The sequence below is a fragment of the Phenylobacterium sp. genome, assembly GCF_004297125.1.
Taxonomy (GTDB): Bacteria; Pseudomonadota; Alphaproteobacteria; order Caulobacterales; family Caulobacteraceae; genus Phenylobacterium.
The window spans coordinates 169747-224080 of record NZ_SCVD01000006.1 but is presented as its reverse complement, the minus strand read 5'-3'; the positions used below and the strand labels follow the sequence as shown (position 1 = coordinate 224080).

The 54334-nt window shown below is 69.1% G+C and carries 39 protein-coding genes and 1 tRNA gene (1 of these 40 cut by a window edge); 21 read left to right on the top strand and 19 right to left on the bottom strand.

Annotation, left to right across the window (positions count from 1 at the left end):
- The 7 genes from EPO51_RS04005 to ssb form a co-directional block, all read left to right on the top strand.
- The coding region (locus EPO51_RS04005; protein WP_293346207.1) for a flagellin at positions 1-168 on the top strand (168 nt) is incomplete at its 5' end.
- A gap of 124 nt (positions 169-292) precedes the next feature.
- Positions 293-577: a hypothetical protein gene (locus EPO51_RS04000; RefSeq protein WP_293346199.1), complete on the top strand. Its 285-nt coding sequence runs from the start codon at positions 293-295 to the stop codon at positions 575-577.
- Positions 578-760: 183 nt separating this feature from the next.
- Positions 761-1597 carry a flagellin gene (locus EPO51_RS03995; protein ID WP_293346197.1) on the top strand — a complete coding sequence of 279 codons (837 nt, stop codon included), beginning with the start codon at positions 761-763 and terminating at the stop codon, positions 1595-1597.
- A 143-nt stretch (positions 1598-1740) separates the two neighbouring features.
- A complete protein-coding gene (locus tag EPO51_RS03990; RefSeq protein WP_293346195.1) occupies positions 1741-4548 on the top strand; it encodes a hypothetical protein in 2808 nt (935 codons plus the stop codon).
- Between the two features lie 41 nt (positions 4549-4589).
- Positions 4590-5294, top strand: a complete 705-nt coding sequence (locus EPO51_RS03985) for a hypothetical protein (protein ID WP_293346193.1) — start codon at positions 4590-4592, stop codon at positions 5292-5294.
- Positions 5295-5303: 9 nt separating this feature from the next.
- Complete coding sequence (locus EPO51_RS03980) at positions 5304-5678, top strand: hypothetical protein (protein WP_293346191.1); 375 nt, start codon at positions 5304-5306, stop codon at positions 5676-5678.
- A gap of 172 nt (positions 5679-5850) precedes the next feature.
- Positions 5851-6327, top strand: coding sequence for a single-stranded DNA-binding protein (gene ssb, locus EPO51_RS03975; protein WP_293346189.1), 477 nt, complete (start codon positions 5851-5853; stop codon positions 6325-6327).
- A 66-nt stretch (positions 6328-6393) separates the two neighbouring features.
- Here the strand turns inward: ssb and EPO51_RS03970 are convergent, their stop codons facing one another.
- The 4 genes from EPO51_RS03970 to EPO51_RS03955 form a co-directional block, all read right to left on the bottom strand.
- A complete protein-coding gene (locus EPO51_RS03970) occupies positions 6394-7185 on the bottom strand; it encodes a tryptophan 2,3-dioxygenase (RefSeq protein ID WP_293346187.1) in 792 nt (263 codons plus the stop codon).
- 55 nt (positions 7186-7240) lie between these two features.
- Positions 7241-7690, bottom strand: a complete 450-nt coding sequence (locus EPO51_RS03965; protein ID WP_293346185.1) for a DUF3617 domain-containing protein — start codon at positions 7688-7690, stop codon at positions 7241-7243.
- Between the two features lie 61 nt (positions 7691-7751).
- Complete coding sequence (locus EPO51_RS03960; protein WP_293346183.1) at positions 7752-8840, bottom strand: 2OG-Fe(II) oxygenase; 1089 nt, start codon at positions 8838-8840, stop codon at positions 7752-7754.
- Positions 8837-9883, bottom strand: coding sequence for a 2OG-Fe(II) oxygenase (locus tag EPO51_RS03955; RefSeq protein WP_293346181.1), 1047 nt, complete (start codon positions 9881-9883; stop codon positions 8837-8839). The genes EPO51_RS03960 and EPO51_RS03955 overlap by 4 nt, the downstream gene beginning before the upstream one ends.
- A 175-nt stretch (positions 9884-10058) precedes the next feature.
- Here EPO51_RS03955 and gyrA point away from each other — a divergent pair, with 175 nt between their 5' ends.
- The 7 genes from gyrA (at position 10059) to tgt (ending at position 17566) form a co-directional block, all read left to right on the top strand.
- Complete coding sequence (gene gyrA, locus EPO51_RS03950) at positions 10059-12848, top strand: DNA gyrase subunit A (RefSeq protein WP_293346179.1); 2790 nt, start codon at positions 10059-10061, stop codon at positions 12846-12848.
- Positions 12849-12983: 135 nt separating this feature from the next.
- Positions 12984-13478, top strand: coding sequence for a pantetheine-phosphate adenylyltransferase (gene coaD, locus EPO51_RS03945; RefSeq protein WP_293346177.1), 495 nt, complete (start codon positions 12984-12986; stop codon positions 13476-13478).
- Positions 13479-13518: 40 nt separating this feature from the next.
- Positions 13519-14388, top strand: coding sequence for a peptidylprolyl isomerase (locus tag EPO51_RS03940; RefSeq protein WP_293346175.1), 870 nt, complete (start codon positions 13519-13521; stop codon positions 14386-14388).
- On the top strand, positions 14385-14849 hold the full coding sequence (locus EPO51_RS03935; RefSeq protein ID WP_293346173.1) for a peptidylprolyl isomerase: 465 nt from the start codon (positions 14385-14387) through the stop codon (positions 14847-14849). Before EPO51_RS03940 ends, EPO51_RS03935 begins: the two co-directional genes overlap by 4 nt.
- 12 nt (positions 14850-14861) lie before the next feature.
- Positions 14862-15320, top strand: coding sequence for a hypothetical protein (locus EPO51_RS03930; RefSeq protein ID WP_293346171.1), 459 nt, complete (start codon positions 14862-14864; stop codon positions 15318-15320).
- Between the two features lie 36 nt (positions 15321-15356).
- Complete coding sequence (gene queA, locus EPO51_RS03925; protein ID WP_293346205.1) at positions 15357-16433, top strand: tRNA preQ1(34) S-adenosylmethionine ribosyltransferase-isomerase QueA; 1077 nt, start codon at positions 15357-15359, stop codon at positions 16431-16433.
- Positions 16433-17566, top strand: a complete 1134-nt coding sequence (gene tgt, locus EPO51_RS03920) for a tRNA guanosine(34) transglycosylase Tgt (protein WP_293346169.1) — start codon at positions 16433-16435, stop codon at positions 17564-17566. The genes queA and tgt overlap by 1 nt, the downstream gene beginning before the upstream one ends.
- Here tgt and EPO51_RS03915 read toward each other — a convergent pair.
- Positions 17541-18227: a hypothetical protein gene (locus EPO51_RS03915; RefSeq protein WP_293346167.1), complete on the bottom strand. Its 687-nt coding sequence runs from the start codon at positions 18225-18227 to the stop codon at positions 17541-17543. The genes tgt and EPO51_RS03915 overlap by 26 nt on opposite strands.
- A gap of 129 nt (positions 18228-18356) precedes the next feature.
- On the opposite strand from EPO51_RS03915, the gene EPO51_RS03910 reads away from it, so the two are divergent.
- A tRNA-Lys gene (locus tag EPO51_RS03910) sits at positions 18357-18431 on the top strand.
- A 363-nt stretch (positions 18432-18794) separates the two neighbouring features.
- Here EPO51_RS03910 and EPO51_RS03905 read toward each other — a convergent pair.
- The 7 genes from EPO51_RS03905 to EPO51_RS03875 all read right to left on the bottom strand — a co-directional run bounded on the left by EPO51_RS03905 (position 18795) and on the right by EPO51_RS03875 (position 31578).
- Positions 18795-19124 carry a hypothetical protein gene (locus tag EPO51_RS03905; RefSeq protein ID WP_293346165.1) on the bottom strand — a complete coding sequence of 110 codons (330 nt, stop codon included), beginning with the start codon at positions 19122-19124 and terminating at the stop codon, positions 18795-18797.
- 52 nt (positions 19125-19176) lie between these two features.
- Positions 19177-20469 carry a type II and III secretion system protein family protein gene (locus EPO51_RS03900; protein WP_293346163.1) on the bottom strand — a complete coding sequence of 431 codons (1293 nt, stop codon included), beginning with the start codon at positions 20467-20469 and terminating at the stop codon, positions 19177-19179.
- Between the two features lie 308 nt (positions 20470-20777).
- On the bottom strand, positions 20778-21236 hold the full coding sequence (locus tag EPO51_RS03895; protein ID WP_293346161.1) for a hypothetical protein: 459 nt from the start codon (positions 21234-21236) through the stop codon (positions 20778-20780).
- 98 nt (positions 21237-21334) lie between these two features.
- Positions 21335-22990: a glycosyltransferase family 4 protein gene (locus EPO51_RS03890; protein WP_293346159.1), complete on the bottom strand. Its 1656-nt coding sequence runs from the start codon at positions 22988-22990 to the stop codon at positions 21335-21337.
- Positions 22991-23021: 31 nt separating this feature from the next.
- A complete protein-coding gene (locus EPO51_RS03885) occupies positions 23022-26168 on the bottom strand; it encodes a CHAT domain-containing protein (RefSeq protein WP_293346157.1) in 3147 nt (1048 codons plus the stop codon).
- Complete coding sequence (locus tag EPO51_RS03880) at positions 26165-29851, bottom strand: two-partner secretion domain-containing protein (protein WP_293346155.1); 3687 nt, start codon at positions 29849-29851, stop codon at positions 26165-26167. The genes EPO51_RS03885 and EPO51_RS03880 overlap by 4 nt, the downstream gene beginning before the upstream one ends.
- A gap of 17 nt (positions 29852-29868) precedes the next feature.
- Entirely contained in the window at positions 29869-31578 is a 1710-nt protein-coding gene (locus EPO51_RS03875) for a ShlB/FhaC/HecB family hemolysin secretion/activation protein (RefSeq protein ID WP_293346153.1), read from the bottom strand.
- Positions 31579-31998: 420 nt separating this feature from the next.
- Here EPO51_RS03875 and EPO51_RS03870 point away from each other — a divergent pair, with 420 nt between their 5' ends.
- From EPO51_RS03870 to EPO51_RS03855, 4 genes are read left to right on the top strand one after another with little or no spacing between them, the layout of a single operon-like run.
- Positions 31999-33186, top strand: coding sequence for a multiheme c-type cytochrome (locus EPO51_RS03870; protein WP_293346151.1), 1188 nt, complete (start codon positions 31999-32001; stop codon positions 33184-33186).
- A complete protein-coding gene (locus EPO51_RS03865) occupies positions 33183-35132 on the top strand; it encodes a heme-binding protein (protein WP_293346149.1) in 1950 nt (649 codons plus the stop codon). Before EPO51_RS03870 ends, EPO51_RS03865 begins: the two co-directional genes overlap by 4 nt.
- A gap of 2 nt (positions 35133-35134) precedes the next feature.
- Positions 35135-37081 (top strand): hypothetical protein, encoded by a 1947-nt coding sequence (locus EPO51_RS03860; RefSeq protein ID WP_293346147.1) that lies wholly within the window; start codon positions 35135-35137, stop codon positions 37079-37081.
- Between the two features lie 55 nt (positions 37082-37136).
- Entirely contained in the window at positions 37137-41063 is a 3927-nt protein-coding gene (locus EPO51_RS03855) for a hypothetical protein (RefSeq protein ID WP_293346145.1), read from the top strand.
- A 96-nt stretch (positions 41064-41159) separates the two neighbouring features.
- Here EPO51_RS03855 and EPO51_RS03850 read toward each other — a convergent pair whose 3' ends face one another.
- Genes EPO51_RS03850 through EPO51_RS03835 form a run of 4 tightly spaced genes read right to left on the bottom strand, consistent with a single transcriptional unit; the run spans position 41160 to position 47012 of the window.
- On the bottom strand, positions 41160-43022 hold the full coding sequence (locus tag EPO51_RS03850) for an adenylate/guanylate cyclase domain-containing protein (protein ID WP_293346144.1): 1863 nt from the start codon (positions 43020-43022) through the stop codon (positions 41160-41162).
- A 3-nt stretch (positions 43023-43025) separates the two neighbouring features.
- Positions 43026-43856 (bottom strand): phosphodiesterase, encoded by an 831-nt coding sequence (locus EPO51_RS03845; RefSeq protein WP_293346142.1) that lies wholly within the window; start codon positions 43854-43856, stop codon positions 43026-43028.
- A 52-nt stretch (positions 43857-43908) separates the two neighbouring features.
- Positions 43909-45342 carry an aldehyde dehydrogenase family protein gene (locus EPO51_RS03840; RefSeq protein ID WP_293346140.1) on the bottom strand — a complete coding sequence of 478 codons (1434 nt, stop codon included), beginning with the start codon at positions 45340-45342 and terminating at the stop codon, positions 43909-43911.
- Positions 45343-45365: 23 nt separating this feature from the next.
- Positions 45366-47012 carry an acetolactate synthase large subunit gene (locus EPO51_RS03835; protein ID WP_293346138.1) on the bottom strand — a complete coding sequence of 549 codons (1647 nt, stop codon included), beginning with the start codon at positions 47010-47012 and terminating at the stop codon, positions 45366-45368.
- 179 nt (positions 47013-47191) lie between these two features.
- Here EPO51_RS03835 and gdhA point away from each other — a divergent pair, with 179 nt between their 5' ends.
- Positions 47192-48550 (top strand): NADP-specific glutamate dehydrogenase, encoded by a 1359-nt coding sequence (gene gdhA / locus EPO51_RS03830; RefSeq protein WP_293346136.1) that lies wholly within the window; start codon positions 47192-47194, stop codon positions 48548-48550.
- Between the two features lie 175 nt (positions 48551-48725).
- Here the strand turns inward: gdhA and EPO51_RS03825 are convergent, their stop codons facing one another.
- The 3 genes from EPO51_RS03825 to EPO51_RS03815 are packed head-to-tail and all read right to left on the bottom strand — an operon-like array spanning position 48726 to position 53928.
- On the bottom strand, positions 48726-50585 hold the full coding sequence (locus EPO51_RS03825; protein ID WP_293346134.1) for a cytochrome c3 family protein: 1860 nt from the start codon (positions 50583-50585) through the stop codon (positions 48726-48728).
- A 1-nt stretch (position 50586) separates the two neighbouring features.
- On the bottom strand, positions 50587-51435 hold the full coding sequence (locus EPO51_RS03820; RefSeq protein WP_293346132.1) for a hypothetical protein: 849 nt from the start codon (positions 51433-51435) through the stop codon (positions 50587-50589).
- A 33-nt stretch (positions 51436-51468) separates the two neighbouring features.
- The gene (locus EPO51_RS03815; protein WP_293346130.1) at positions 51469-53928 is read right to left on the bottom strand and encodes a cyclic nucleotide-binding domain-containing protein; all 2460 of its coding nucleotides are present in this window, start codon (positions 53926-53928) and stop codon (positions 51469-51471) included.
- A 153-nt stretch (positions 53929-54081) separates the two neighbouring features.
- Between EPO51_RS03815 and EPO51_RS03810 the strand changes: the two genes are divergently transcribed.
- Positions 54082-54334 carry the beginning of a heme lyase CcmF/NrfE family subunit gene (locus tag EPO51_RS03810; protein ID WP_293346128.1) on the top strand. 1715 nt of this gene lie beyond the right edge of the window, so the window shows 253 of its 1968 coding nt (coding positions 1-253); the start codon lies at positions 54082-54084; its stop codon lies off the right edge, out of view.

Genomic DNA, 54334 nt, shown 5'->3' with positions numbered 1-54334 from the left:
GGCAAGCTCCAGGACTCGATCGACGCCGGCGTGGGCAACCTCGTCGACGCCGATCTGGCGAAGGAAAGCGCCAAGCTCCAGGCTCTGCAGACCAAGCAGCAGCTCGGGGTCCAGGCGCTGTCGATCGCCAACCAGTCCTCGTCGATCCTGCTCGGCCTCTTCCGTTAAGGCCAAGCGCCGCGGAGCCGGTCACACGGCTCCGCGGTCCCTCGGTGTGTCGGCGGGCAGGGGCGACCCTGTCCGCCGCTCGCCTTAGTCTGGAGCGCTGCACGCAAGTTCAGCGAAGGGAGACATGGACAGAAAGGTCGCGGCCATTACGCCCGCGCCGGAGTCCGCAAGCCCCCAGTTCCAATCCGCCGCGGCGCCCGCCAAGAGCGAGCCCGCAGCGGCCAAGGGGCCGGACCCGGTCGAGATGCGACTGGTCATCGAGCAAGATCAAGCCAGCGGTTCGTTCATCTACAAGACGATCAACCGGCTCACCGGCGAGGTCATCCTGCAGCTTCCCAGGGCCGAGGTCCTGAAGATGCGGGACGACGGCCAGTACCAAGCCGGCGCGGTCATCCGGACCAAGGCCTGATCTAAAGCGCGCGTCACCCTCGATGCGCGCCTAGGGCAAATTGTCCCAACCGCCCCAGGAGCGCCTGGCGGCGGCGATCGTCGTTAATCTTGTTAACCATATGCTCACCAGGCGTTCCTAGCTTGGCGTCACGTCCTGGTCGCGAGTCGCGGTTGAGGGGCGTCCCGCCGCTAGGAGAGCGTCATGACGATCAGCGTCAACACCAACAAGTCCGCGCTGACCGCGCTGCAGAATCTTAACAAGACCAACGACGAGCTGGCCAACACCCAGAACCGCGTCAACACCGGTCTCAAGATCGCAAACGCGAAGGATAACGCCGCCGTCTGGGCCATCGCCCAAGGGCAGCGGGCCGACATCGGCGCCCTGGGCGCGGTGCGGATGAGCCTGGATCGCGCGCAGTCGATCGCCGAGGTGACGATGACCGCGGGCGAGACGATCTCGGACCTGCTCGTCGAGCTGAAGGGCAAGGTCGTCGCGGCGATGGACACCTCGCTGGACACGGCCTCACGCACGGCGCTGAATTCCGACTTCCGTTCGCTCCTTCGCCAGATCCAGCAGGTGACGGGGAACGCCGCCTTCGACGGCGCCAACCTGCTGGACGGCACGGTGGGGGCCAACATTCAGTTCCTCGCGAACGCCGAGGCCACCTCCAGAATCACGTTGTCGACCCAGGACATGTCGCTGGGCGGCTCGATCGTCACGATCGGGTCGGCGTCGTCCATCAGCACGGTCACCCTGGCCACCAACGTCCTGACTTCGCTCAACACCTCGATCAGCCAGGTCAACCAGGCGCTGGGCAACCTCGGCTCCCAGGCCAAGCAGATCGAGGCCCACCTGGGCTTCGTGTCCAAGCTGACCGACGTGCTGGAGGCCGGTGTCGGCAACCTGGTGGACGCCGACCTCGCCAAGGAGAGTGCGCGCTTGCAGGGCCTGCAGGTCCAGCAGCAGCTGGGCGCCCAGGCGCTGTCGATCGCCAACCAGGCGCCGCAGATCGTGCTGCAGCTGTTCCGGGGCGGTTAAGCCTTAAGACGTTTCCGTTGGGGCGTAAGAGAGGGCCTGGGCGACCGTCGTCCGGGCTCTTTTATTTTGAGGCCTTAGCGAGCCGTAAACGATCGCGGCCTTACCGTGCCAGACGGCGGACTAGCTAGCCGCCGAAGAGCGTCATGGTCACATCGATAGATACCAGTCTGTTGCTCGGCATCTACAACACCCGCGCGGGGATGACCGGCGGCGTGGGGCTCGGCGCGGGTTCGTCCTCGACGCGAGCCAAGGTGGCGCCCACGGCGCCCTGGACGAATCCGCCCACCGCGGCCGAAGCGTCCGCCGCGGTCAAGGCGGCGCTGGCGGGCCGCAAGCTGGTCAACGAGAACGCGGCGCAACTGGATCTGCCTGGCGCCAGCACCGACTATCGCAAGCTCTTCGCGCTCTACCAAGGCCTCTCGACCCTCAACGGCATCGTGGAGCAGATCCAGAAGAAGGGCCTGACCAGCATCGAGAAGACGAGGCTCCAGTCCACCTTCGCCAAAGGCCTCGAAGAGGTCATGGCCTATTCGAAGGCCGCCGACCTGGACAAGGTGCGCCTGACCTCCGGCGAGGTCGGAACGACGACCAAGACCACCGTGCCGGTGCAGGCCAACAAGCAGGAATACACCACCGCGCCGATCTTCGCCGGGACCAGCTCCGAGGCGGTCCCGCAGTTTGCGGGCGACGTGAAATTCTCGATTGCGGTCAAGCGTTCGGGCGTAACTTATAATGTCGACGTCGACCTGAACGAGCTTGGAACGCAGACGCGCTCCATGGCCAATGTGGTCAACTTCATCAACGGCAAGCTGCAGGCCGCCGGTGTCGACACGCGCTTCGCCACCCAGCGCCTGCCGGGCGCGGAGCGGACCATCACCGCGGGCGGCCAGACCATCAAGCTGGGCCCCGGCCCGGATCAGTGGGCGCTCAAGATCAAGCCTGGCGGCGAGACGGTGTCCTTCAGCGCGGTCGACACCGCCCCGGCGGTCTACATGACCCAGGGCGTCGGCGATCCGAACCCCGACGGGAAGGTCGACACCAACGACGGCGTCATCACCCAGCAACTGCTGAAGTTCCAGACCGATACGACTAACGTCGATGCGCCGGTCGCCGGCCAGAACGACGCGAACTGGGTGGATGGCCGGGCCTTCGCCAAGACGCTGGGGTCCGAGGTCAAGGCGGTCCGCGCCACCAAGATCGGGCCTGACGGATCGGTCTACATGTTGGCTGACATCACCAACAAGACGGCCGGTCAGGAGATCAAGGGCGCCCAGGACGTGGCGCTGCTGAAGTATGATCCGGCCGGAAACCTGGTCTACACGCGCACGCTTGGAGCGTCGGACACGGCCTCGGGCCTGGGCCTGACGGTCGCGGCCGACGGCCGGGTGGCGATCGCAGGATCGATCGTCGGCGGCCTGAACGGCGCCCAGGAAGGTCCGATGAATTCGGGTCCCACCGGCGCCTTCGCCAAGGAGACCGACAGCTTCGTCACGGTGTTCAATGCCGAGGGCGAGGAAATGTGGACCCAGCGCCGGGGCGCGCGCCTCGCCGACGAGGCCAGCCAGATCGTCTTCGGCGACAACAACATGGTCTATGTGGCGGGCCGCTCGAAGTCGGCCCTGCCGGGCGCGGCCGGCCTCGGCGACTGGGACAGCTACATCGAGGGTTTCGGCCCGCCGTCGACCAACCCTCTGACCAAGGGCAAGGTGCCGGCCACCTTCACGCAGAGCTTCGGCACCTCGGGCGCGGACCGGCCCGCCGGCATGGTGCTGGATGGGACCAACCTAATCACCGCCAGCGTCGAGAACGGGCGCGGCGTGCTGCGCCGCTTCGACATCTCGTCGGGCTCGCCGGTGCTGACCTCGACCCGCGACCTCGGCGACCTCCAGGGCGGGGAGATCGTGGGCCTCGCGCTGGACGGTGGCGACGTCGTAGTCGCCGGCTCCACGTCGAATGGGGCGCTGGCGGCGGGCGCGACCACCCGCGCCCATTCGGGAGGCTCCGACGCCTTCGCGGCGCGGATCTCCAAGGACCTCTCGCCGGGCGGCTCCATCGCCTACTACGGCGGCGCGGGCGACGATCGCGCCACGTCCCTATCGGTGTCGAACGGACAGGTGTTCGTCGCCGGATCGGTCGGTTCCACCCTGCCGGGCGAGGACGGCCAGCCGGACCTGGCCGCGGTGGGCAAGAAGGACGGCTTCCTGGCCCAGCTCGATGTCGCGGCCGGATCGGTCGAATGGGCGCGCCGCTTCACCGGCAAGGACGGCTACACCGCCCCGGGCGCGATTGCGGTGGACGCGACCGGCGCCAGCTCGCTCGACCGGCTGGGCCTGCCCAAGGGCACGCTCGACATGACCGATTCGCAGCGGATCACCGCCGCCAGCAGCATCCGTGCGGGCGACCAGTTCACGGTGCGCGCGGGCACAGGCCGCGCCCAGACCATCACCATCGACGCCGAGGACACGCTCGCGACCCTGGCCACCAAGATCAAGCGCGCCACCGGCTTCCAGGCCAAGGTGGCCGTCACGAACTCCGGCGGGGTTCGCAAGCTGACCGTTACGCCGCTCAACGGCCGTACGATCCTGGAGTTCGGCGCTGGCAAGGTCGGCAAGGACGCCCTGGAATTCCTGGGCATTCCCGAGGGCATCGTCCGCAACACCATCGTCAACGACAAGGGCGTCAGCGAACCGGCCGACGGCAAGGGCCAGATCTTCGGCCTGGGCCTCGAGGCCGACCTGAGGCTGGACAGCGCCGTCGAGATCGCCCACGCCGCCGCGGACATCTCCACGGCGATGGGCGTGATCCGCAAAGCCTACAAGGACCTGGTGGCCCAGGCCACGCCGCAGTCCAACCTGCCGGCGGCGTCCACGGTGGCCAGCGGCCCGGTTCCCCAGTATCTGACGGACCAGATCGCCAACTATCAGGCCGCGCTCACCCGCCTCGGCGGCTGACGCGCCTTGAACGCGGCCCGTTAGGGGGCTAGCCAGACGCGATGGCGACGACCCCACCGGCCGAAGATCCGAAACCCCCGCGCAAAGGCCCACCGCTCGTGCTGCTGGGCGCGCTGGGCGCGCTCGTCGCGGGCGGGGCCATCGCGTGGGTGCTGGTGGCGGGCGACCGCGCCTCGCCCCCACCGCCGGCCGCCGAGGGCGGGCTCGTCATCGATTCCAGCGCCGAGGACGGCAAGATCGATCCTGGCAAGCCGCTGCGCTGCTTCGTCCAGGGCCAGTTCGTCGGCGAACTCAGCCTCACGGACTGCGCCCGCCGCAACGGCGTGGCCACCGACGCCCTCGACGTGGGCCTGGATGAGACCGGCGCCCTGGCGGCCGCGCAGCAGGCCGGCGCCCAGTTGATCCCGCTGCCGCCCGCGGAGGAGGGCCAGCCGCCCGCCACCGAGGATTCGGCCCTCCCGCCCGCCGACGCCGAGGCCGCGGAGCCCGACGCCGCCTCGCCGGGGACCTGCCTGCGCCACGGCGGCGGACGCTGGCGGCGCGTGGCCGACGGCGTGGACCTCAACGCCTGCGTCCAGACCCTGTTCGCCGGCCGCTGCGAACGGCCGGGCGGCGCCACCTACGGCCGCTTCGGCCAGCAGACCCTGCGGTTGGTGGCAGGAAAGGTCGAGATCTCGGACGACAACCGCTCGTTCCGCACTCTTGCCCCACAAGCGCCGGATTGCAGTCTGCCGCCCGTGGGATAGGCTCGGTCCATGCCGTTGAAGCCGCTCCTCGTCCTCGCCGCCGCCGCCCTGGCGCTCTGCGCCTGCGCCAAGAAGACCACGCCCCCCGGCGATGCGGGGGTCTGCTATCACGTGGCGCCCCAGAAGGACGGGTCGCTGAAGTACAACAAGCTGGTCAAGGCTCCCAGCCTGGAAGTCTGCGCGGCCAATCTCGAGGCGATGCGCATCAAGTTCCTGCGGCTCGGGGGCAACCAGCAGGAGATCTACGGCGCCTACCAGGCCAACTTCCTGTTCCTGCAGAAGGAGGGGGTGCTGACCTCCACCTCGCTGGAGGGGCCGCGCTACGTGGCCCTGGTGCGAACCGGCGACGGCCGCCTGGCGATCCCGGGCGCGATGCCGCAATAGCGCGGATTCACCTGTGGACGGGTTCCGACGAGGCGGAACATAATCGGAACATTCGGGTTGCTGGCGTTTCCGTGACGCGCTAGCGTCCCCCGCTGCGCGCCGTGGTGGCGCGCATATCTATGGCTGAAGGGCCTCGGGCCCGCTTCCTACGGAAACCAAAGGACACATCGACATGGCGGGCAGCGTCAACAAAGTCATTCTGATCGGCAACCTCGGGGCCGATCCCGAGATCCGTTCGCTGGGCTCCGGCGACCGGGTGGCCAACCTTCGCATCGCCACCTCCGAGACCTGGCGCGACCGAAACTCCGGCGAGCGCAAGGAAAAGACCGAATGGCACCGGGTCGTGGTCTTCAACGAGAATATCGTGAAGGTCTGCGAGAACTACCTGAAGAAGGGCGCCAAGGTTTACGTCGAGGGCTCGATCCAGACCCGCAAGTGGACCGACCAGTCCGGGGTCGAGAAGTTCTCCACCGAGATCGTGCTGCAGAAGTTCCGCGGCGAACTGACCATGCTGGACGGCCGCGGCGGCGACGCCGAGCAGGGCGAGGGCGGCTATTCCGGCGGGGGTTTCTCGTCCGGCCCGCGCCAGTCCAGCTCCGCGCCACGCGAAGACTTCTCGGCCAACCTGGACGACGAGATTCCGTTCTAGAGCGGAACGCCTCCCGAGGCGTCGGCGGCGTCGGCCCAGCGGCCGACGCCGTTTTGATTCAAGGGTTTAAAGTCGGGTCCTGAGCGTCCAGAGCTCGGGGAAGCAGCGGCGTTGCAGGGTGCGTTGCAGGTAGCCCGCGCCGTCGCTGCCGCCGGTGCCGCGCTTGCCGCCGATGATCCGCTCGACGGTCAGCACATGCTTGTGCCGCCAGGTCAGCAGGGCGTCGTCCAGGTCCACCAGCTTTTCGGCCAGCTGGTAGAGCTCCCAGTAGCGCTTGGTGTCCCGATAGACCGCCAGCCAGGCGTCCTCGACCGCGGGCGAAGGCTCGTAGGGCAGGGTGACGTCGCGCTGCAGCACCTCGGCCGGCACATGGAGGTCGTGGGCGGCCAGCCGCTGGATGGCGTCGTCGTAGAGGCTGGGCGCTTCCAGCGCGGCCTTCAGCGTCTCCAGGGCCTCGCTGCCCTCGTCCTGGAAGGACAGGAAGGACGCGTCCTTCAGCCCGAGCATGTATTCGAGGGTGCGGAATTGCCACGACTGGAAGCCCGAGCTGGTTCCCAGCCCGCCTCGGAAGCTGAGGTAGTCGGCCGGCGTCATGGTCGCCAGGACGTCCCACGACAGGGTCATGATCGTCTGGATGCGCGAGACCCGGGCCAGCGCCTTGTAGGCCGGCTCGACCTCCTGGGAGCGGATCAGGCGCTTGGCCAGCCGCACCTCGTGGATGATCTCCTTGAGCCACAGCTCCTTCGTCTGGTGGATGATGATGAAGAGCAGCTCGTCGTGGCGGTCGCTGGTGGGGTGCTGGGCGGTGAGCAGGCGCTCCAGGCCCAGGTAGCTGGCATAGGTGGTGGTGTTGGTCATCTTGCGGCGAGGGAAGCCGGCTGGCCGGCCAAGTCAAGCGGCGGCCTGGCCTCGGCTACTTCTTGTCGTCCGGCTTGGGCTCCGGCGGCGGGCAGGTGTCTCCGATCCGCCGGGCTTCGGTCGAGGCCTTCCCGGCGATGTCCAGGCCCAGGAATTCGGTGGCGATCTCGGCGGTCAGGTCGAAGCTGGTGGGCGTGTAGCTCCCCGAGCCCTGGACGGCGACCTTATGGCCCTTCTTGCTGACGCAAGAGCCCTTCAGGGTGATCTTGCCGCCGGAGAACACCTTGGTCGGATAGCTGCAGGCGTAGTGCCGGTTCGACGGGCCGCCCATGAACTTCTCGACGTCCGCGGGGGTGATGCACCGCTTCTCGGTCGAACTCTGCCTGATCGGCGAGAGGAGCTTGTTGGTCGATTCCCAATAGCCGGGCTGGATCAGCGGCGCGGCCACAGCCGCCGGCGCCGCGGCGCCCAGTGCGATCAGGAGAAGGGGGAGGGCTCTCATCATGGACGATCGATTTTAAGGCTGATTCCGGCGCGAGCGTGACGTGCGCGGGATGAACCTCGGCTTAGCGATCCCCGGCAGCCCTCGCAGGGGCCGAATCCAGGAACCCGATGTTTCGGTCGCGGATGCGCTGACCCTCCTCGTCGTAGAAGAAGGGCAGGAAGGCGTAGCGGCGGCCGCGCGTGACCGGCGTGGCTTCGTGCAGGAGGTTGCAGGCGAACACCACGGCGCCGCCGGTCGGCGGCCGGTAGGTGCGCGGGCCGAATTCAGGGAAGCGCAGGTCGCCGCCGTCGAATTCCTCGCTGTTGAGGTTGATCGAGCAGGCGAAGCGACGGTGTGCCGTGGCCAGGGCCTCGTTGTCGCGATGGGGCCTGAAGAACCCGCCCTCCGTCGCGTCGTAGCAGGAGACCAGGTAGCGCTCGATGCGCGTGGGCCGGAATTGATAGGCGCGCCCGATCATCGGGAGGACGGTGCGAGCGATGCGCTCCTTGATCTCCGCGCGCAGCGCCTGGTCGTTCTCCAGGTTCACGTCGCGCCGGCTCTTCATGCCGTCCAGCACGCCCACCGTGCGGCCGTCGATGTCGCGCATGACGCCGGAGCGCAGGCCGCCTCGCGCCTCGTAGATGTCGATCAATCGGCGGCAGAACTCGGGTTCGAACACGCGCGGGACGATCAGCACGGGCGCCACCAGGACCATTCCCGGGTAGGCGTCCAGCGGCGGCAGGCCCGCAGCGATGCGCGCGAGCAACGCCTCGGGCCGGTCGATCGGCGCGCGGTCCAGCAGGCGAAGCGCCGGATCCAGCAGGAGCCATACCGCCTCGTCCTGGCCGAGCTGGAGCTGGCGCGCGACGGCCCCCTCGGGGTCGAAAAGCCAGCGCTGGCCGGGCGTCTGGTCCGCGGGGATCTCCGGCCCGTCCGGATGGCTGGCCACGAAGAACGCCGTCAGGAAGCGGTCGTCGAACAGAGGGCGGACGGATGCGAACGCCGCCAGCGCCGCGTCGCGTCGGGCCGCCTCGCGCGGCATGAACGCCAGCAGCACGTAGCGGCCGGCGACGGTGCTGAAGTGGTAGTTCGGGTTGGTGCGCGAGGCGGCCTTGAACTCCGGCACGAGCTCGCCGGTGGTCAGCGGTGGCAGGGTCCAGCGGCCGCTCATGCCGGCGCGCCTTCGGCGGGGGTCGGGGTGGCGGTACGGTCGCGATACGCCTGCAGCACGGCCTGGCCCGCCTCGTCGTAGAGGAACGGCAGGAAGGCGTAGCGTCGACCGTGCGTGACCGGCGTGGCTTCGTGCATGAGAGCGCACGAGAACACCACCGCGCCGCCCGTCGGCGGGCGATAGGTGGCCCGGCCGTATTCGGCGAAGCGCAGGTCGCCCCCCTCGAATCCCGAGTTCAGGTTGATCGAGCAGGCGAACTTGCGGTGGGCGGTGCCCTGGGTGGTGTTGTCCCGATGTGGATGGAAGACCGCGCCGTCGGCGGCGTCGTAGCAGCTCACCAGGTAGCGTTCGATCCGGGTCGGCTGGAAGCCCAGGCCACGGAACATCATCGGATAGAGCCGGCGCTCCAGCCGCTCGCGGATCGCCGCCTGCAGCTCCGGATCGTCGATCCAGATGTCGCGGCGCTTCTTGAGCTCGTCCATCACCGCCACCGTGCGGTCGCCGGCGTCGCGCATCACGCCTGTGAACTGGCCGCCATCGGCCTCGTGCAGGGCGATCAGCGCCTCGCAGAACTCGGGTTCGAACACGCCGCCCACGGTGAGCACCGGCGCGTGCAGCGGCACGCCGGCATGGTCGCCGGGCGCGGGAAGGGCGGCGACGCGGGCGAACATCTCGTCGGCGGCGTCGATGGACGCGCTGGCCAGCACGCGCTGCGCCGGGTCCAGCAGCAGCCAGTGGGGCTCCGGGCCGTAGCGTTCGGTGATCGCGCCGGTGGCGTCGTGCATCCACCTCAGACCGCGCACGTCACGCACGCCGTCGCGCATCGCGGGGTCGCGGAACACCACGAAGGCGCAGGCCTTTGCGTCGTCGAACAGCCCCTGGTGCGCGGCTAGCGCCCTGACGGCCGCAAGGCGCGGCTCCGGCTCCGACGGCAGGAAGGCGAGCAGCACGTAGCGGCCCGCGGCGGTGTCGAAGGCGAACTCGGGATTGGAGGGCGTCCAGGCGATGAACCAGGGCGCGTTTTGGCCAAGCTTAAGCGGCATGAGCGCCAAACTAGAGCGTCTGCCCGCGCAGGTCACGGGGCGCCCTGCCGCAGGCCGCTGCTCCCCGCGCGTACGCGTGTGCGCACGTGCGTACGCGTGAAGTGGCGCTAGGGGCTTCAGGATGGTAACTGGAGTCCCCATCTAACAGTTCGATTCGAACGGCGATTTTCTTCCCTTGACCGACAGCACCGACCACCTCCCTCCCGAACACGGGCCCGGGGGCATCGCCCCTATCGCCATCGAGGACGAGCTGAAGCGCTCGTACCTCGACTACGCCATGAGCGTGATCGTCAGCCGTGCGCTGCCGGACGTGCGCGACGGGCTGAAACCCGTGCATCGGCGGATCCTGTTCTCGATGGGCGAGCAGGGCCACACGCCCGATCGCTCCTACGTGAAATCGGCCCGCGTGGTCGGTGACGTGATGGGCAAGTATCACCCGCACGGCGACGTCGCGATCTACGACACCTTGGTGCGCCTGGCGCAGCCGTTCTCGATGAGCCTGCTGCTGATCGATGGCCAGGGAAACTTCGGCTCGGTGGACAACGATCCGCCGGCGGCCATGCGCTACACCGAAAGCCGCATGACCCGGGCCGCCATGGCGATCCTGGCGGACCTCGACAAGGACACGGTCGACTTCAAGGACAACTACGACGGCTCCGAGCAGGAGCCGGTGGTGCTGCCCTCGCGCATCCCGAACCTGCTGGTCAACGGCGCCGGCGGCATCGCCGTCGGCATGGCCACCAACATCCCGCCGCATAACCTGGGCGAAGTGGTCGACGCCTGCTTGGCCTATATCGACGATCCCGAGATCGGCCTGGACGCGCTGCTGGACATCGTGCCCGGCCCGGATTTCCCGACCGGCGGGCAGATCGTCGGCCGCACCGGCCCGCGCACCGCCCTGATGACCGGCCGTGGCTCGGTGATCATGCGCGGCATCGCCAATGTCGAGGAGATCCGCAAGGATCGCGAAGCGATCATCATCACTGCGATCCCGTACCAGCTCAACAAGTCCGCGCTGGTCGAGCGGATCGCCGAACTGGTCCGCGAGAAGCGCATCGAAGGCATCTCCGACCTTCGCGACGAGTCCGATCGTCAGGGCATGCGCATCGTGATCGAGATGAAGCGCGACGCCTCGGCCGACGTGCTGCTGAACCAACTCTACCGCTTCACGCCGCTGCAGACCTCGTTCGGCGTCAACATGCTGGCGCTGAATCGCGGGCGGCCCGAGCAGATGGGCCTGCGCGACATGATCACCGCCTTCGTGGATTTCCGCGAAGAGGTGGTGGTCCGCCGCACGAAGTTCGAACTGGGCAAGGCGCGCGACCGCGGCCACGTCTTGGTGGGCCTGGCCATCGCCGTGGCCAACATCGACGAGTTCATCCACATCATCCGCTCGTCGAAGGACCCGACCGAGGCGCGCGAGCGGTTGGTGGCTAAGGACTGGCCCGCGGGCGACATGCTGCCCCTGGTCGAGCTGATCGCCGATCCGCGTACGCTCGTCATCGGCGGCAACGAGATCCGGCTGACCGACGAACAGGCGCGCGCCATCCTGGCGCTGACCCTGTCGCGCCTGACCGGCCTGGGCCGTGACGAGATCTTCGGCGAGGCGCGCGAGCTGGCTCAGACCATCCAGGGCCACCTGGAGATCCTGGCGTCGCGCGAGAAGATCATGGGCATCGTGCGCGAGGAGCTGGTGGCCGTGCGCGACGCCTTCGCCGTGCCGCGGCGCACCGAGATCATCGACGGCGACGCCGATGTCGAGGACGAGGACCTCATCGCGCGCGAGGACATGGTCATCACCGTCACCCACGGCGGCTACGTCAAGCGCACCCCGCTCAGCCTCTACCGGACCCAGCACCGGGGCGGAAAAGGCCGGTCGGGCATGGCGACCAAGGAAGAAGACGCCGTCACCCGGGTCTTCTCCGCCAACACCCACACGCCGATGCTGTTCTTCTCGAGCGGGGGCAAGGCCTACCAGCTCAAGGTCTGGCGCCTGCCGGTGGGCACGCCCACATCGCGCGGCAAGGCCTTCGTGAACCTGCTGCCGATCGAGCCCGGCGAAAGCATCACCTCGATCCTGCCGCTGCCCGAGGACGAGGCGACCTGGGACCAGTACGACGTGATGTTCTCCACCCGCTCCGGCGGCGTGCGGCGCAACAAGCTCAGCGACTTCATCGGGATCAAGCGCAACGGCAAGATCGCCATGAAGCTGGACGAGGGCGACTCGATCATCGGCGTCGGCGTCTGCAACGCCGAGCAGAACGACATTCTGCTGACCACGGCGCTGGGCCGCTGCATCCGTTTCGCGACGGAAGAGGTCCGCGTCTTCGCCGGCCGCGACTCCACCGGCGTCCGCGGGATCCGGCTGGCCGAGGGCGACAGCGTCATCTCCATGGCCATCCTGCGCGCCGTGCCGGCCAGCCCGGCCGAGCGCACCGCCTACCTCAAGCACGCCAAACTCATGCGCGCGGCCACTGACGGCGAGGACGGCGACGAGGCGACGGCGGTCGAGGAGGACGATGGCGAGGGCGGCGACGATCAGGTCAGCCTGACGCCCGAGCGCATCGCCCAGCTGGGCGCGGCCGAGGAGATCATCCTCACGGTCTCGACCGAAGGCTTCGGCAAGCGGACCTCGGCCTACGAGTTCCGCCGCACCGGACGCGGCGGCCAGGGCTTGCTGGCCCAGGACCTCACCAAGAAGGGCGGCCGCCTGGCGGCGTCGTTCCCGGTGGACGAGGCGGACGAGATCCTGCTGGTCACCGACCAGGGCCAGCTCATCCGCACGCGGGTCGGCCAGGTGCGCCTGGCGGGCCGCAACACCCAGGGCGTCACCATCTTCCGCACCAGCGCCAACGAGCACGTGGTGTCGGTGGAACGGCTGGCGGACCAGGGCGGGGACGACATAGAGATCGAGGCTCCCGAGACGGACGCGTCGGAGGGCGAGGGCGAGGCGGGCGCGGAATAGTCCGCAGCGCCCAACGCGGCTCGCTATCGTGGGTTTCGCGTCCGACCCTCACGGAGCGGAACGTCGATTTTCCCTTGCCAGAACCGCGCCTGGCGGCGAAAGGGCGAAACGGTTGAGTTGGGGGACCCTTAGCGCATGACCCGCGTCGGCCTTTACCCGGGTACGTTCGACCCCATCCACAACGGCCACACCGATATCATGGGCCGCGCCGCAAAGCTGGTGGACCGCCTGGTCATCGGCGTTGCGATCAACGCCGGAAAGGGGCCGCTGTTCTCGCTGGAGGAACGCGTCGACATCGTCGAGGAGGCGGTGGCGCCGCTGCGCAACCAGTGCGAAATCATCGTCCAGCCGTTCGAGGGGCTCACCATGCACTTCGCGCGCGAGGTGGGAGCTAGCGTCATCGTTCGGGGCCTGCGCGCGGTGGCCGACTTCGAGTTCGAATTCCAGATGACCGCGATGAACCAGCAGTTGGACCGCGACATAGAAACCGTCTTCTTCATGGCCGATCCCCGCCACCAGGCCATCGCCTCGAAGCTGGTGAAGGAGATCGCCGTGCTGGGCGGCGAGGTCGGCAAGTTCGTCAGCCCCTCGGTGAAGGCCCGCCTGATGGAAAAGGTGGGCCGCGCCTAATCGCTGGCGGAGCGGCGGCGTCCTCGCTACGAGAGGCGCCATGACGTTGAAGACCGTTCTGCTCGCCGCGGCGTTCGCGGCCCTCGCCACCACGGCCTCCGCCCAGAAGAAGGCCCCGGCGCCAGCGGTCCCCGCCGCGCCCGCGGCGCCCGCCGCCGCCGACTGGCGCGTCCCCAAGGCTGAGGATGTGCTGGTGATCGACACCAACAAGGGCCGGATCATCGTGGAGATGGTCCCCGAGGTCGCGCCGCTCTGGACCGCGCGGATGCGCGAGCTGGCGCTGGAGCACTTCTACGACGGCCAGACCTTTTTCCGGGTCATTGAAGACTTTATGGACCAGACCGGCGACCCGGAGAACCGCGGCACCGGCGGCTCGACCAAGCCGAACGTCAAGGCCGAGTTCCTGTTCCGGCGCGGCCCCGAGACGCCCTTCGTCCTGGCCGTGGACCAGGCCGTGGCCGAGGTGGGCTTCATCAAGTCGCTGCCGGTGACCACCCAGTCGATGATGCTGGCGCCCATGACCCGCGACGGGAAGATCTCGGGCTACGGGTTGTTCTGCCCCGGCGTCGGTGGCGCGGCGCGAGGCCAGGAGGACGACTCGGCCAACAGCCAATTCTTCCTGATGCGGGCCAACTATCCGCAGCTGGAGCGCCGCTACACCGCCTGGGGCCGCGTGATCGCCGGCCAGGACGTGGTCAAGGCCATCAAGGTGGGCGAGCCCGTGGCCGACCCGCAGGACAAGATGGAACGGGTGCGCCTGCTGAGCGATATCCCGGAAAAGGACCGGCCGAAGATCCGCGTGATCGATCCGGCCGGTAAGTGGTTCAAGGCCGAGATCGCCCGCGCCCAGGCTGCGGCCGGCGCGAATTTCACGGCCTGTGACGTGAACATCCCTGTCGAGGTGAAATGATGGACGCCGAAAACACCCTTCTGCTGGAGCTGGAAACCGGCCCCGTGACGATCAAGCTGCGGCCCGACCTGGCGCCCCAGCACGTGGCGCGGATCAAGCAGCTGGCCCGCGAGGGCTTCTATGACGGCGTGGTCTTCCACCGCGTGATTCCGGGCTTCATGGCCCAGGGCGGCGACCCCACGGGTACGGGCACCAGCGGCTCGGACAAGCCCAACCTGCCGGCCGAGTTCTCCAAGGAGCCGCATGTGCGCGGGGTTTGCTCCATGGCCCGCACCGCCAATCCGAACTCGGCCAACAGCCAGTTCTTCATCTGCTTCGACGACGCCCGCTTCCTGGACGGCCAGTACACCGTCTGGGGCGAGGTGACCGAGGGCATGGAGCACATCGACTCGCTGCCCAAGGGCGAGCCGCCGCGCAACCCCGGCAAGATCGTCTCGGCCAAGGTCGCCGCGGACGCTTAGAGCGCGGCGGCGATGGCGCCCCGGCTCAAGGTGTTCGTGACGTCGGACGGCCTCACCGACTACGTCGTGGCGGCCAGTTCGAAGCCCAAGGCGCTGGCCGCCTGGGGCAGTCACCAGGACCTGTTCAAGACCGGCCTCGCCCACCAGACCGACGACCCCGCCCTGGTGAAGGCGGCGACCGCGCAACCCGGCGAAGTGCTTCGCCGGGCCGCGGGTTCGCGCGCCACGCTCGAGAAGCTGAAACCGGCGAAGGCCGCGAAGGCGAGGCCGGCCGGGCCCTCGAAGGCGGCCCTGAAGAAGGTGGCCGACGCCGAGGCCAAGCTGGCGGCGGCCGACGCCGAGCAGGCGCGCGAGCTGGCCGAGTTGGACGCCCGCCGCGCGGCGCTGCAGGCGAAGCACGCCAAGGCCCGCGCGCGGCTCGAGGCGGCGTTGGCCAAGGCCCGCCGCGCTATGGGCCAGCCCCAAGCTTGACGCGCGCCGCATCGCGTGCGCTTCACCTCGCCCTTCATGCAACTCGCCGACTTCGATTTCCATCTGCCCGAGGAGCGGATCGCCCTGCGTCCCGCAAGCCCGCGGGACTCCGCGCGCCTGCTGCTGGTCGAACCGGGGGCGCCGCTGCGCGACCTGCAGGTGCGCGACCTGCCGGGCCTGCTGCGGGCCGGCGACGTGTTGGTGGTCAACGACACCCGGGTGATCCCCGCGCGGCTGAAGGGCTTCCGCCTCCGCGGCGAGAGCCGGATCGCCGTCGAGGCGACCCTGCACCAGCCGCGGTCCGGCCACGTTTGGACCGCCTTCATGCGGCCGGGCAAGAAGCTTGCGGTCGGCGACCGGCTGGTGTTCGGCGAGAGTGACGACCGAGCCTGCTTCCTCGGGAGCCTTGACGCCACCGTCGAGGCCAAGGGCGAGGGGGGCGAGGTCACCATCGCCTTCGACCTCTCCGGCCCGGACCTGATGGCGGCCATCGCCGAGCGCGGGATGATGCCGCTGCCGCCTTACATCGCCGCCAAGCGGGGCGAGGACGAGCAGGACCGCACCGACTACCAGACCGTCTATGCCGCCGAGGACGGCTCGGTGGCCGCGCCGACCGCCGGGCTGCATTTCACCCCCGAGCTGCTGGCGAGGCTGGCGGACATGGGCGTCGGACTGGAGCGGGTGACGCTCCATGTCGGCGCGGGCACCTTCCTGCCGGTGAAAACCGAGGACCTCTCCGACCACAAGATGCACGCCGAGTGGGGCGAGATCGACGCCGAGACCGCCCAGCGGCTGAACGCCGCCCGCGCCGCCGGCGGCCGCATCGTCTGCGTCGGCACCACCTCGCTGCGCCTGTTGGAGAGCGCCGCCGATCCGCATGGGACGATCCGGCCATTCTGCGCCGAGACGGCGATCTTCATCACCCCGGGCTACCGGTTCCGGGCCGCGGATGGGCTGATGACCAACTTCCACCTGCCGAAATCGACGCTGTTCATGCTGGTCTCGGCCTTCGCGGGCTTCGACACCATGCGTGCGGCCTACGCCCACGCGATCGCCATTGGATACCGGTTCTATTCCTACGGCGACTCCAGCCTGCTCTGGCGGGCCGCCTGATGGCGGGGTTCCCGTTCACGATCGCGGCCACGGACGGCAAGGCGCGCACCGGGGTGCTCGCCACGCCGCGCGGCGAGATCCGCACGCCCGCCTTCATGCCGGTGGGCACGGCCGGGACGGTCAAGGCGCTGACCGTGGACCAGGTGGCCGCCACCGGCGCCGACATCCTGCTGGGCAACACCTATCACCTGATGCTGCGGCCCACGGCGGAGCGGGTGAAGCGGCTGGGCGGCCTGCACCGGTTCATGCGTTGGGAGAAGCCGATCCTGACCGACTCGGGCGGCTTCCAGGTGATGTCGCTGTCGAAGATCTCCAAGGTCACCGAGGAATCGGTCACCTTCCAGAGCCACATCGACGGCAGCCGCCACGCGCTGTCGCCAGAGCGGTCGATGGAGATCCAGGCCGATCTGCTGGGCTCGGACATCGTCATGCAACTGGACGAACTGGTCGCCCTGCCGGCGCCGCCCGAGCGGGCCGCCGACGCCATGCGCCGCTCTGCGCGCTGGGGACAACGTTCGAAGAACGCGTTCGGCGAACGAGATGTGCAAAACCTGTTCGGCATCCAGCAGGGCGGATTGGACCCGGCTCTCCGCCGGGAGTCGGCCGACCGGCTGCGGGAGATCGGCTTCGACGGCTACGCCATCGGCGGGTTAGCGGTAGGCGAGGGGCACCAGGCCATGTGCGAGGCTCTGGACTTCGCGCCTGCCATGTTGCCCGTGGAGCGGCCGCGCTACCTGATGGGCGTGGGCAAGCCGATCGACATCGTCGAGGCGGTCTATCGCGGGGTCGACATGTTCGACTGTGTCCTGCCCACCCGCTCGGGCCGCCATGGCCAGGCCTGGACCTGGGAGGGGCCGGTCAACCTGAAGAACGCCCGCTTCGCCGAGGATGACGCGCCGCTGGATCCCTCCAGCGATGTCCCGGCCAGCCGCGACTATTCCAAGGCCTATCTGCACCACCTCGTGAAGGCGGAGGAGATTCTGGGCCAGGTGCTGCTGTCCTGGCACAACCTGGCCTTCTTCCAGGCCCTGATGGCCGAGATGCGCGCCGCCATCGCGGCCGGGACCATGGAGGCGTTCCGCACTGCCTTCGCGGCGCGGCAGCGCCCTAGCGGACCGGGTACTTCGGCGTAAGCGCGCTCTTGGCCGGCGGGCGTTGCGGCCCCGTGGCCGCAGCCTGCTTCAACGCCGCCCGCTCGTGCGAGGGCGTGGCCGGCGGGGTGCATCCCTTGGATTCGCCCAGCCCCTTCAGATAGGCCCGCCGGACGTTGCCGGCGATGATCGCCGACTGGACGAGCCGATCGTGGGCCTCTGCGCCGGAGAGCCTCCGCACGAAGCCGCGGAACGGGATAGCGTCCGCGGCCAGGTCGCCCGCCACGCCCAGGGCGGTGGACTTGCCGCGATCCATCAGGTTCTCGTCGCCGACCGGCACGCGATCCAGGTCCGGCCCCAATGCCTCGTCCAGCGGCCGGATCAAGCCGATCAGGGCGGCGCACTTGAAGGCGCGCGGGGGGCGGGCATAGGGGTCGTCGAGGGCCTGCAGCAGGATCTCAGGAATCTTGGCCCTGACGACGTTGAGGTCGCGCAGCGGGGTGGTGGCCGCGCCCTGGACGCTCTCGCGCTTGAGCTGGTCCGAAGTCTTCATCTGGTTCGCGGGATCCGGCGGCGGCGGAGGCGGCGGGAGTGGCGCGGCCTTGGCCGGCGGGGTCCGGGTGGTCTGTCGGGTCTGCCCCGAGGCCGATCCGGCCAGCCCGACGATGACGGCGACGATCAGGCAGAGGTCTTTCGAGCGCATGAAGTCCACAATACGCCGAGCTGTGGCGCTGTTAAGGCTTGGGCTGCGAAAGCCGGTTTGACTTTCGCCCGCCGCCCTCTAGGTTCCGCCCGCTTCGCCCCGGGCGCCCGATAGGGAGGCTCGCGTCGAGGGCCGGTAGCTCAGTGGTAGAGCATTCGACTTTTAATCGAATGGTCGTGAGTTCGAACCTCACCCGGCCTACCAACCCGAAATGGGTTGTAAAACAGGGCGCTGCGACCTTTTTCTGAGGCCGACTGCCGAAACTGCCGAAAAGCATATATCTTGAGATTTTACTGGGTCTTATCGCGATCTCTTCGCGATGTGGGCTGGCGACGGATCGAACGCGTGGATGAACCGCCAGACCGGACGCTGGGCTGCCAGCATGAAGCCGGCGAGGGCGAGTCGGAAGGGGTTGTCGAAGCTCATCAGGATGAGGACGAAGGTCGCCAATAGGGGCCACATCCACAGGGCGGTAAGGTTAATGGATCGCATGTCCGGAGTTGGACACAGGATCCGCGCGGCGCCAAGCGGACTCGTTTAGCTCCCGCAGCCACGGCCCAGAGCTGGCTATTCCACGATCGGCAGCGCCGTCGCCCGCGCCGGCTTGCCGGCCAGATGTACGATCTGAGCCTCGCCACGCGGGCTCCGCTGGGGCGCCCATTGCGTGCGGATGAGGATGCGGCTGGGCGCCGCCTGGGCGCCGCGCCGGGGCGGGGTCAGCCTCAATACGCACTCCACGTCCGCGACCTCCGAGCCCGGCGCGGCGGCGACGCATTCCGAGGCCTGTGGCGGCGCGCGGAGCGGGCCGGGCGGGGTCAGCACGCGAATCGGCTGGGCGGAGGCGGCGCCGGCGGCCGCCAGGGCCGCGGCGACCAGTGCGAAGGTCGAAAAGCTCATGGACCGCTCCTCCACGCTGCAGGCGTCGAGAAAGCTTACACGAGTCGGCCGCTCAGGCGCGGCTCCGCAGGGCCGAGGTGAAACGCGACGCCGCGTGCTTGATCCAGCGGACCGGTGGGCGGAAGGCCTCCCGCACCTCGGCCACGAAGGCGCGGAGCGGCGGTCCACGCGGCGCAGAGGCCGACCTCGGCATGCGCGGCGGGTCGATGGTCGGAGAGACCGGCTCAGCTTCCGCCAGCAAACTGGGCTGGCCGGCGGGCGACGACGAGGCCTGGACGCCTATCCGGGGCGTGACCAGGATCGCCAGCTCGCGATGCGCTTCTTTCTTGCGCACGGCTCGGAGCACCGGGGCCAGCGCCGGCCCGATGATCGGGATCCTGCCCAGGAAGGGCGTCGCACTGGTGTTGTTCTCGCTGGAATCCTCGAACAGTCCCGCGATGAGGAAGGTCTCGCCGTCCCGCAGGTCCGCGGTCGTAATGGCGCGTCGCATCTTGAGGCCCGGCACGGTGACGCCCACGAGGCGCAGCGCCACCGACGGGTCGACTTCGCTGAGTTCGGCGTCCAGGCCGACGCGGATCAGCCCGTTCTCCTGCACGACCGGCTTGAAGGTCATCGCCGCGCCATACGGGCGGAACTCGATGGTGACGTTCCCGTCGTCGGCCGGGACTGGGAAAGGGAACTCGCCCCCGGAGCGGAAGGAGGCGGTCTCGCCGGACAGCGCGATCAGGGACGGCTGGGCGACCACCCGCAGCTCGCCCCGGTCTTCCAGGGCGCGGACGGCGGCGTCGAGCCGCAGGCCGCCGGCGCGGGCGTTGAGCTGGGCGACGCCGAACGGCGTATCCGCCCCGGCGGATGCGCCGCCGATGGCTATGGTGAGGTTCGGATCGTTGGTGATCGACACCGCCGTGCCGATATCCTTCAACCCGCGCGAACTGACCTCCATGATGCGAACCTGGAGCAGCACCTGGCTTGACCGGGCGTGCAGGCGTGAGATCACGGCGTCGGGCGCGACGCGCTGGGCCAGGGTCTCGGCGATGGCGGCGACGGATGGGCTCGACACCTCGCCTTCGAGCAACAGGCTGGAGGACAGGCCCTTCACGGTGATCGGTTCGCCCGGCAGGGCGTCGGCCAGCAGGTCGCGCAGCGCCTGGGCGTCGTAGCCGACCTGCACGTCCACGCTCTGCGAGAGCCGGCCCTGGCGATCGTAGACGAGCAGATTGGTCGCGCCCGGCTGGCTCCCGATCACGTAGAGTCGGTTGGGGCCGGCGGTCGCCACCTGCACGGTCTCCGGCTGGCTGACCACGACCCTGCCCACAGGCCCGTCCGCCCGCAGGCCGACGGCCATGTCCAGAGGAGCTTCGACCGTAGCCGCGGCGGTGGGCTCGCTCGAGAGTTCCTGCGCCGAAACTCCGGAAACCCCGACCGCGCAGGCGCACGCCATCGCGCCTGCAAGCGCGCCGGGGAGCACACGTCGAAGGCCTCGCATCGCAGTGGCGATAGCGCGGTGGAGCTTCATCCGCGGCAGAACGCCACACGCGGCCTTCAATTAGGCCTAACGAACATGCTTGCCGAGAGGTTACCGGCGGCCAACGAAAAGGGCCGGCGGGCGCTTTCGCGGTCCGTCGGCCCCGTCGCCCCGCCGTAAGGCGGATGTCAGTCGTTCGAGGCGGCGCCCTTGGTCAGGTAGGCGTCCAGGGCCTGGCGCGCGACGGCCTTGCAGCCGCTGGATTCCGCGGTGCGGACGATGTCGTCCAGCGTGGTCAGGCTTTCGATGGCCGGGCAGATGCCACCGCGGCGCGCCCCGAAGGTGCGGCCTTGCGGCGGCGGCTCGACGAGGGCGCGCAGGGTCTCGAAGCGGGCCGCGTCGGCCGAGGCCACGCGGGCGCCGGGAATGGTCGCGCCGGCGGCGCCGCCACGCAGGGTCGTGACCTCGCCCGAGGCGCGCATCACGGTCAGCGTCTTGCCCGCGCCCAGCGGCACCTTGGCGCCCGCGTCGAAGGCCTGGCCGCGCTTGATGGCCGGATCGGTCGAGTTCACCACAAGGTAGTCGCTGGCCGCGGCGGCTCCGCCGAACGCGAGTGAAAGAGCAACCCCAATCAGTAGTTTACGCATTTAGTTCACCCCCGAAGGACGACGTTGGATCGAGCACGTGTCAGGCGCAGGACTACCACATGGGAGCACTGAACGGTACCTAACCATGACTGTTGAACTCAAGTACGCGACGTTCCGCCGCGCAGACGCACAAGCCCGAACTTGGCCAGCCACAAGATCCCGCGCTCCACGAAGGGACGTCGCTCCGGCGGAGCCTGCGCCAGCAGGGCGCTGACGGTGCGCGGGCCGGTGGCGAGCGAGGCCAGGATCGCTTCGGCCTCCGCGAGGCTCGGCAGGCGCGCCGCGTCCCGGCGGACGGACGGTCCCTCAAGCAGCTCCGCCGCCTCGCCCGGCGCAAGGGCGCGGGCCAGGGCGATCGTGTCGCCGGCGCCCAGCGCCGCGGTGGGATAGGCCTGGAACATGCGGAATGGGTCGGGGCGGTAGGGGTTCTCCAGCCCCGGCTGCTCGGGCGCGGCCTGGCGGCGGCGGCGCAACTCCTGCCAGAGCGCCTGGTATTGCGGGATCACGCCCCGCCAGTCGAAGACCTCCCGCGCGCGCGTCTGTCCCGCCTCGCCCATCCGGCGGCGCAGTTCGGTGTCCGCGAAGAGGGTGACCAGGGCGTCCGCGGCGTCGGCGACATCGACGGCGGTGAACAGGGCCGCGGAGCCGGCGTAGTCGTCGTAGGCCATCAGCCGCTGGGCGTAGGCATAGACGAGGTCCGAACCCAGGCCGGGACGCGGCGCCGTCGTGCGGATGCGGAAGCCATCGACCCCGTGGCGCACCGTGTCGCGGTAGCCGTCCCAGTCGCTGACCACGCAGGGCAGGCCGGCGGCCATGGCTTCGACCGGCGTCAGGCCGAAGGTCTCCTGGATGTTGTCCGACAGGGACAGGAAGACGTCGGCCGCCGAGAGGATCTCGTCGCGCCCGACCGAAGAGACGTGTTCCACGAAGTGAATCTCCACGTCGGGAGAGAACGCGGCGGCGGCCTCCCGGAAGGCGTCTTCGTCCGCGCCACGCCGGGCGCCGCCGTACACGATCCAATGGACGGGGAGGCCCAGCCGCCGCGAAGCCTCCTGCAAGGCCATGCCCATCGGGCCGGGATGCATCTTGGCGGAGACGCTGAAGCGGCCGACGAACAGGGCGGCCGGCGCATCCTCGGGGATGCCGAGCTGCTCGCGCCAGCGCCGGCGCGTCTGGGGATCCGTGCGGAAGTCGTCGGGATGGATCCCCAGTGGAATCGTCACCAGCTGCGCGGGCGGGATGCGGGTCGCGCCGAAGCGGTCCTGCAGGTATATGGCGACCGATTCCAGAAGCGTTTCCACTGACTTGCGGGTGGAAGCTGATGTACAGATCAGCGCATCCCAGGGCTCGAGGGGCGCCAGCAGCAGCGCGCCGATCTCGTCCAGGATGTCGTTCTCTGCAATGGTGTGGGTGACGCCGGTGATCGAATAGGCGTGCCCGCCGAAGGCGCGCCGGGCCCAGGCTTCGTCCTTCAGCTCCGGGGTCGGGACGTAGAGCGCGCCGGCCTGGGCCAGCCGATCCCGGTCGCCGCGTTCCACCCATTCCACGGGGCGATCGGGCCTGCCGAGCCGCTGCAGGAGGGCCTCCAGCTCTTCCTGATCCTGGCCATGCACGTTCCAGAACCAGAAGCGGTCGACGTCGGCGTACCGCAGGAAACCGCGCAGGAAGCCCTCGCCGGCCGAGTTGCGCCCCATGGGCCGCGGGATCGCGGCGTCATAAGGCTCGGAGCTAAGCTGGATCGCGGCGTTCGCCATGGCGGCTCCGGGACGCCCGCGGGCCCGCCGGTCAGCGGTCCGCGGTCTGGGGCGCGGCGCCGGGCATAGGCCGCGAACCGTCGCCGACGATGGTGAAGGGCGCCCAGAAGTAAGGGTGCGACCACTGCTGGCTTTGCTGCAGCGCCACCTGCGCCTTGGTCAGGGCGCCGGCCTGGCTGGTCGCCGTGGCCGAGAACATCCCGGTCATCAGCCGCACCGTGGCCACCGAGTCCACCGACCAGTGCGAGACGATCAGCGAACGGCCGCCCGCGTAGATCACCGCCCGGGTCAGGCCGCCCAGGGCCTCGCCGCCGCCTTGCAGGCCGCTGGTGGAGGCTTCGCCGCCAGCGCCGCCGGTGTCGCAGGCCGACAGCACGACCAGGTCGGCGTCCAGCTTGAGGTCGAGGATCTCGCTGGCGTCGAGCAGACCGTCCGAATCGCCCGCGCCCAGCGAGGTCATCAGCGCCGGCTCTGGCAGGCAGGCCGACGGCTGCGGCAGCAGGCCGTGGGTGGCGAAATAAAGCACCTTGTAGTCCGACAGGTCCTTGCGGGCCTTGACGGTGTCGTCGGTGAAGGCCGCGCCGACGACGATCTGTTCGCCCTGCGCGCCGGCGATGCTGGCGCCGACCTGACGGACCTCGTCGGCGGTGTCGGGCAGGGCGGGCATCTGCAGCAGCGCCAGGCGGGTGTTCTCGCAGATGTTGCTGAGGTCGCGCTCGGTGCGCAGACTCACGGACCGGCGCACGACCGAGGCATAGGCCCGCTTGTCCGAGCGCCCCGGCGTCGCCGGATCGGCGAACCCCAGGAAGCTCTGCCGGGCCCTGGACGGCGCGAAGGCCCGGGACTGCATGAACGAAGCGGCCGACAGCACCAGGGCGGAGTCCACCTTGGCGCCAAGCCACGCCACCTGGCGGTAGTCCGGGTCGGCGCCGGGCGTGGTGCTGGCCAGCAAGGCCGACGGGTCGGCGGTGACCAGTGCGCCCACCGGCAGCGAGACCAGCCCGCCGTCGGGCTCGTACACGAGGCGTTTGGCGGCCATCACGTCGGTCGCCACCGGGCCGAACAGTTGCTGGAACAGGGTGTAGGACGCGGCGACGTCGAAGGGCGGCAGGGTGTCCTCCGCCTCGAACGGTTCGCGCAGGCGGCGGACGGCGACACCCGCCGTGCCGCGGTTCAGCTCGATCGTGTAGGGCTTTGCCGCCGTCGGTGAGACCAGTAGGCCGTAGCCGCGGCTGTCGAGCAGCAGGATCTTCACATAGACCTCGTCCTTGCCGAGCGCCTTCTGGAGGTCGGCGAGCGAGGCCTGGGACGACACCAGCTGCGCATAGCGCGGATTGGCCGCCAGCAGCTGGTTCTCCAGGGCGTCCGACTGCTCCTGCAGCGTCTTCAGCCGGGCTTCGAGGTCCGTCCGCGCCTCGCCGGCGTAGGTGTTCGCAGCCTGCAGGTTGGCGGCCTGGGCCTCGGTGGCGCGCAGCTCGCGGCGGGTGTCCTCCAGCGCGCGGACCAGGCCGGTCACGGCGCTGTCGCCCGAGGCGACCCGGGCGGCCAGCTTGGAGACCGTCTGGGCGGTGGCGTTCGACACGACGCTGGAGGCGGCGTTGAAGAACCGAGCCTTGTAGCCGTCGGCCCGGGCCGGGTCGGTCCGGATCCGCTTGATCAGGAGGTCGAAATAGGGGGCGGCGTCGTCGGCCGAGGCGCCCAGCGCGCCCCGCTGGGCCTGGAACAGTTCGAAGGCGCGGGCATAGGTGGCCAGCGCAGCGTCTTCCTGCCCGGCCGCCACCTGGGCGCGGCCCAGGTCCAGCATCAGGCCGCCCTCTGCCGCCGTGCCCGCGTGGCGCAGGCGGATGGTGCGGATGGCGTCGTTGTACTTCCCGATGGCCTGGGCCGGCTGGCCGGCGTCCATGTCGATCTCGGCCAGGTCGGCCGCGATGCGGGCGCGCAGCCACACATTGAGCGCCCCGTTCGCCTCGGCGGCGGTCAGGGTGCGGCTGGCGCGGGCCAGGGCGTCGCGGGCGCCGGCGGCGTCGCCCTGCGCGGCGAGGGACGAGCCCATCACCTCCAGCGCCTGGGCGTCCTGCACGGCGAGCCGGTCGGACGTCGATACGCGGCTGCCGCCCATGACGTCGCGGCCCCCGGCGCGATTGTTGAGGGCCGAGGCCAGGTCGCCGCCGATGGCGAGGCCGTCGCCGGACTGGGTGACGGTCGGACCCGTGGCGGCGAGGCCACGGGTCTCGCGCACCTCTTCGCTGGCGCGCAGGGCGGCCTGGGCGGCGGTCACGGCGTCGGCGAACCGGCCGGCGTTGCGCAGGTGCAGCGCGCGGTAGGCGCCCGCCCGGGCGGCCAGCAGCGGATCGCCCGCGGCGGTCACCTGGGCCCCGGCGTCACGGAACAGGCGGTCAGCCTCGGCGAAGCGGCCGTTGTTCGAGACGTTCAGCGCCAGGTTCAGCAGGGCCTCGCCCATCTCGGCGGGCGGCGCGCGGCGGGCTTCGGCGTCGGCCACCAGGGCCTGGAAATCGGTCTCGGCCTGCTCGAAGCGCCACTCGTTGTTCTGGACGTAGGCGCGGGCGCGCAGGCGGGCCGGGTCGGTGGCGGCGGCGGCCTGCGAGCGAGCGAGGCCCCCCGTGGCGCCCCCGAAATCGGCGGCGATCTCGGCGCTTGCCGCAGAGGTCTGCATCTGGCCCGCCGCCGGCGGCTTGGCGGCGCCGGAGACGACCTTGAGGCCCGCTTCCAGCACGTCGGCGATCTGGGCCGCCCCCTCGGCGGCGTAAATCTGGCCGCCCCTGTTAGAGACGTAGGCCAGGTAAGGCGCCTTGCCCGCGGCGCTGCGGCAGGCGCGGCGATTGACCGGCCCCAGGCCGGAGACGGTCTCCGACTTGGCCTCGGCGCATTCGGCGCGGGCGGCGAGGGCGGGCTCCCAGGCGCCGGCGGCGGCCTGAGGCAGGGCGTAGAGCCGGCCGAGGCTGCCTTCCCACCCGCGGCAGCGGATGTTCCAGGCGCGGCGTCCGGCGGCCTGCACCACCGGGTCGTCGTAGTCGCGCACGGCCTGGCAGACGGCGCCCGAGGCTGCGCTCTGGCCCAGGGGGATCAGGTCGGCGCGGGTCTGGGCGCCGGCGGCGGAGGACTGCGCCAACAGCACGATCGCGCCGCCCAGTCCCAGGAGAAGGCTCGTCCGGATCATTTGGTTTGCCTGCGCTTGCGCCAGATTTCTTCGCTCCCCGTGCCGGTGACGACGGGATCGGTGACGATCTCATCCACGGGCGGTTCGGCCACACTCAACAGGACCGGCGGACGGGCCAGGCTCTCCGAGCCCAGGGTGTCGATCGCGCCCGGATCGTCCAGCAGATCGCGCGCGGTCAGCACGCCCGCGTTCATGTCGCCCGATCCGCCGCCGGACGATGGCGATGAAATCACCGGGCAATTGGTGGTTCCAACGTCGCAGGCGTTGAAGCGGTACGCCGCCCCATCGGGCCGGCTTATGGGCTGGCCGTTGGAATCGACGACCGTGAACGTCAGGCCGCTGCCGGCCGCGGACCCGGTGATGACCTGACCGTTGGCGCCCGCGATCGCGCCCCACAGTTCGACGATCCGCGGCGGATCGATGATCAGCGCCGGATTGAACGCGCCGGTGAAATAGAGGCCCGCGGTCCCGCCTGAACCGACCGGCGCGGTGTTCTGCTGCACGGCCTTGCCATCGGACGAGACCTCCAGCCGTCCGGTCGAGACGAAGACCTTGCCGACCTCGTTTCCCAGCGGTGCGGAACCCGCCGGCAGGCCGGCGGCGATGTCTATGGCGCTGATCGGCGTCTCCTGGATCAGGGTGATGAACCGCGGCGACCCGAACAGGATGTCCTGCCGCGCCGCCAGCCGAACCTCGCTGAACGCCCGGATGTTGGTGTACTTGGCTCCGCCCGCGAAGGTCGCCGCGCCCAGGGCGCCGCTGACCAGAATGGACCCCGGCCGCCACGACATGTCGCTGGCGTCGCCGATCCGGATGATCCCGCCGCTGGTATTCGGCGCGACCATGCCCTGGACCAGCGCATTGGCGCCCGACCCGACCAGGAAACTGACGCTGGGGGTGTTGGTGGGGTTGATCGACAGGTCCTGCAGCGTCAGGTCGCCGCGCGCCGTCCCGGTGGTCGAACCGGCGTAGAACCTGGTGACGCCTGACACGCGGAGCTGGCCGAAATCGGCCCCGTCGAAGATGAACCCGCTACCGCCGTCCGCGGTCCCGCCAACGCGCATCGCGCCGCCCTTGGACTCGATCTGGGCATTGGGCGCGGTGAGCGCGCCGGTCAGGTCCAGGTCTCCGGCGACGATGCGGATCGCGTTGACCGCGGTGGTTGCGCCCACCGTCGCCTTGCCGGCGACGTCGAGGATCAGGTTGCGGCCGGCGCTGAGGGGCGCCGTCGACGTGAAGTTGCCAAGGGAAGTTATTGAAAGATCGCGTGGAACGGCGCTTATGGTGGAGCCGAGCGACAGAGACGAGCCCTGGACGATGAGGTCGCGGCCGGTCTTGAAGCTGGCTGTCGTCACGCCGCCGCTGAGCGCCTTCAGCGTCAGATCCTCGCTGGCGGAGACGTTGCCTGCCGTCACCGTGGCGCCGACCAGCGAGACCGAGCCGGAATCCGCCCGCACGTCGGCGACCTTGAGCGCCCCGGCGGCGCTGACAGAGATGTTGCGCACCGCCGTCAGCGCGTTGGTGATCGTGAAGTCGCCGGTGGTGCTGCCCACCGACAGGTCGCGACCCGCCTGTACCGAATCCAGGGTGACGGTGGGCGCTCGCACGGTGGCGTCGCGCGCTGCGGTCACGGAGAACGACCCCGGCGTCGCCTTGATCACCTCCATCGCGGCGTCGCGGCCGGCCAGCACGCCGACGGTCGTCGCACCGGTGACACCGCCGGTCCCCAGGCCCAGCTTCGCGTCGAGGTCGATGGACGTCACCTGGACGACCCGGCCGTTGCCGGCCGCGTCGGTGTTGCCGGCGAAGTCGAAGCCCACGGCGTCGGGCGCCGCGCCGGTCAGGGTGGCGTTGGTCAGCGAGGCCGTGCCGTGGGTGGCCTGGACATAGATGTCGTCGCCGGCCGTCGCGTCGCCGACGATCGCGTCGCCGTTGGTGGCCACTACGTAGAGGTCGCCCGTCGTGGTGACCGCGCCGATCCTGATGCTGGCCGCCTGGCCGAAGACCCTGGGCGCCGTGATGGTCCCGACGTCGACGGCGCCGCGCAGGTCGACGGCGCCGCCCGCCGTCACCGTGTCGATGCGCCCCGAGCCCAGGTTCAGCGTCACGTTCCGCGCCGCGGAGAGCACGACGACGCCCGCCGCGTTGGTGGTCCCGTCGCCGATGGCGATGTCGCGTCCGGCGTTCACCGTCAGCTTCTGCGGGGCGGAGATGGTGTCGATCAGGGCGTCGGTCTTGGCGGTCACCAGGCCTTCGCGGGTTGTGCCTGCGGTGGCCAGGCGCACGTCGCCCTGGGTCGAGTTTACGGTGAGGGCGCCGCCGGCGACGAGGTTGTTGGCCTTGATGTCGGGACCCTGGACGGCGATGTCGCGCGCCGCGACGATGCTACCCAGCTCGATGCTGGCGGTCGCGGCGATCCGCGCGTCGCGCCCGGCGGTGACCGCGGCCACGGCGGTCGGGTCGAACAGACTGGCGATGACGGCCTGATCCAGGGCCTGGTCGAGCGGCGCGAAGCCAAAGCCGTTGCCGTTGCCGTTGCCGCCACCGTCGTCGCCGCAGTCGCTGCGGAGTTCGCAGGGTTGGGCGTCCTCCTCAAGCGTGGGCGGGTCCTTGAGTTCCTCCAGCGGCCGCGCCCAGGGCCGGCCGAACGTCCGGCCGAGGTTGCTGACCCGCAGGTCCCGAGATGCGCTGCCCTTGTTGAGATAGATATCGGTGGCGGAAACCCCATCGAGCGCCGGGCCGGGCAGGCGGTTGGCGATCCCGCCGCCGCCCGACAACACGATGTCGCCGCCGTCGGCTTTGGCGGCCTGCGCCGTGACCATGCCCTCGAGATTGATGATCGCGCTGCCGATCCCCGAGCGGTTCACCGCCGCCAGGAAGACCGCGTTGGCCCGGGTCCCGCCGCCCAGGTCGATCGCCACGCCGGCGTCGCTGCCCGCGCTGGCGTCGGGCACGATGAAGTCCACGAGGTCGAAGTCGCCCCCGGCGCCGGGCGCCATGCGAATCTGGAAGGTCTTGGCCGAACCGTAGAGCACGCTGCCTTCGGTCGCGCTGACCAGGGCGTTGGCCCGCGTCACGATGCTGGGGCCCATCAGGGCCACCATGCCGCCGTGCGCCGTCAGCGTGGCGTTGGCCAGGACCATGATGTTCGAGCCCGCCACGGCGTCGGCCCCGGAGAACGAGAACAGGGTGTTGGAAGGATCCAGAAACCCGGCGGTGTCCACGTTTCCGAGCCCGGCCACGATACTGCCGGCGTCGACCCGGGATCCGCGGCCGAAGATGATGCTGCTCTGGGACGCGAACCAGACGTTGCCGCCATACTCGCCGCCGACCCGGCCCTCGATCGTCCCTTCGATCTTGGATCCCGTGAGGCTGCCGATGCGGTTCAGGACGATCCAGTTACGGGCTCCGAAGTTGAAGCTGACGGTCTCGTCCGGCGTGACGTCGAACGTTGACCAGTTCAGCACCGTGCGCGGCGCGCCCAGGGTGACATCGAGACGAGTGCCGGAGGTGTTGATGGTCGGCGCCACGCCGCCCGCGTTCACCTCGGGGACCGCGCCCGTCGGAAGGGCCTGGGCGAGGCCGGGCAGCAGGGAAAGGCCGCAGAGGGCGCCGCACAGCGCGGTGCGCGCGAAGAGGCGTCGGCGGTTGGTCGGCGGCAAGGCCGTGTGATCGACGGACATCTGGTTTTCCCTCCGCATCACAGAAGGCTGGCCGTGAGTTGGATCAACACGCGGTCGCCCGGGCGCGACGCGCCCGGATTGGTGGCGTGCAGGGGGTGGGCATAGGTGACTTCGAGGTTGGCGCGGTTGAACAAGCGGAAAATCACCCCCGCGCCGACCGAGGTCAGGCTGCGGTCCTTCTGGAGGCCGGTCGCGGCGACGTTGTTGTTCACCACATAACCGGCGTCGAAAAAGGCATACGGAGCCGCCATCACCTTAGGATGCAGCGGCAGCGGTCCGTAGCGGAGCTCGAAGGCGGCGGAGACGCCCTTGTCGCCCAGGAGGGCGGCGGGATCGTAGCCGCGCCCGACCGTCAGCCCGCCCAGCGACATCTGCTCGTAGGGCAGCAGCACGCTGTCGGCGTACTGCGCCTGGGCCCGCACCATGCCGGTCAGGCGATCGCCGATGGCGATGTCGCCGCCGCCCTGGGCCTTCACGACCCAGGCTTCAGGCTTGCCCAACGCGCGGGTGAGGGTGGGATCGCCCGCGTCGCTGCCGCCCAGGATCGACAGACCCTTGCGCAGGGTGAGGCCGCCGGTCAGCAGCACAGGCCGCTGGGAGACCTCGGTACGGTAATCGCCATCGGCGCGGGCGTAGGCCACCCGCAGCTTGTCGCGGCTCAGCAGGCCGAACCCGGCCGCCTTGGTTTCCTGGTCGACGACGTCCAGGCCGCCGGCGAGGTTGAGGTTCCGGGTGCGGCTGCGGATATAGGGATAGGCGACTTCGATGTTGCCGACGATCGACTGGCTCTTCAGGTCCAGCGGCTTCAGGGCCGCGCCCGGGCGGCTCTCGCCATATGTGATCGCGCCCCGCGCCGTCAGGCCCTCGGCGCCGAAGCGCGCGCTCTCGGCCAGTTGCACCAGCCACTGCTCGTTGGAGTCCAGGGTGTGGAAGGCGGTGATCGAGGTGCTTTCGCCATAGGCCGTGTAGCCGGCGAGGTCGCCGCGGGCCAGGCCGCCCCAGCGGCCCACCGACTTGGAGCCGGTATTGGTGACGTTGGCGAAGGCGGCCGGGCCCTCCCTGGCCACGGTCAGGTCGATGTCGACGGCGCCGCGCTCGGCGCTGGTCGACGGACGCACGGCGGCGCGGACCCGCAGGCCCGGCACGTCGGAGGCCAGCAGCAGGTAGCGCTGGGCCTTGGCCATATCGAAGGGCTGCATGCCTCGCAGCTTCTCGGCGTAGCGCTCGACGGCGGCCTGGGCGGGCCCGACATCTCCCCGGACGCGGACATTGACCACGTGGGCCTCGATGACCTCGAGAACCAGCGCGCCGCCGGCGATCCGCTGTTCGGGGATCTCGACCCGGGCCAGGACGCCATTGTCGAAGATGATGCGCGCGGCGTTGTCGCGGATGCGACAGATCACCGAGACCGGCTGCGGCTTGCCCAGATAGTCGGCGTAGGCGGCGCGCAGTTCGGCTTCGCTCACGGCCGTGGCGCGGCGGAAGCTCACCGCGCTCAGCGTCACCTGCACGCCAGAGGTCTCCAGCGGACACGGCCCCGGGGGCTCGGGCGCGAAGGCGCCGGCGCCGCGCGACGGCGGCCGCGAGATGCGGGTGTCGGGGTTCAGCTCGGCGGCGCTCGTACCGGGCGTCGCGACGGGCGGCGCCGGCGCGGGTTGCCCCCAGGATGGCGCGGCCGGCGTCAGCGCCGTCGTCGCCAGCGCCAGCAGACACACCCGAGAGCCCACGCCAACTCGCAGCGCGCTCGCGCGACGCCCTTTCATGCCCCAACCCCCCAAGGTCAAGCTGTCGCTCTTAGCGGTCGTCGAACGCGTTGTTAAGTGGAGACCCTTCCGGAGGGAAAATCGCCGCGGGGCGGGGCGCCGGATGATCGTTTCCCTCGGTTAGCATTCTATTCAGGCTACCGAAGCTCCACTGACACCGCTAAAGATTCGCGCGGTATGCGTGCCGGGGGAGGGCCGATGGGGGAGGGACGAACGTCGCGAGTCATCGGCGCGCTTTGCGCCGCCGCCGTTCTAGGTATCGGCGCACTCGCGATGGGCGCGGCAACGGCTGCGCCCGAGTCATCCAATCGCGCCACCCATGAAGGCGTCGCTTCGTGTGCGGGGTCCACCTGCCACAGCCGTCAGGTGGATTCCGGCGTCAACGTGCGCCAGAACGAACTGATTACCTGGCAGGACCCGTCCAGTGTCGCGGGCGCTCACAGCCGCGCCTATCGCGTGGTCTACGAAGCGCGCGGCGAGGCGATCGCCCGCAAGATGGGGCTGAACGCCGACGGGGTCGCGCGCCAGTGCCTGGGCTGCCACTCAGACCCGGCCGCCGGCGGGCGCGGGGCGCGCTTCCAGTCGTCCGACGGGGTGGGTTGCGAGGCCTGTCACGGCGGTTCCGGGGCCTGGTTGGCCAGCCACCGCACCGTGACCGGTACGCACGCCGACAATATCTCCCGCGGCATGCGCGCCCTGGAGAATCCCAAGGTCCGCGCCGGCGTCTGTCTGGATTGCCACTTCGGCGGCTCCAAGCCCGGCCAGTTCGTCAGTCACGAGATCATGGCCGCCGGCCACCCACGCGTCGCCTTCGAACTCGACCTGTTCTCCAGCCTGCAGCAGCACTGGGACGTCGACGCCGACTATGTGAAGCGCAAGACCTATGCGGGCGGCGTCAAGACCTGGGCCGTCGGCCAGGCCATGGCGCTGGACCGCGCGCTGACCCTCTACGGCACGTCCGGGCGCGGGCAGGGCGCGTTCCCCGAGCTGTACTTCTTCGACTGCCACGCCTGCCACCGCCAGATCTCGGACGATCCGAAGGCGCGGCCGCAATGGCAGGCCAACCCCGGACGGCCGATCCCGGCGGGCACGCCGCCCTTCAACGACGAGAACATGATCATGCTCTCGGCCGCGGCAAAGGTGGTGGCGCCGGCCCTGGGGGCGCGGCTCGACGCCGACAGCCGCGCCTTCCACGTCGCCCTGGCCCGCGACAAGGCTGAGTCCGTGCGGGCCGCCGCCAAGCTGGCGGCCACGGCCCGGGCCCTGTCCGACGCCTTCGCCGCCCGCAATTTCTCGCGGGCCGAGACGCTGGCCATCGTCGACGCGATCCTCCAGGGCGAGATCACGCGGCGCTACACCGACTATGCCGGCAGTGCGCAGGCGGTGATGGCGGCCGACACCCTGCTGAACGCCATGGCCAACTCCGGCCAGGTGGACCGCGGGGCCGTCTCGCGGATGCGGCCGAACCTGGACCGCGCCTATGCCCAGGTGCGCGATCCCAACAATTATCGCCCCGACGCTTTCCGCGCGTCGCTTACCCAGGTGGCGCAGGCCGCGAGGTCGTTGAGATGAGTTCCGTTTCGCGCTGGGCCGTGTCCGTGGCCGCGTTGGCGCTGGCGTCGTGTGGCGGCGGCGGCGGAGGAGGCGGGGGCACGACTACTCCGCCGCCGACCACGCCACCGCCCTCGGCGCCGACCTACACCCTGCCCGCCGCACAGGCGCTGACCTCGGCCGACGTCCAGCAGGTGATCGCCCAGGCCGTGGCCGAGGCGCGCGCACGCAACCTGCCGGCGGTGATCGCGGTGACCGACCGGGTCGGCAACGTGCTGGCCGTCTATTCGATGACCGGCGCGCGGGCGAGCGCGACCCTGCGCGCGGCGCCCAACGGCCAGAACATGGACGCCCAGGGCGTTGTCGTGCCGGCGACCGGGGCGGCGATCGCCAAGGCCATTACCGGCGCCTACCTGTCTTCGGGCGGCAACGCATTCTCGACCCGCACGGCCAGCCAGATCGTGCAGGAGCATTTCCCGCCCGCCCCCTCGACCGTGGGCCTGGAGAGCGGGCCGCTGTTCGGCGTGCAGTTTTCGTCCCTGCCGTGCTCGGACGTCACCACCCGCACGGCCACCGCCAGCATCGGCCCGCGCCGTTCGCCTCTGGGGCTGGCCGCCGATCCGGGCGGCTTCCCGCTGTACAAGAACGGCGTCCTCGTGGGCGGCGTCGGCGTCATGGCTGACGGCGACTACGGCTTCGACAAGAACACCCTGGACACCGACGACGACGGGGAGGAGGCCATCGCCTACGCCGCGGCCACCGGCTTCGACGCGCCCACCGACATCCGGGCCGAGCGGGTGACGGTGGACGGGACCACCCTGCGCTTCAGCGACGCCAGCGCCGCGACCCTGCGCTCGGTCCCGGCCAGCGCGCCGGCCTTCGGCAGCCTGCCGGCCGGGACGGGGACCTTCACCGCGGTCACCGGGTATTACGCGGGCGGCGGCGCCGTCGCCGGCGCGACCTACGGGACCGAGGCCTCGGGCCTGCGCCTGGCCTCGACCGCCGAATTCTCGAACGCCAGCGCCATGGTGCTGACCAACGGCGCCGGCCAGAACCGCTTCCCGATCCGCGCCGGCACCGACGCCGCCGATGGGCTGACGGCGCTGACCGAGGCCGAGGTGCGGGCGATCCTGGAAGAGGCCTTCACCGTCATGAGCCGGGCGCGCGCGCAGATCCGCCGCCCGCTGGACAGCCGCGCCCAGGTTTCGATCACCGTCGTCGACAGCCGCGGCCAGATCCTTGGCATCGTCCGCTCGCCCGACGCTCCGGTGTTCGGCATCGACGTCTCCGCACAGAAGGCGCGGACGGCCAGCTTCTTCTCGGGAACCTTCGCCGCCGCCGAGCTGGGCGCCGACCCCAGCGCCGACGTGCGCGGGTTCGTGCAGAAGACCCGCGATTTCTTCGCCGACCCGGCGGCGTTGACCGGCAAGACGGCGTTCGGGGCACGCAGCATCGGCAACCTGGCTCGTCCATATTTCCCGGACGGCGAGGTCGGCCGGCCCAACGGCCCGCTGTCGCGTCCGATCGCCCAGTGGAGCCCTCTCTCCACCGGCCTGCAGTCGGCGCTCATCATCGGCAACGTCGGCCAGCACCTGAACTTTATCACCGGCGCCGCAGCCGCCGACACGCCTCAGCGCTGCACGTCGCTGCCCGAGGTGGCGGCCGGTCAGAACCGGCTGCAGAACGGCATCCAGATCTTCCCGGGCGGCGTGCCGATCTATCGTGGCGGCCGGCTGGTGGGTGGCGTCGGGGTTTCAGGCGACGGCATCGACCAGGACGACATGATCTCGTTCCTGGGCCTCTACAACGGCGGCGCCCGGGTCCAAACCCTGTCCAACGCGGCGGCCGCGATGCGCGCCGACCAGCTGGTGGTCGGTCCGACGGCTCCGGCGCGGCTGCGTTACGTCAGCTGCCCGTTCGCGCCGTTCCTCGACACGGCCGATCAGAATGTGTGCCAGGGGAAATAGGCGTGCGCTCCGGCTCCCTCCTGGCCCTGACCGCCTTCGCCGCCCTCGCCGGGCAGGCGCAGGCTGCGCCGGGCCACGCGAAGCCGACGTTGACGATCGACGACATCCTGGAAGGTCGCGCGCTCACCCAACTGGCTGCGCTCGACGGCCGCTTGGCGGCGAAGGCGCAGGCCGTCCCGCACGCAGAGCCGCAGGCGGCCGCGCCTGCGGCCGACGCTTCGCCGCCGACCGAGGGCGAGCCGCCGCCGACCATCGATGACATCCTGGACGGCCGTCGTATCCCCGGCCGGGTCAAGGAACTGCCGCCGCCGGTGGTGCAGGACAATCCTGGCGCGGTGCGCGCGCCCCCCCCGGAAGCCTTCCCGCACGACGAGGTGCCGATTCCCGACCGCTGGCGGCTGGCCGGGGCGCTGGGCGTCACCAAGCCGCGCTGGTTCGACCCCTACAATCAGAACTTCCTGAAAGGCGACCTGCCCATCAAGGGCACGCACGACTGGTTCTTCGCCTTCACCGGCGTCTCCGACACCGTGATCGAGCCGCGCAGCTTCCCGATCCCGGTGGGGGTGCAGACCACGTCGCGGCCGGGCAGCCTGGACGTGTTCGGCAAGCCGACCAGCCTGGTGCTGGCGCAGACGTTCATCGCGGCGGCCTCGATCATCAAGGGCTCCACCGCCTACAAGCCGCCCGAGATCGAGTTCCGCGTCGCCCTGGCCTTCCAGGACAACTACGTGGACGTGCCCGAGAAGCGCGTCCTCTACGTCGAGCCCAGCAAGCCGACCCACCGCAACGACGCGTTCGTGGGGGTGCAGGAGGTGTTCCTCGACTACCACCTGCGCAACGTGTCCGACCGCTACGACTTCGACAGCGTGCGGGTGGGCATCCAGCCGTTTTCCAGCGACTTCCGCGGCTTCCTGTTCCAGGACAATCAGCTCGGCGTCCGCCTGTTCGGCAACCGCGACAACAACCGCTTCCAATACAATCTGGCGGCCTTCTGGCGGGTCGAAAAGGACACCAACTCGGGCCTGAACGACATCACCCAGGACCTGCGCGACGATTTCGTGCTCGTGGGTAACCTCTATCGCCAGGACCTGCCGCTCCCGGGCCTCACGAGCCAGGTGACGGTGATCCACAACCGCAACCGCGAAGGCGACGAGATCTACGTCGACAAGAACGGTTTCCCGCAGCGGCCGGCCCTGCTGGGCAGCCTGCGCGGCCGCGACTACGACGTGACCTACCTAGGCTACAGCGCCGACGGCCGGATCGGCCGGATCAACCTGACCGCCTCCGCGTACTACGCATTTGGCGAGGATCGCAGCAGCATCTTCACCGACCGGAAGGCCAAGATCCGCAGCTACTTCATAGCGGCCGAGCCCTCGATCGATTTCAGCTGGGTGCGCCTGCGCTTGCAGGGTCTCTATGCCTCCGGCGACAAGAACCCGTATGACAACAAGGAAACCGGCTACGACGCGATCTTCGAGAACCCGCAGTTCGCGGGCTCCGATACCAGCTACTGGATCCGCCAGACCATCCCGGCGGCAGGCGCCGGTCGCGCGATCGGGATCAACGGCCGCAACGGCGTGCTGAATAGCCTACGGTCGTCGAAGGAAGAGGGGCAGTCGAACTTCAACAACCCGGGCACCATCCTGCTGGGCGGCGGCGCCGACTTCGATGTGACGCCGGAGCTGCGCGTCTCCACCAACATCAACCACATCGCGTTCTCGAACACCGCCGTCCTGCAGGCGCTGCGGATGGAAGGTTCGATCCCGAAGGCGCTGGGCTGGGACGCGTCGGTCTCCACGATCTGGCGCCCGCACATGACCCAGAACATCGTCTTCCGCGCCTCGGCGGCCGCGTTCGACCCGGGCAAGGGCTTCAACGACCTGTTCGCCAACAGCGAGCGCAATAAGCGCTACTATTCCATCCTGCTGAACGCAGTTCTGAGCTTCTAGGGATAAGATGTTGAAATTCAGGACAAATTGGCTGAGAATAGGAGCGCTGATCGCAGTGGCTCTGCTCGCGCCCCTGTCCTCGAAGGCCAGCGACGCGGAAAAGCCGGTCGCCCGTACCTATCCTGTTTTCCCCGCAGCCAAGCTCGGCATGACCGACGTCGAGGCGGATCAGGCAAGCGCCGGCTGCGTCACCTGCCACACCGACTCCGACGCCAAGACCATGCACGTCTCGCAGGCGGTGAAGCTGGGCTGCGCCTCCTGCCACGGCGGCGACGCCTCAGTGATGGCGCCGGCGGGTCTGGCCAAGTCCGCGGCGCAGTACGCCACGCTGCGCGACCGCGCCCACGTGCTGCCGAGGTATCCGAAGACTTGGCACTATCCCAGCTCGGCCAATCCGAAGCAGAGCTACACGCTCCTGAACAAGGAGAGCCCCGAGTTCATCCGCTTCATCAACCCGTCCGACTATCGTGTGGCGCGCCAGTCTTGCGGCGCTTGCCACATGGAGCTGATCGAGAAGGCCGAGCGCTCGCTCATGGCCACCGGGGCGATGTTCTTCGGCGGCGCGTCCTACAACAACGGGATCCTGCCCTTTAAGAACTATGTCCTGGGCGAGGCCTACACGGCGCATGGCGAGCCGGCCCGTCTGCTGTCGCCCGGCAGCCCGCACGGCACGGTGACGCCGGCGCAGGCCAAGCGCGGCGCCCTGCCGACCCTCTATCCCGCGCCGACCTGGCAGGTGACCCCGCCCGGCGACATCTTCCGCGTGTTCGAACGCGGCGGCCGCAACATCAACACCCAGTTCGCCGAGGTGGGACTGCCCAACGCCAACGGCCAGCTCCAGCGCCTGGAGGAACCGGGCCGTCCCGACATCCGTCAGTCGAACCGCGGCCCCGGCACCGGCCTGCGGGCGGCCATCCCGCTGCTCAACATCCACAAGACCCGCCTGAACGACCCCTTCACCTGGTTCCTGGGCACCAACGACCAGCCGGGCGACTACCGCTCCTCGGGCTGCGCCTCATGCCACGTGGTCTACGCCAACAACCGCCAGCCGCACGCCAGCTCGACCTGGGCCCAGTACGGCCGCGACGGGCAGAGCGCCCAGGCGGACCCGACGATCTCGAAGGAAGAGTCCGGACACCCGATCAAACACGCCTTCACGCGCGCCATCCCCACGGCCCAGTGCATGAACTGCCATATGCACCAGCCCAACATGTTCGTGAACACCTACCTCGGCTACACGATGTGGGACTACGAGGCCGACGCTCCCTTCATGTGGCCCGAGCGGCAGAAGTACCCGACGTCCGCGGAAATGCGGAAGGTGCTGGACCGCAACCCCGAGGGCGCGGCGCCGCGCGGCAAATGGGCCGATCTCGACTTCCTGCGCAATGTCTTCGGCCTGAACACCAAGCTGAAGGACACCCAGTTCGCCGACTATCACGGCCACGGCTGGAACTTCCGCGCCATCTTCAAGCGCGACCGCGACGGCCAGCTCCTGGACAAGGACGGCGCCGTCATCGCCAACGACGACCCCGAGAAGTTCCACAAGGCCGGCGCGCCCGAGTTCACGCCCGTGGGCCAGAACGCGCCGGGCAAGGCGGTCCACATGATGGACATCCATGCCGAGAAGGGCATGCAGTGCGCCGACTGCCACTTCAGCCAGGACAGCCACGGCTCGGGCCTGATCATGGGCGAGGTGGCCAACGCCGTGGAGATCCGCTGCAAGGACTGCCACGGCACGTCCTCGGCCTATCCGACCCTCCGCACCTCCGGCCCGGCGGCCGACCCGAAGGGCAACGACCTGACCCTGCTGCGCAACCCCGACGGCCAGCGCCGGTTCGAGTGGCTGGAGCGCGACGGCCGCCAGGTGCTGATCCAGCGCTCGCTGGTCGATCCCAAGCTGGAGTGGCGCATCAAGCTGACCAAGGACACGGTCGACCGCGCCTCGCCCGACTTCAACGCCAAGTCCGCCCGCGCCAAGCTGATGAGCAAGATCAGCCAGGACGGAAAGCCGTTCACCTGGGGCCCCGGCGTGGCGCCCGGCAATCGCGCGCACAACGACGACGAGATGGAATGCTTCGCCTGCCACACCTCGTGGACCACGGCCTGCGCCGGCTGCCACCTGCCCATCGAGGCCAACTGGAAGACCACCACCCACAAGTACGAGGGCGAGGAGACCCGGAACTACGCGACCTACAACCCGCAGGTCGCCCGGGACGACATGTACCAGCTGGGCGTCCATTCCACGACGAAGGGCTCGACCATCGCCCCGGTGCGTTCGTCCTCGGCCCTGGTGCTGTCCTCGACCAACGTCAATCGCGAGCGGATCTATGTGCAGCAGCCGCCGATCGCCGCCTCGGGCTTCTCCAGCCAGGCCTTCGCGCCGCACTTCCCGCACACGGTGCGGACCACCGAGACCAAGACCTGCTCGGACTGCCACGTCTCCGCGGCGAACGACAACAACGCGATCATGGCCCAGCTCCTGCTGCTGGGGACCAACTTCGTGAACTTCGTGGGCCAGAACGCCTGGGTCGGCCTGGAGGGCGGTATCGAGGCCGTCCGCGTCTCGGAATGGAGCGAGCCGCAGGCGGTGTTCGGCTCCTACCTGCAGAAATACGCCTATCCCGACTTCTACAAGCTGCACGTCGAGCAGAATAAGCGCGAGCTGAAGAACTGGCGCCGCGGCAAGCCCTTCGCGAAGGGCCTTTCGGGCGGCGAGGAGGACAGCGCCGAGGAGATCTCGAACTTCCACTCCAAGACCGACGGGGCGGCCCGCTGCCTCCAGCTGCGCGGCGAGTACATGTTCGTCGCCGAAGGGAAGGGCGGCTTCCGCGTGTTCGACGCCGCCAGCGTCGCCAACAAGGGCGTGTCGCAGCGGGTGATCGCCGCGCCGTTCTCGCCGCTGGGCCACAACACCCACGTGCCGTCGAAGAACGCCACCTGCATGGCGCTGCCGACCAACCAGAACATCGCACCGCTCCGCAACGAGGCGATGAAGACGATGATGGTGAAGGACTTGGCCGGCGGCCCCGACATCAGCCTGCTGCAGGCCAATCAGGAGCAGGCCTTCCACCCGCTCTATTCCTACGCCGTCGTCACCGACAGCGAGGAAGGGCTGATCCTCGTCAACGTGAACACCCTGGCCGACGGCGAGCCGCGCAACAACATGCTGAAGCGGGCGGTGACCTGGAACGAGGGCGGCGTGCTGAAGGGCGCGCGGCACATCACGCTGGGCGGCCACTACGCCTACATCGCCGCCGACGCCGGCCTGGTGGTGGTCGACCTGAACGACCCGCTGAAGCCGCGGCACGTCACCACCGTGGCGCTGCCCGACGTGCGCGGCTCGGCGCTGCAGTTCCGCTACCTGTGGGTCACCACCGCCCGCGGCCTGGAAGTTCTGGACGTGACCAGGCTGGACCAGCCCCGGCTGGTCGAAGGCGCCACGATCCCGCTGGTGGATGCGCGGCGGGTCTATGTCGCCCGCACCTTCGCCTATGTGGCGGCCAAGAAGGACGGCTTGGTCATCGTCGATGTGAAGAACCCGGAGCGGCCGCGCCTGTATCAGAAGTTCGACGCCGGCGGCGCGCTGAACGACGCCGAGGACGTGGTGGTCGCCTCGACCAACGCCTCGCTGTTCGCCTACGTCGCCGACGGGCGAAACGGCATGAAGGTGCTGCAGCTCATCAGCCCCTCAAGCCAGCCCAACTTCTACGGCTTCTCGCCGCCGCCGAAGCCCGAACTGATCGCCTGGGCGAGGACCCCGACCCCGGCCCTGGCGCTGTCGAAGGGCCTGGACCGCGACCGCGCCGTCGACGAGACCGGGGGCCAGATGGCCATCTTCGGCCGCCTGGGCTCGCGCCCCTTCACGCGACCCGAGATGGAGCGCTTCTTCACCGATCAGTGGGGCCGCCCGTACCGGGTCAGCGACGAGGTCGACATGGCCGGTTGGCTGGGCCCGCGGACCACGGGGCAGGCCGACCGTTGACTTCGGGGGACCAAGCCGACTCTGCTCATTGGAAACCCACCATGGGTCCCCCGGATCGCGCGATGCGCGACCGTGGGATGAGAAGCGTGGGGGCTGCTAGCCCGCCGCCTCGATCCGCGTCGTGTAGGCCGGGATGGGCACGGGCACGCCCTTCAGGTCGATCTCGCCGACCGCCTCGATGGGCACGTCGTTCTTCGCCAGCTTGAGCGTGTCGCCGGAGAACAGGATGCGGGTGCCGAAGGTCTTGTTGGCGGCTTCGAGGCGGGCGGCGATCACCACCACCTCGCCATAGGCGGTATAGTTGAACCGGCGCTCGCCGCCGAAATTGCCCACCAGGCCGATGCCGGACGACAGGCCCATCCGCGTGTAGCCGAACTTGATGCCGCGCCCGATCATCCGCTCGCGGATTTCCAGCGCATAGAGGTCGATTTCGCGGGCGCAGGCGATGGCGCGGTCGGCGTGGTCGGTGGAGGCGACGGGGGCGCCGAAGATCGCGATGATGCCGTCGCCGGTCATCTTGTCGATCATCGCCTCGTGCTTCCACAGGATGTCGATCACCCCGTCGAAGTACTCGTTGATCACCTCGGAGAAGGTATCCAGGGGCAGGGTGGCCACCAGGGTGGAGAAGTTCTCCAGGTCGGAGATCATCACAGTGATCTCCCGCTCTTCGGCCCCGATCTTCACCTCCTCGCGCCCGTCGACCATCCGGTCGATCACCTGGGGGGCGAGGTAGCGTTCGAGGGTCGAGGAATAGAACGCCCGCTGGTTCTGCAACTCCGCCGCCGCCAGCCGGCTCAGCACGAAGAAGCCGAAGGCGAAGCTGAGCAGGGGCGTGGTCATCGGCACCATCAAGGCGGTGCGGTCGTAGATGGCGAAGGCGCTGAACAGCAGGGTGGCCGCGCCCAGCAGGACGATGCCGATCGACATCCACCAGCGCTGGGTCGAGCGGCCGAGCAGCGCGCCCGCCAACGCCGCCACCAGCGCCATCAGGCCATTCCAGATCGGCCCCGGTCGCAACACGCGGTCGCCCGCCAGCATTTGCGACAGGGCGTGGACATGCACCTCGACGCCGGGCGTACCCTGGGTGTGGCCAGCGCGGTAGCGCAGCGGGGTGATGTGCATGTCCTCCTTCGGCGCATCCGAATCCTGCGTCGCCGAGCGGGTGACGCTGCCGATGAACGCGATCTTGCCCTTCAGCAGGGGCTCCGGAAGGAACGACACGAAGGCGGCGGAATAGGAGGGGGCGATGGCCCCAGTGTTCTCGGCCTGGACGTTCGGGTCGGGCCGGCGATAGCGGATATCGAAGGGCTCGGTCGGCAGCGGCCGGTTCGACACCGCCTGGGCCACGCGGGTGGCGAAGGCGAGGTATTTTCCGGGACGCGGATCGTATCGGCGGATCACGTCGTCGACGTCGACGTGCATCAGCGCCCGCGCGTCGGAATAGAGCACCTTCTTCGAGACCGGGAAGTCGACGCCGGGCGTGCGGCCGGGATCGACCACGGCGATCAGCGGCGCCTTGATGCCGGCGATGCGGCGTTCGAAGTCGGCGAACTCCTCGGGCGAGGACCAGGTGTCCAGGAGATAGTCGACTGCGATGGCCTTCGCGCCCTTCGCGTCCAGGCTGGCGATCAGGTCGCCCAGCCAGGCCTTGTCGATCGGGGCCAGGCAGTGGCACGGCGAGGCCTCGGCCATGGCCTGGCTGGCCGCGTCGTCCATCTTGACGATGACGAAATCGCGCTGCGACGGCGGCGCGCCATACGCCTCGCGGTAGTCGTAGGTCAGGTTTTCCACGAACCGGCCGGGCAGTGTCGTGCCGAGCCAGGTGGCGGCGCCGGCGGCCAGAATCGCCACCGCCAGCGTGACCATCGCGTCGGCGAAGCCCTTGCCGCCCACCGCCCGCAGCCGAGCGACCAGGGCCAGGACCGGGCCGAAGATCCCGGGACGCGCACCCGCTGCCATGGCTCAGGCCAGCTTCCGGAACGGGAAGTTGTAGGTGACCGCCGGCGCGTAGTCGCCGGCCAGGCACATGTGGGTGGTCAGGTTGGGACCGTCGGACATCAGCAGGGCATAGCCCGGCGGCTCTTCCACCAGGATCTCGCGCCCATCCGGCACATGCATGTCGACCTCGGTGAGGTCGAGGGTGAGCTGGATCGAGGTGGCCGGCGCCGCCGAGACCACGTGGCCGGCGAAGACGCCGTTGAACGCGCGGTGGATGTGGCCGCACATCAGCACCTTCACCTGCTTGCGGCCGGTCAGAACCGCTTCCAGGCGGCCCAGCCACGGGGAGTCGGGGTCTGGGTCCATCCACTGGATGCCGCTGGGGATCGGCGGGTGATGCAGGACGACCGCCGTGGGCCGGTCGGGCTCCTCGTCCAGGGTCCTGGCGAGCCAGGCGGCGCGGGCCTCGTCGTATTCGCCGTCGTTGGGGCCGTCGAGCGTGTCGCAGACGACCATCCGCATGCCACCGAAATCGACGGCGTACTGGACGAAGCCGTTCTCGTCCGTCTCCGCGCCCGGGCCGCTGAACACTGCCAGGAAACCCTCGCGGCTATCGTGGTTACCCATGGCGTAGAAGACGGGAATCTCGCTCCCCGCCATCAGGCGCTGGAGCTCGACATACTCCTCGCGCTCGCCCCGGTCGACGAGATCGCCGCTGGCGATGATGGCCACGGGCCGCGGACGCAGATGGTGGATCGCCTGCATCACCTGGCGCAGGCGTTCCTCGTTCCGCCGTTGATTCAGCGGATCCTTCTCCGTTGTCACATGGAGGTCGGTGATCTGCGCAATCGTCAACAAAAGGCCGCCTCCCCAAGCAGCGCGCATGGTCCCGTGTAAATACGAACGCTCAGCGGCGGCGGATGACCAGATTGCGAATTTCCGTCATGTCCTCCATCGCGAAGCGTACGCCTTCGCGCCCCAAGCCGGAGTCCTTGACCCCGCCGTAAGGCATATTGTCCACGCGGTAGCTCGGCACGTCGCCGATAACGACACCTCCCACGTCCAGGTGATCCCACGCGTCGAGCATCTTGTAGAGATCGCGGGTGAACACGCCTGTCTGCAGACCAAACTTGGAGTCGTTCACCTCGTCGAGCGCATCTTTGAAGTTTGTGAACTTCGAAAGGATGGCGACGGGCCCGAATGCCTCTTCGGCGTACAGCGCGGCCTTGCGTCCGACGCCCTCCAGAAGCGTGGCCTCCAGCATCGCGCCCTCGCGCTTGCCGCCCACCAGGAGGGTGGCGCCGTCGGCCACCGCGGCCTGGATCCAGCTGTCCAGGCGCCTGGCTTCCTTCTCGTCGATCATCGGCCCGACGAAGGTGGCCTCCTCGCGCGGGTCGCCGGTGACCAGGGTCTTGGTCCTGGCCACCAGGCGGTCGCGCAATTCCTCGTAGATGTCGGCGTGGATGATGATCCGCTGAACGCCGATGCAGGACTGACCCGACTGGTAGAAGGCGCCGAAGATGATCCGCTCGACGGCGTCGTCCAGGTCGGTGTCGGCATCGACCACCACCGCGGCGTTGCCGCCCAGCTCCAGCACGACCTTCTTCTTCCCAGCCTTGGCCTTCAGGTCCCAGCCGACGGCCGGAGAGCCGGTGAAGGACAGCAGCTTCAGCCGCTCGTCGGTGGTGAACAGATCGGCGCCGTCCCGGTGCGCCGGCAGAATCGAGAAGGCGCCCTTGGGCAGGTCGGTCTCAGCCAGCACCTCGCCGATGATGATGGCGCCCAACGGGGTCCGCGAGGCGGGCTTCATCACGAACGGACAGCCCACCGCCAGCGCCGGGGCGATCTTGTGGGCGGCCAGGTTCAGCGGGAAGTTGAAGGGTGAGATGAACGAGCAGGGGCCGATCGGCACCCGCTTCCACATGCCCTGATAGCCCTTGGCGCGTGGCGAGATGTCCAGCGGCTGGACCTCGCCGGTCATCCGCACCGACTCCTCCGCGGCGATGCGGAAGGTGTCGATCAGGCGGGTGACCTCGCCGCGGGCGTCGCGGATCGGCTTGCCCGCCTCAATACAGAGCGCATAGGCCAACTCGTCGAAGCGCTCCTGGAAACGCTTCACGCAATGAGCCAGCACCTCCTGGCGCGCATAGGCGGGCAGGCGGGCCATGGGCTCCGTCGCCTCGACGCAGGCGGCGATACCCGCGTCGATGGTCTTGGCGTCGGCCTGGGCCACGCGCGTCGCCACCTTGCCCGTGTACTTGTCCGTCACCTCCAGATCGAGGTTCGGGGTCTGGGCCACGTTGGCGAGGTAGAGCGGGTAGGAGTCCTTGAGGGCGGTCATGTGGGATCCTCGAGAGCCGCCGATCAGAGCGCCGCGCTCAGTTCCTTGATCTGCTTGTTCAGGATGCTGTCGTTGTCGGAATAGTCCACCGGGCAATCGATGAGATTCACCCCCGGCGTGTCCAGGCACTTCCTCAGCAGCTCGGGCAGCTCCGAGGCGCTGGAGACGCGGTAGCCGTTGGCCCCGTAGCTCTCGGCGTACTTCACGAAGTCCGGGTTGCCGTAGGTCAGCCCCCAGTCCTTGAAGCCCATGTTGGCCTGCTTCCAGCGGATCATGCCGTAGCTGTTGTCGTTCAGGATCAGCACGGTGATGTTCAGCTTCAGGCGGACCGCGGTCTCCATCTCCTGGCTGTTCATCATGAAGCCGCCGTCGCCGCAGATCGCCATGACCTTGCGGTCCGGGTAGACCATGTTGGAGGCCATGGCCGACGGCAGGCCAGCGCCCATGGTGGCCAGAGCATTGTCCAGCAGCACGGTGTTGGTCATCCGCGCCGGATAGTTGCGGGCGAACCAGATCTTATAGACCCCGTTGTCCAGGCAGATGATCCCGTTGTCCGGCATCGCCTTGCGGACCTGGGCGACCAGGTACTGCGGATAGATGGGGAAGCGCATGTCGTCGTCCGACTTGGCGGTGTGCTCCACCTCCGCGGCGCGCGCCTTGAACATGGCCGAGAAGTCCCAGCCCGCCTGGGGCAGGATGTCTTCCTTGATCTGCCAGATGGCGTTGCCGATGTCGCCGATCACCTCGTACTGCGGGAAGTAGACGGGATCGACCTCGGCCGAGCGGAAGTTGATGTGAATCACCTCCGTGCCGCCGGTCTGCATGAAGAAGGGCGGCTTTTCGATCACGTCGTGGCCGACGTTGATGATCAGGTCGGCCGCGCCGATGGCGCGGTGTACGAAGTCGCCGGCCGACAGGGCCGCGCAGCCCAGGAACTTGGGCGACAGTTCGTCCACCACGCCCTTGCCCAGTTGGGTCGAGACGAACGGGATGCCGGTCTTCTCGATGAACTGGGTGAGCATCCGGCTGGTCATGGTGCGGTTGGCGCCCGCGCCGATCACCAGGATTGGCGACTTGGCCTGCTCGATGCGCTTGGCGGCGGCGCGGATCGACTTCTCGTCGGCCACCGGGCGGCGAGCATTGCTCTTCGGGAAGGGCTTGGACTCGGTCCGCTCGTCGGCGACATCCTCGGGGAACTCGATATGCACTGCGCCGGGCTTTTCCTCCTGGGCTAGGCGGAAGGCTTCGCGCACGCGGCTGGGGATGTTGTCGGCCGAAGCGAGCTGGTGGGTGTACTTGGTCAGCGGCTTCATCATGTCGACCACGTCCAGGATCTGGAACCGGCCCTGCTTGGACTTCTTGATGGGCTTCTGGCCGGTGAGCATCATCATCGGCATGCCGCCGAGCTGGGCGTAGGCGGCAGCGGTGACGAAGTTGGTGGCGCCCGGGCCCAGGGTGGCGACGCACACGCCAGCCTTACCCGTGTGGCGGCCGTAGGTGGCGGCCATGAAGCCCGCGCCCTGTTCGTGACGGGTCAGGATCAACTTGATCTTCGTGGACCGGGACAGGCTGTCCAGGAAATCCAGGTTTTCCTCGCCCGGAACCCCGAAGACGTGCTCGACGCCCTCTTCTTCCAGGCATTGTACGAACAGATCAGACGCTTTGGTCATGACTTATAGCCCCCATCCCAGCGGGGGAGTTGTCGCAAATTCCAGGCTCTTGTGAAGGGGCAAAGAAGAGGCCGGCCGTTTGCGTCCGCAAATGCGCTTAGCCCGTACGGAATTCGAAGCTAAGCTTCTTAAGGGAAGAGCCGCCGGCGCGAGCGTCGCGCTGGTCTATGGGGGACCACATGGCAGTAAGTGATCACGTCGATCTTGCGACGTTCATCGAGGGCGTGAAACGCCGCAATCCGGGCCAGCCGGAATTCGCCCAGGCCGTCCAGGAAGTCGCTGAAGACATCTTCGACTTCATCCGGGACAAGGAACAGTATCACAAGTACCAGATCCTCCGGCGGATCGCCGAGCCGGACCGGGTGATCAGCTTCCGGGTCTGCTGGGAAGACGACAAGGGCAACATCCGCGTGCAGCGCGGCTGGCGCGTCCAGAACAACAACGCCATCGGCCCCTACAAGGGCGGCATCCGCTTCCACCCGTCGGTGACGGAGAGCGTGCTGAAGTTCCTGGCCTTCGAACAGACCTTCAAGAACGCGCTGACCGGCCTGCCCATGGGCGGCGGCAAGGGCGGCGCGAACTTCAACCCGAAGGGCAAGTCCGACAACGAGGTCATGCGCTTCTGCCAGAGCTTCATGAACGAACTCTACCGGCACATCGGCGCCGACGTGGACGTGCCCGCCGGCGACATCGGCGTGGGGGCCCGCGAGATCGGCTACATGTTCGGCCAATACAAGCGCCTGACCAACGAGTTCACCGGCGTGCTGACGGGCAAGGGCCTGGAGTACGGCGGCAGCCTGATCCGCACCGAGGCCACCGGCTACGGCGCGACCTATTTCATGCAGAACATGCTCGCGACCCAGAAGGACGAGATCAAGGGCAAGAAGGCCGTGATTTCCGGCTCGGGCAACGTGGCCACCCACGCGGCCGAGAAGGTCACCCAGCTCGGCGGCAAGGTGCTGACGCTCTCGGATTCCGAGGGCTTCATCTATGACCCCGACGGCATCGACCAGACCAAGATCAACTGGGTCAAGGACCTGAAGAACAAGCGCCGCGGCCGCATCTCCGAGTACGTCAAGGAGTTCACCGGCGCGGAGTTCCACGTGGGCAAGACGCCGTGGAGCGTGCCCTGCGAACTGGCGCTGCCCTGCGCCACCCAGAACGAACTGACGGGCGACGACGCGCGGACCCTGGTGGGCAACGGCTGCATCGCGGTGTCGGAAGGCGCCAACATGCCCACCACCCTGGAAGGCGTACACGTCTTCAAGGACGCCCAGATCCTGTTCGCGCCGGGCAAGGCCGCCAACGCCGGCGGCGTCTCGGTCTCCGGCCTCGAGATGAGCCAGAACTCGGCCCGCATCTCCTGGAAGGAAGAGGAGCTGCAGCGCCTGCTGGTGGACATCATGGCCGGCATCCACGCGTCCTGCGTGGAGTATGGCGGCCGCCCGGGCTCCAAGGTCACCGACTACGTCCGCGGCGCCAACATCGCGGGCTTCAAGAAGGTCGCCGACGCCATGCTGGCGTTCGGGGTGGTGTAGGCCGCTTCACATCGCTGGAAATGCGAACGCCGCCTCGGGCAACCGGGGCGGCGTTTTCCATGGCGCGCCAGCGCCAAAGGAAGACTCGAACCACGAACCCACACGGAAGGACACGGACATGTCGGCGTGGGTCCGTGCCCGTCCGTGGTCAGAAAGGACGACGCCTGCGGCGCGGCTAGGCTCCAGCCTCACGACGAGTAATGGCTTCCGTCCACCGCAGGGTCCGCAGCGGCGGATGGCCGGGCTTGGGCGTCGCCTGGCCCGGCTTGTGGAAGCTGTGGCAGGTGGTGCAGTCGGCGTCGTCGGCGGCGGCGATCTTGGCCGTGGTCTGGCCGTGGCAGGTCCCGCACTTGGCCAGGTCGGGGATCAGCACGTCGCCCGACTTGTCCGAGGTCTGGGCCCGGTGGCAGTCGGCGCACTTGAAGCCGCCCTTCTTGGCCAGCCCCGGTCCGCCATGCTCGGGCACGCCGTGGTCGAAGCCACCGCGCGGCAGGTATTTCGCCGCCAGCTTCACCGGCGCCATCCGCACGGTGTCGCCGTCCCAGGTGATGGTGTGGCAGTCGTAGCAGGCGCCGCCGCGCGAGAAGGTGGCGCGATAGGCGCTGGCCCCGCTGGCCGCAAAGGCGGTCGGGCGGATCTGGCCGGGCCGCGTGCGATCCGAGCCGCCGGACGCCGAAACGGTGCGGCCGGCCAGGGTGGCGACCACCTTGTCGAGGTCGCCGTGCGGGAGGTCGCGGAGTTCGCCGCCGACCTTGGCGTAGGCCAGGCTGTGGCAGTCGGCGCAGTCACGTTCCATCTCGATCGGCAGGAAGCTCGTCCCTGACGCGTCGCGGCGGTGGCAGGAGGCGCACTCCAGCGCCGCGCCATAGCCGGCCGCCTTGCCCAGGCCGATCGCCTGGCGCGCCACGCCTCCCAGCGGGTCCAGGTGCAGGCGGTGCGGGAAGATGAGGCCGTTGCGCTCCTGCGGCGCGGTGTCCAGAGCCACGCGCTGGAACGAAGGCTTCGGGCCCGCCTGGGTCATCACCAGCGCCCGGAAGCCCGGGTGCTTGCTCCAGTCGGGCGTGTCGATGAGGTCGGTCTTGGCGAGCCGCATCTTGAGCTGGCTGTGGCAGCTCTCGCAGTCCTGGACGACCACCAGCTTCGGCTTGTCCGACAGCGGCGCCGTCGGGTCGCCGCCCTTGGCCGGCGTGTGTTCGACGTGGCAGCTCGCGCAGCGGTCGGTCGGATGGTTCAACGTCCGCTGGACCATCACGCTGACCTTGCGGCCGAAGCCCGGGGGCAGGGGCGTGGCCTTCTCCAGGTCCGCGTGGGCCGCGTGCTCGGCGACCAGCCGCGGCTCGAACGGGCTGCCCAGGCGCCGTGCGGCGTCCAGCGCCTTGGGCGCCGTCGCGGGGTCCGCCGTATGGCAGGTCAGGCAGGCCTCGTCGCGCACTGCGACGAAGGCGTTGGCATGGCAGGACTTGCAGTCCTTCTCCATGAAGGCGTGGGCCTTCGACAGCGGCCCCGTGGACCACTGCTGGTCGGGGTGGATCTTCGGATTCGCCATGAACAGCACGAAGATCATCGGGATGGCCAGGCAGAGCAGGAAGATCCCGGAGCCCAGCACCCAGGCCATGTTGCGGCGGCCGAACACCTTGGCCTGCAGCGAGAAGACCCCGGGGCTGGCGTGATGCTCGTCGTCCTCGCGGGTGACGGTGACCTCGACCGCCTCCGCCTCTTCGCCGGGCGCGAAGCTGAGCGTGTATTCGCCGAAGGCCACGACCGGGTGGCCGGCGGCGTCCACGACGGCGCTCTGCACCGACTTGCCCGCGACCCGGAACGGCAGGCCGCTGACCGACTCGATGCCAATTCGGCCGGGACCGATGAAGCGCATCCGCGCGTGCTGCGGGTCGATCGACAGGTCGGCCAGGACGATGTCGTTGTCCGGCGCGCGCCCGATGGTGGCCTCGAGACCCTCCAGGCGCCGCTCGCGCACGATCGGGTCGCCGCCGCCGGAGCGCTGGGTGATCAGCTTAAGGTGAAATTCCTGGGCCATCTCACCAGTACGTAAAGACGCTGACCACGTGCGCGGTGAGCGCGGCCAGCAGGGCGAAGGTGGCGGGGATATGCACGAACAGCCACCCTTCGAGGAGGGCGGTGATCTGCATCTGCCGGCGTGCGAGGCCCAGGACGTCGGCCTTCTGCTGCAGGACGGTCTCGATGCGGGCCAGCGCCTCGGCCTGGCGCGGCGTGGCCGGGGCGGGCAGCTGCTTGAGCTTGCGCATGGCGCGGAGGTTGGCGCAGTCGCCGTGGGCGCCGGTCAGACGGCGCCAGAACCCGCCGCCGATCTCGGTCTGCTCCAGCGACAGGCGCACCACCTGGGCTCCGGCGCGATCCAGCGGCTGGGCCAGATCGTGCAGCTGCTTGTCGAGGCTCTCGATGGCCTCCAGCATCTGCTTGCGCGTGGTCTCGCCGCGGTTGCCGTGCAGGCGCTGGGGCAGGGTGGCGTACGCCCAGATGCCCAAGGCCCCAGAGGCGATCACCAGCATCATCAGGACATAGGCCAGGGTGTGGACGTTCCAGCCGAACTGGAAGCCGGTGTGCAAGGTCGCCAGCACGGTCAGCGACAGGCCCAGGTAGACGTGGGCCGAAACCCAGGCCTTCAGCGAATAGTGGCCCGCCGTGATCACCCGCTTGCGGATGCCCAGGCACGCCAGCCAGACGATCAGGCCGGCGCTGATGGTCCCCAGCGTATAGCCCAGCCAACTGCCGCCGCTGGGCGGCTCGGCGAGGCGGGCGGCCACGAAGAAGTACACCGCCACCACCACCAGGCAGAGCAGCGTCGCGATCTGCGCCCAGCGGAAGCCCTTGTGCCGCAGGAACCCTTCATGGGTCCGCTGCCTCACCCGTTCCGTATGCCCCCCAACCTGCGTCACGTGTCAGCCGGCGCCCCTGTCGATCCGCGCCACCGAGAGGAAGGCGTCGGGTGAGACCCGGATCGCCGCCCCCGTCGGGCAGGCCCGCACGCAGGCCGGCCCCCCGGCCTTGCCCGAGCACATGTCGCACTTGATGGCCAGCTTCGGCGATTCGCCGCCAGCGCCGCCCTTCGACGCCTTCTTGCGCCACTCGTAGTCGGGCTGGCCCGGGCCGGGCCCTTTGCCGAACAGCATCCAGGAAAACAGGCTGGGCTTGGGCGGCGGCGGCTTGTCCATCTGGATCACGCCGTAGGGGCAGGCCCGCTGGCAGTTGCCGCAGCCGATGCAGGTGTCGGAGATGAACACCTCGCCGTCCGGGCCGCGCCGGATGGCGTTCGGCGGGCAGTCGCTCATGCAGTGTGGATGCTCGCAGTGCCGGCAGGAGGTGGGCACGTGGATGTTGGCGAAGGTGGTGCCGGCCTCGCGGTTCAGGCGGCTGAGGCCGTCGTGGCTGTCGGCGCAGGCCTTCTCGCAGTTGTCGCAGCCGACGCAGAGGCTCTCGTCGATCAGCAGCACGTCCGTGGCCTCGCCGATCCCCTGCTTGATCAGGAAGTTGGCGACCGAGGAGTACATGTCGACGGCGCCGCCGAACTCCTCCTTCTGCTCCTCGATGAAGGCGTTGATCTCGCGCCGCGCCCGCATCTCGGTCTGCATGCGCTTGGCCAGTTCGGGCTTGCGGGCCAGCAGGGCGCGGAACGGTTCGGCCGGGAGCTTCACCACCGTCGAGCGGATTGCGGCCTTCACGGTCGCCACGCGCGGCGAACGCTCCATCATCGCCATCTCGCCGGAGTAGGAGCCGGCGGGGACGTAGGACATGAACACGGGCTTTCCGCCCAGGTTCTTCTCCACGATCATCGAGCCGGAGCGGATGATGTAGAGGTCGTCAGAGACGTCGCCCTCGTTGATGATGGCCTGGCCCGGGCGCACCTCCATCACCTCGGCGCCGGCCAGCACTTCGGAGATGTCGGCGGGCGTCAGGCCCGACTTGAAGATCTGCAGCACCTGCCGCTCGCTGGTGATGCGGTTCACCGTCTCGCGCGCCTCCGGCACCTGGGCCATCAGCTTCAGGGCGGCCATGCGCGGGATTTCCACGCAGATCGTAGGTTCGGACGCGCGGATCGTGGCCCCGCGCTTGCGGCCGGAGATCAGGCCCACCTCGCCGAAGATCGAGCCCGCGCCGATCGGCACGGTGATGTTCGGGTTGCTGGGGTCGACCTCGACCTTCACGGCGCCGTCCGCGATCCCGAACAAGGAGGATCCCTGGTCGTTGCGGATGAAGATCGCCTCTCCGGGCTTGTAGGCCCGGACCTCGGAGTCGAGCAGGAACTCCCGCATCTGCAGGGGCGAGAGGCCGTTCAGGATCTCCACCTTGCTGCGGAGGAACTCCAGCCACTGCGACACGGAAAGCAGGCCGGGAAGCGCCTTCAGCTTGTCCTTCAGCAACGGTTCGTCGGCGGGCTCCAGGTCGGTGACGCCGGAGATGAACTCCACGACGTCGTAGCCCTGGTTCATGCAGTGCTTGATCAGCGGATAGCCGGCCAGCGCTCCGATCACATAGATGCCGGGCTTGCTGCTGCTCTCGAACGTCGGCGTGAGGGTCGGGAAGGCGCTGGGCGAGTCGCTCGCGAAGGAGAGGCCGGCGGCCTCCACGAACTTGCGCGGCGGCGAGGCGCCCATCCGGGCGATGATCCGGTCGCACTTGTAGCGGGACGAGCCCTGGGGCGTCTCCACCGTGATCCAGCCCGGCTCGACCAGGACCGGCGAGGTCTCGGTCATGATGGTCATACGACCGGCGTCCCGTGCGGCGATCAGGTTGTCGACGTTGGCCTTCTTCGCCCGGGCGAAGTCGGCGGACCGGTTCAGGATGGTGACGGTGTTGCCCTGGGCGGCGTCCGCGGCCAGGCCCAGGGCGTTCTCGATGCCGGCGTCGCCCGACCCCACGACGAAGATGTGCTCGTCCGTGTATTCGCCCGGATCGTCGAGCTGGTATTGCACGTGGGGCAGGGCGGCCCCGTCGCAGCGCATCAGGTTCGGGTTGCCCTGGGTGCCGATGGCCAGGACGATGTTCTCGGCGCGGATCGGTTGGCCCTTGGTGAGCTCGATCGTGAAATCGCCCTTCTCGCCCGTGATCGCCTTGGCCTCGGCCTTGAAGCGCACGTTGACGCCCGCGGCCTTTGCGTCGGCGTCCCATTGGGCGAGGATCTTCTCACGCTTTCCGGCGTCGAACTCGCAGTCGGCGCGGAGCACCAGCACGGCGGGCGTCGCCATGACGTGCTTGCCCTTCTGGTAGCGGAAGATGGTGTCTGAGAGGTGGTCGGTCTTTTCCAGCAGGACATGGGAGATGCCCTTCTTCGCGGCGTGAGCGGCCGCGCTCAGTCCCGCAGGACCGGATCCGATGATCGCGATCTTGTAGAGTTCCGACATCGCCCCAAACGCCCCCAGTACATACGGCTCGACCTGGCCCTTGGCCGCACGCGCTAAGCCTTCACGCTCCCACTCAGCTTTGACACAGTAACATTTCCGATCCTGTGCGAACGCGCTACCACGCGCCGCAGGTCGGAGGGGAGCATAAAGTCCATGTTGGCGGAAGTCGGACAGTTCGCGCTGATCCTCGCCCTGTTGCTCTCGCTGGTCCAAGCGGTCGCCCCGCTGTGGGGCGCCCAGCGGGGCGACGGCGTGCTGATGGCGGTGGGCCGCCACGCCGCGCTGCTGCAGGCGATCTTCGTGGCCCTGGCGTTCGGGTGTCTCGCCTGGTCCTACGTGACCTGCGACTTCTCGGTGGCCCTGGTGGCGCAGCACAGCCACACCACCCAGCCGGTCGCCTACAGAT

Bases quoted from the DNA above. Each gene is read 5' to 3' on its own strand.
- EPO51_RS03880 (WP_293346155.1), bottom strand. From the start codon at position 29,851: ATGTCCGTCGATCACACGGCCTTGCCGCCGACCAACCGCCGACGCCTC.
- EPO51_RS03865 (WP_293346149.1), top strand. From the start codon at position 33,183: ATGAGTTCCGTTTCGCGCTGGGCCGTGTCCGTGGCCGCGTTGGCGCTG.
- EPO51_RS03970 (WP_293346187.1), bottom strand. From the start codon at position 7,185: ATGACCAACACCACCACCTATGCCAGCTACCTGGGCCTGGAGCGCCTG.
- tgt (WP_293346169.1), top strand. From the start codon at position 16,433: ATGGCGGGGTTCCCGTTCACGATCGCGGCCACGGACGGCAAGGCGCGC.
- EPO51_RS03935 (WP_293346173.1), top strand. From the start codon at position 14,385: ATGATGGACGCCGAAAACACCCTTCTGCTGGAGCTGGAAACCGGCCCC.
- EPO51_RS03850 (WP_293346144.1), bottom strand. From the start codon at position 43,022: ATGGCAGCGGGTGCGCGTCCCGGGATCTTCGGCCCGGTCCTGGCCCTG.
- coaD (WP_293346177.1), top strand. From the start codon at position 12,984: ATGACCCGCGTCGGCCTTTACCCGGGTACGTTCGACCCCATCCACAAC.
- EPO51_RS03890 (WP_293346159.1), bottom strand. From the start codon at position 22,990: ATGGCGAACGCCGCGATCCAGCTTAGCTCCGAGCCTTATGACGCCGCG.
- EPO51_RS03930 (WP_293346171.1), top strand. From the start codon at position 14,862: ATGGCGCCCCGGCTCAAGGTGTTCGTGACGTCGGACGGCCTCACCGAC.
- EPO51_RS03895 (WP_293346161.1), bottom strand. From the start codon at position 21,236: ATGCGTAAACTACTGATTGGGGTTGCTCTTTCACTCGCGTTCGGCGGA.
- queA (WP_293346205.1), top strand. From the start codon at position 15,357: ATGCAACTCGCCGACTTCGATTTCCATCTGCCCGAGGAGCGGATCGCC.
- EPO51_RS03840 (WP_293346140.1), bottom strand. From the start codon at position 45,342: ATGACCGCCCTCAAGGACTCCTACCCGCTCTACCTCGCCAACGTGGCC.
- EPO51_RS03985 (WP_293346193.1), top strand. From the start codon at position 4,590: ATGGCGACGACCCCACCGGCCGAAGATCCGAAACCCCCGCGCAAAGGC.
- EPO51_RS03960 (WP_293346183.1), bottom strand. From the start codon at position 8,840: ATGAGCGGCCGCTGGACCCTGCCACCGCTGACCACCGGCGAGCTCGTG.
- EPO51_RS03825 (WP_293346134.1), bottom strand. From the start codon at position 50,585: ATGGCCCAGGAATTTCACCTTAAGCTGATCACCCAGCGCTCCGGCGGC.
- EPO51_RS03915 (WP_293346167.1), bottom strand. From the start codon at position 18,227: ATGCGCTCGAAAGACCTCTGCCTGATCGTCGCCGTCATCGTCGGGCTG.
- EPO51_RS03885 (WP_293346157.1), bottom strand. From the start codon at position 26,168: ATGATCCGGACGAGCCTTCTCCTGGGACTGGGCGGCGCGATCGTGCTG.
- EPO51_RS03940 (WP_293346175.1), top strand. From the start codon at position 13,519: ATGACGTTGAAGACCGTTCTGCTCGCCGCGGCGTTCGCGGCCCTCGCC.
- EPO51_RS03815 (WP_293346130.1), bottom strand. From the start codon at position 53,928: ATGTCGGAACTCTACAAGATCGCGATCATCGGATCCGGTCCTGCGGGA.
- EPO51_RS03980 (WP_293346191.1), top strand. From the start codon at position 5,304: ATGCCGTTGAAGCCGCTCCTCGTCCTCGCCGCCGCCGCCCTGGCGCTC.
- gdhA (WP_293346136.1), top strand. From the start codon at position 47,192: ATGGCAGTAAGTGATCACGTCGATCTTGCGACGTTCATCGAGGGCGTG.
- EPO51_RS03990 (WP_293346195.1), top strand. From the start codon at position 1,741: ATGGTCACATCGATAGATACCAGTCTGTTGCTCGGCATCTACAACACC.
- EPO51_RS04000 (WP_293346199.1), top strand. From the start codon at position 293: ATGGACAGAAAGGTCGCGGCCATTACGCCCGCGCCGGAGTCCGCAAGC.
- EPO51_RS03965 (WP_293346185.1), bottom strand. From the start codon at position 7,690: ATGATGAGAGCCCTCCCCCTTCTCCTGATCGCACTGGGCGCCGCGGCG.
- EPO51_RS03900 (WP_293346163.1), bottom strand. From the start codon at position 20,469: ATGGCCGTCGGCCTGCGGGCGGACGGGCCTGTGGGCAGGGTCGTGGTC.
- EPO51_RS03905 (WP_293346165.1), bottom strand. From the start codon at position 19,124: ATGAGCTTTTCGACCTTCGCACTGGTCGCCGCGGCCCTGGCGGCCGCC.
- EPO51_RS03995 (WP_293346197.1), top strand. From the start codon at position 761: ATGACGATCAGCGTCAACACCAACAAGTCCGCGCTGACCGCGCTGCAG.
- EPO51_RS03835 (WP_293346138.1), bottom strand. From the start codon at position 47,012: ATGACCAAAGCGTCTGATCTGTTCGTACAATGCCTGGAAGAAGAGGGC.
- ssb (WP_293346189.1), top strand. From the start codon at position 5,851: ATGGCGGGCAGCGTCAACAAAGTCATTCTGATCGGCAACCTCGGGGCC.
- EPO51_RS03955 (WP_293346181.1), bottom strand. From the start codon at position 9,883: ATGCCGCTTAAGCTTGGCCAAAACGCGCCCTGGTTCATCGCCTGGACG.